At 71.2% G+C, this 55,096-nt stretch carries 56 protein-coding genes and 1 tRNA gene (2 of these 57 only partly in view); 25 read left to right on the forward strand and 32 right to left on the reverse strand.

What is annotated here, in order from left to right; translation table 11 throughout:
- Positions 1-1,114: the 3' portion of a multicopper oxidase family protein gene (locus ACH34R_RS11910; RefSeq protein ID WP_397561421.1), read on the forward strand. It extends 332 nt beyond the left edge of the window; only the last 1,114 of its 1,446 coding nucleotides appear in the window; its start codon lies beyond the left edge, outside the window; it ends in the stop codon at positions 1,112-1,114.
- Position 1,115: 1 nt separating this feature from the next.
- Here ACH34R_RS11910 and fxlM read toward each other — a convergent pair whose 3' ends face one another.
- Both fxlM and ACH34R_RS11920 read right to left on the reverse strand, forming a co-directional pair.
- On the reverse strand, positions 1,116-2,363 hold the full coding sequence (fxlM, locus tag ACH34R_RS11915) for a methyltransferase, FxLD system (RefSeq protein WP_397561422.1): 1,248 nt from the start codon (positions 2,361-2,363) through the stop codon (positions 1,116-1,118).
- A gap of 371 nt (positions 2,364-2,734) precedes the next feature.
- On the reverse strand, positions 2,735-3,274 hold the full coding sequence (locus ACH34R_RS11920; protein WP_397561423.1) for an AAA family ATPase: 540 nt from the start codon (positions 3,272-3,274) through the stop codon (positions 2,735-2,737).
- 107 nt (positions 3,275-3,381) lie between these two features.
- Here ACH34R_RS11920 and ACH34R_RS11925 point away from each other — a divergent pair, with 107 nt between their 5' ends.
- Entirely contained in the window at positions 3,382-3,921 is a 540-nt protein-coding gene (locus tag ACH34R_RS11925; protein ID WP_397561424.1) for a SigE family RNA polymerase sigma factor, read from the forward strand.
- The gene (locus tag ACH34R_RS11930; RefSeq protein ID WP_397561425.1) at positions 3,918-5,216 is read left to right on the forward strand and encodes a hypothetical protein; all 1,299 of its coding nucleotides are present in this window, start codon (positions 3,918-3,920) and stop codon (positions 5,214-5,216) included. The genes ACH34R_RS11925 and ACH34R_RS11930 overlap by 4 nt, the downstream gene beginning before the upstream one ends.
- A gap of 17 nt (positions 5,217-5,233) precedes the next feature.
- Here the strand turns inward: ACH34R_RS11930 and ACH34R_RS11935 are convergent, their stop codons facing one another.
- Both ACH34R_RS11935 and ACH34R_RS11940 read right to left on the reverse strand, forming a co-directional pair.
- Positions 5,234-5,998 (reverse strand): response regulator, encoded by a 765-nt coding sequence (locus tag ACH34R_RS11935; RefSeq protein WP_397561513.1) that lies wholly within the window; start codon positions 5,996-5,998, stop codon positions 5,234-5,236.
- 9 nt (positions 5,999-6,007) lie between these two features.
- Positions 6,008-7,168 (reverse strand): sensor histidine kinase, encoded by a 1,161-nt coding sequence (locus tag ACH34R_RS11940; RefSeq protein WP_397561426.1) that lies wholly within the window; start codon positions 7,166-7,168, stop codon positions 6,008-6,010.
- A 159-nt stretch (positions 7,169-7,327) separates the two neighbouring features.
- Here ACH34R_RS11940 and ACH34R_RS11945 point away from each other — a divergent pair.
- Positions 7,328-7,400 (forward strand) — tRNA-Arg (locus ACH34R_RS11945).
- Between the two features lie 435 nt (positions 7,401-7,835).
- Positions 7,836-9,608: an ATP-binding protein gene (locus ACH34R_RS11950; protein ID WP_397561427.1), complete on the forward strand. Its 1,773-nt coding sequence runs from the start codon at positions 7,836-7,838 to the stop codon at positions 9,606-9,608.
- Positions 9,609-9,636: 28 nt separating this feature from the next.
- On the opposite strand, the gene ACH34R_RS11955 is transcribed toward ACH34R_RS11950, so the two are convergent.
- The gene (locus ACH34R_RS11955) at positions 9,637-10,098 is read right to left on the reverse strand and encodes a MerR family transcriptional regulator (RefSeq protein ID WP_397561428.1); all 462 of its coding nucleotides are present in this window, start codon (positions 10,096-10,098) and stop codon (positions 9,637-9,639) included.
- Between the two features lie 86 nt (positions 10,099-10,184).
- On the opposite strand from ACH34R_RS11955, the gene ACH34R_RS11960 reads away from it, so the two are divergent.
- A complete protein-coding gene (locus ACH34R_RS11960) occupies positions 10,185-11,177 on the forward strand; it encodes an aldo/keto reductase (RefSeq protein WP_397561429.1) in 993 nt (330 codons plus the stop codon).
- Positions 11,178-11,189: 12 nt separating this feature from the next.
- On the opposite strand, the gene ACH34R_RS11965 is transcribed toward ACH34R_RS11960, so the two are convergent.
- The 4 genes from ACH34R_RS11965 to ACH34R_RS11980 are packed head-to-tail and all read right to left on the reverse strand — an operon-like array spanning position 11,190 to position 13,318.
- Entirely contained in the window at positions 11,190-11,357 is a 168-nt protein-coding gene (locus ACH34R_RS11965; RefSeq protein WP_397561430.1) for a hypothetical protein, read from the reverse strand.
- A 17-nt stretch (positions 11,358-11,374) separates the two neighbouring features.
- Positions 11,375-12,256, reverse strand: coding sequence for a hypothetical protein (locus ACH34R_RS11970; protein WP_397561431.1), 882 nt, complete (start codon positions 12,254-12,256; stop codon positions 11,375-11,377).
- Positions 12,253-12,666 carry a hypothetical protein gene (locus ACH34R_RS11975; protein ID WP_397561432.1) on the reverse strand — a complete coding sequence of 138 codons (414 nt, stop codon included), beginning with the start codon at positions 12,664-12,666 and terminating at the stop codon, positions 12,253-12,255. The genes ACH34R_RS11970 and ACH34R_RS11975 overlap by 4 nt, the downstream gene beginning before the upstream one ends.
- A gap of 55 nt (positions 12,667-12,721) precedes the next feature.
- Complete coding sequence (locus ACH34R_RS11980) at positions 12,722-13,318, reverse strand: DUF2249 domain-containing protein (RefSeq protein WP_397561433.1); 597 nt, start codon at positions 13,316-13,318, stop codon at positions 12,722-12,724.
- A 56-nt stretch (positions 13,319-13,374) separates the two neighbouring features.
- On the opposite strand from ACH34R_RS11980, the gene fdxA reads away from it, so the two are divergent.
- From fdxA to ACH34R_RS11995, 3 genes are read left to right on the forward strand one after another with little or no spacing between them, the layout of a single operon-like run.
- Entirely contained in the window at positions 13,375-13,719 is a 345-nt protein-coding gene (fdxA, locus tag ACH34R_RS11985) for a ferredoxin (RefSeq protein WP_397561434.1), read from the forward strand.
- Positions 13,720-13,723: 4 nt separating this feature from the next.
- On the forward strand, positions 13,724-14,401 hold the full coding sequence (locus ACH34R_RS11990; protein WP_397561435.1) for a helix-turn-helix transcriptional regulator: 678 nt from the start codon (positions 13,724-13,726) through the stop codon (positions 14,399-14,401).
- On the forward strand, positions 14,401-14,748 hold the full coding sequence (locus ACH34R_RS11995; protein ID WP_397561436.1) for a cupin domain-containing protein: 348 nt from the start codon (positions 14,401-14,403) through the stop codon (positions 14,746-14,748). The genes ACH34R_RS11990 and ACH34R_RS11995 overlap by 1 nt, the downstream gene beginning before the upstream one ends.
- Here ACH34R_RS11995 and ACH34R_RS12000 read toward each other — a convergent pair.
- The 4 genes from ACH34R_RS12000 to ACH34R_RS12015 are packed head-to-tail and all read right to left on the reverse strand — an operon-like array spanning position 14,726 to position 17,994.
- Positions 14,726-15,298, reverse strand: coding sequence for a GNAT family N-acetyltransferase (locus ACH34R_RS12000; RefSeq protein ID WP_397561437.1), 573 nt, complete (start codon positions 15,296-15,298; stop codon positions 14,726-14,728). The genes ACH34R_RS11995 and ACH34R_RS12000 overlap by 23 nt on opposite strands.
- A 52-nt stretch (positions 15,299-15,350) precedes the next feature.
- Positions 15,351-15,890 (reverse strand): hypothetical protein, encoded by a 540-nt coding sequence (locus ACH34R_RS12005; RefSeq protein ID WP_397561438.1) that lies wholly within the window; start codon positions 15,888-15,890, stop codon positions 15,351-15,353.
- Positions 15,887-17,314, reverse strand: a complete 1,428-nt coding sequence (locus ACH34R_RS12010; protein ID WP_397561439.1) for an ATP-binding protein — start codon at positions 17,312-17,314, stop codon at positions 15,887-15,889. The genes ACH34R_RS12005 and ACH34R_RS12010 overlap by 4 nt, the downstream gene beginning before the upstream one ends.
- Positions 17,311-17,994 carry a response regulator transcription factor gene (locus ACH34R_RS12015; protein ID WP_397561514.1) on the reverse strand — a complete coding sequence of 228 codons (684 nt, stop codon included), beginning with the start codon at positions 17,992-17,994 and terminating at the stop codon, positions 17,311-17,313. The genes ACH34R_RS12010 and ACH34R_RS12015 overlap by 4 nt, the downstream gene beginning before the upstream one ends.
- A 135-nt stretch (positions 17,995-18,129) precedes the next feature.
- On the opposite strand from ACH34R_RS12015, the gene ACH34R_RS12020 reads away from it, so the two are divergent.
- The gene (locus ACH34R_RS12020) at positions 18,130-18,429 is read left to right on the forward strand and encodes a hypothetical protein (protein ID WP_397561440.1); all 300 of its coding nucleotides are present in this window, start codon (positions 18,130-18,132) and stop codon (positions 18,427-18,429) included.
- A gap of 1 nt (position 18,430) precedes the next feature.
- The gene (locus ACH34R_RS12025) at positions 18,431-19,054 is read left to right on the forward strand and encodes a class F sortase (protein WP_397561441.1); all 624 of its coding nucleotides are present in this window, start codon (positions 18,431-18,433) and stop codon (positions 19,052-19,054) included.
- Between the two features lie 33 nt (positions 19,055-19,087).
- Here ACH34R_RS12025 and ACH34R_RS12030 read toward each other — a convergent pair whose 3' ends face one another.
- Both ACH34R_RS12030 and ACH34R_RS12035 read right to left on the reverse strand, forming a co-directional pair.
- A complete protein-coding gene (locus tag ACH34R_RS12030; protein WP_397561442.1) occupies positions 19,088-19,714 on the reverse strand; it encodes a maleylpyruvate isomerase family mycothiol-dependent enzyme in 627 nt (208 codons plus the stop codon).
- 84 nt (positions 19,715-19,798) lie between these two features.
- On the reverse strand, positions 19,799-20,764 hold the full coding sequence (locus tag ACH34R_RS12035) for a LysR family transcriptional regulator (protein WP_397561443.1): 966 nt from the start codon (positions 20,762-20,764) through the stop codon (positions 19,799-19,801).
- A gap of 125 nt (positions 20,765-20,889) precedes the next feature.
- On the opposite strand from ACH34R_RS12035, the gene ACH34R_RS12040 reads away from it, so the two are divergent.
- Both ACH34R_RS12040 and ACH34R_RS12045 read left to right on the forward strand, forming a co-directional pair.
- Positions 20,890-22,083 (forward strand): MFS transporter, encoded by a 1,194-nt coding sequence (locus tag ACH34R_RS12040; protein ID WP_397561444.1) that lies wholly within the window; start codon positions 20,890-20,892, stop codon positions 22,081-22,083.
- On the forward strand, positions 22,080-22,889 hold the full coding sequence (locus tag ACH34R_RS12045; protein ID WP_397561445.1) for an alpha/beta fold hydrolase: 810 nt from the start codon (positions 22,080-22,082) through the stop codon (positions 22,887-22,889). The genes ACH34R_RS12040 and ACH34R_RS12045 overlap by 4 nt, the downstream gene beginning before the upstream one ends.
- A gap of 25 nt (positions 22,890-22,914) precedes the next feature.
- Here the strand turns inward: ACH34R_RS12045 and ACH34R_RS12050 are convergent, their stop codons facing one another.
- Complete coding sequence (locus ACH34R_RS12050) at positions 22,915-24,321, reverse strand: MFS transporter (RefSeq protein WP_397561446.1); 1,407 nt, start codon at positions 24,319-24,321, stop codon at positions 22,915-22,917.
- Between the two features lie 252 nt (positions 24,322-24,573).
- On the opposite strand from ACH34R_RS12050, the gene ACH34R_RS12055 reads away from it, so the two are divergent.
- From ACH34R_RS12055 to ACH34R_RS12065, 3 genes are read left to right on the forward strand one after another with little or no spacing between them, the layout of a single operon-like run.
- Positions 24,574-25,176, forward strand: a complete 603-nt coding sequence (locus ACH34R_RS12055; RefSeq protein WP_397561447.1) for a TetR/AcrR family transcriptional regulator — start codon at positions 24,574-24,576, stop codon at positions 25,174-25,176.
- The gene (locus tag ACH34R_RS12060) at positions 25,173-25,694 is read left to right on the forward strand and encodes a hypothetical protein (protein WP_397561448.1); all 522 of its coding nucleotides are present in this window, start codon (positions 25,173-25,175) and stop codon (positions 25,692-25,694) included. Before ACH34R_RS12055 ends, ACH34R_RS12060 begins: the two co-directional genes overlap by 4 nt.
- Positions 25,691-25,825, forward strand: coding sequence for a hypothetical protein (locus ACH34R_RS12065; protein ID WP_397561449.1), 135 nt, complete (start codon positions 25,691-25,693; stop codon positions 25,823-25,825). Before ACH34R_RS12060 ends, ACH34R_RS12065 begins: the two co-directional genes overlap by 4 nt.
- 16 nt (positions 25,826-25,841) lie before the next feature.
- Here the strand turns inward: ACH34R_RS12065 and ACH34R_RS12070 are convergent, their stop codons facing one another.
- Positions 25,842-26,219 carry a hypothetical protein gene (locus ACH34R_RS12070; protein WP_397561450.1) on the reverse strand — a complete coding sequence of 126 codons (378 nt, stop codon included), beginning with the start codon at positions 26,217-26,219 and terminating at the stop codon, positions 25,842-25,844.
- An 83-nt stretch (positions 26,220-26,302) separates the two neighbouring features.
- Here ACH34R_RS12070 and ACH34R_RS12075 point away from each other — a divergent pair, with 83 nt between their 5' ends.
- Positions 26,303-28,462 (forward strand): NB-ARC domain-containing protein, encoded by a 2,160-nt coding sequence (locus tag ACH34R_RS12075; RefSeq protein ID WP_397561451.1) that lies wholly within the window; start codon positions 26,303-26,305, stop codon positions 28,460-28,462.
- Positions 28,463-28,542: 80 nt separating this feature from the next.
- On the opposite strand, the gene ACH34R_RS12080 is transcribed toward ACH34R_RS12075, so the two are convergent.
- The gene (locus ACH34R_RS12080; RefSeq protein WP_397561452.1) at positions 28,543-30,267 is read right to left on the reverse strand and encodes a translation initiation factor IF-2; all 1,725 of its coding nucleotides are present in this window, start codon (positions 30,265-30,267) and stop codon (positions 28,543-28,545) included.
- A 334-nt stretch (positions 30,268-30,601) separates the two neighbouring features.
- On the opposite strand from ACH34R_RS12080, the gene ACH34R_RS12085 reads away from it, so the two are divergent.
- Positions 30,602-32,320, forward strand: a complete 1,719-nt coding sequence (locus ACH34R_RS12085; RefSeq protein WP_397561453.1) for a DUF4082 domain-containing protein — start codon at positions 30,602-30,604, stop codon at positions 32,318-32,320.
- On the opposite strand, the gene ACH34R_RS12090 is transcribed toward ACH34R_RS12085, so the two are convergent.
- From ACH34R_RS12090 to ACH34R_RS12100, 3 genes are all read right to left on the reverse strand, one after another.
- A complete protein-coding gene (locus ACH34R_RS12090) occupies positions 32,317-33,210 on the reverse strand; it encodes a DUF2268 domain-containing protein (protein WP_397561454.1) in 894 nt (297 codons plus the stop codon). The two genes, ACH34R_RS12085 and ACH34R_RS12090, sit on opposite strands and share 4 nt — an antisense overlap.
- Before the next feature lie 268 nt (positions 33,211-33,478).
- Entirely contained in the window at positions 33,479-33,712 is a 234-nt protein-coding gene (locus ACH34R_RS12095; RefSeq protein ID WP_111170225.1) for a DUF397 domain-containing protein, read from the reverse strand.
- 183 nt (positions 33,713-33,895) lie between these two features.
- A complete protein-coding gene (locus ACH34R_RS12100; RefSeq protein ID WP_397561455.1) occupies positions 33,896-34,795 on the reverse strand; it encodes a helix-turn-helix domain-containing protein in 900 nt (299 codons plus the stop codon).
- A 227-nt stretch (positions 34,796-35,022) separates the two neighbouring features.
- On the opposite strand from ACH34R_RS12100, the gene ACH34R_RS12105 reads away from it, so the two are divergent.
- Positions 35,023-35,487, forward strand: coding sequence for an ATP-binding protein (locus ACH34R_RS12105; protein WP_397561456.1), 465 nt, complete (start codon positions 35,023-35,025; stop codon positions 35,485-35,487).
- Between the two features lie 66 nt (positions 35,488-35,553).
- Positions 35,554-36,633 (forward strand): quinone-dependent dihydroorotate dehydrogenase, encoded by a 1,080-nt coding sequence (locus ACH34R_RS12110; protein WP_397561457.1) that lies wholly within the window; start codon positions 35,554-35,556, stop codon positions 36,631-36,633.
- A 5-nt stretch (positions 36,634-36,638) separates the two neighbouring features.
- On the opposite strand, the gene ACH34R_RS12115 is transcribed toward ACH34R_RS12110, so the two are convergent.
- The 5 genes from ACH34R_RS12115 to ACH34R_RS12135 all read right to left on the reverse strand — a co-directional run bounded on the left by ACH34R_RS12115 (position 36,639) and on the right by ACH34R_RS12135 (position 44,766).
- On the reverse strand, positions 36,639-40,154 hold the full coding sequence (locus tag ACH34R_RS12115; RefSeq protein WP_397561458.1) for a S8 family serine peptidase: 3,516 nt from the start codon (positions 40,152-40,154) through the stop codon (positions 36,639-36,641).
- A gap of 183 nt (positions 40,155-40,337) precedes the next feature.
- A complete protein-coding gene (locus tag ACH34R_RS12120; RefSeq protein WP_397561459.1) occupies positions 40,338-41,960 on the reverse strand; it encodes a beta-N-acetylhexosaminidase in 1,623 nt (540 codons plus the stop codon).
- Positions 41,961-42,014: 54 nt separating this feature from the next.
- Positions 42,015-42,860, reverse strand: coding sequence for an N-acetylmuramoyl-L-alanine amidase (locus ACH34R_RS12125; protein WP_397561460.1), 846 nt, complete (start codon positions 42,858-42,860; stop codon positions 42,015-42,017).
- A gap of 326 nt (positions 42,861-43,186) precedes the next feature.
- Positions 43,187-43,441: a hypothetical protein gene (locus ACH34R_RS12130; protein ID WP_397561461.1), complete on the reverse strand. Its 255-nt coding sequence runs from the start codon at positions 43,439-43,441 to the stop codon at positions 43,187-43,189.
- Between the two features lie 233 nt (positions 43,442-43,674).
- Positions 43,675-44,766 (reverse strand): LacI family DNA-binding transcriptional regulator, encoded by a 1,092-nt coding sequence (locus ACH34R_RS12135; protein ID WP_397561462.1) that lies wholly within the window; start codon positions 44,764-44,766, stop codon positions 43,675-43,677.
- A 232-nt stretch (positions 44,767-44,998) separates the two neighbouring features.
- Between ACH34R_RS12135 and ACH34R_RS12140 the strand changes: the two genes are divergently transcribed.
- A complete protein-coding gene (locus ACH34R_RS12140) occupies positions 44,999-45,688 on the forward strand; it encodes a TetR/AcrR family transcriptional regulator (protein WP_397561463.1) in 690 nt (229 codons plus the stop codon).
- Positions 45,689-45,832: 144 nt separating this feature from the next.
- Here the strand turns inward: ACH34R_RS12140 and bldC are convergent, their stop codons facing one another.
- Complete coding sequence (gene bldC, locus ACH34R_RS12145) at positions 45,833-46,036, reverse strand: developmental transcriptional regulator BldC (protein WP_013133571.1); 204 nt, start codon at positions 46,034-46,036, stop codon at positions 45,833-45,835.
- A gap of 321 nt (positions 46,037-46,357) precedes the next feature.
- Entirely contained in the window at positions 46,358-47,281 is a 924-nt protein-coding gene (locus tag ACH34R_RS12150; RefSeq protein WP_397561464.1) for a hypothetical protein, read from the reverse strand.
- Between the two features lie 116 nt (positions 47,282-47,397).
- Between ACH34R_RS12150 and ACH34R_RS12155 the strand changes: the two genes are divergently transcribed.
- Positions 47,398-48,501, forward strand: coding sequence for a Glu/Leu/Phe/Val dehydrogenase (locus ACH34R_RS12155; protein ID WP_397561515.1), 1,104 nt, complete (start codon positions 47,398-47,400; stop codon positions 48,499-48,501).
- Positions 48,502-48,652: 151 nt separating this feature from the next.
- Positions 48,653-48,892 (forward strand): DUF3073 domain-containing protein, encoded by a 240-nt coding sequence (locus ACH34R_RS12160; RefSeq protein ID WP_111170538.1) that lies wholly within the window; start codon positions 48,653-48,655, stop codon positions 48,890-48,892.
- Between the two features lie 124 nt (positions 48,893-49,016).
- On the opposite strand, the gene purM is transcribed toward ACH34R_RS12160, so the two are convergent.
- Entirely contained in the window at positions 49,017-50,042 is a 1,026-nt protein-coding gene (gene purM, locus ACH34R_RS12165; protein ID WP_397561465.1) for a phosphoribosylformylglycinamidine cyclo-ligase, read from the reverse strand.
- Positions 50,042-51,490: an amidophosphoribosyltransferase gene (gene purF, locus ACH34R_RS12170; protein ID WP_397561466.1), complete on the reverse strand. Its 1,449-nt coding sequence runs from the start codon at positions 51,488-51,490 to the stop codon at positions 50,042-50,044. Before purF ends, purM begins: the two co-directional genes overlap by 1 nt.
- A gap of 218 nt (positions 51,491-51,708) precedes the next feature.
- Between purF and ACH34R_RS12175 the strand changes: the two genes are divergently transcribed.
- Positions 51,709-52,218 carry a hypothetical protein gene (locus tag ACH34R_RS12175; RefSeq protein WP_397561467.1) on the forward strand — a complete coding sequence of 170 codons (510 nt, stop codon included), beginning with the start codon at positions 51,709-51,711 and terminating at the stop codon, positions 52,216-52,218.
- Positions 52,219-52,222: 4 nt separating this feature from the next.
- On the opposite strand, the gene ACH34R_RS12180 is transcribed toward ACH34R_RS12175, so the two are convergent.
- Positions 52,223-52,669, reverse strand: a complete 447-nt coding sequence (locus ACH34R_RS12180) for a sterol carrier family protein (RefSeq protein ID WP_233508276.1) — start codon at positions 52,667-52,669, stop codon at positions 52,223-52,225.
- A gap of 117 nt (positions 52,670-52,786) precedes the next feature.
- Here ACH34R_RS12180 and ACH34R_RS12185 point away from each other — a divergent pair, with 117 nt between their 5' ends.
- The gene (locus ACH34R_RS12185; protein ID WP_397561468.1) at positions 52,787-54,868 is read left to right on the forward strand and encodes a PhoX family protein; all 2,082 of its coding nucleotides are present in this window, start codon (positions 52,787-52,789) and stop codon (positions 54,866-54,868) included.
- 59 nt (positions 54,869-54,927) lie between these two features.
- On the opposite strand, the gene ACH34R_RS12190 is transcribed toward ACH34R_RS12185, so the two are convergent.
- A protein-coding gene (locus tag ACH34R_RS12190; protein ID WP_397561469.1) for a SigB/SigF/SigG family RNA polymerase sigma factor crosses the window boundary here: on the reverse strand, positions 54,928-55,096 show its 3' portion. It continues 602 nt past the right edge of the window; only the last 169 of its 771 coding nucleotides appear in the window; the start codon falls outside the window, past its right edge; it ends in the stop codon at positions 54,928-54,930.

Raw genomic sequence — 55,096 nt, forward strand, 5'->3', positions numbered from 1 at the left:
CCGGGCGATCGTCAAGTACCACAACGACCTGGACCGCGCGGCCAACGTCCACCTGCACGGCGGGCATGTGCCCGCGGTCAGCGACGGCCACCCGATGGACGTGATCGACCCGGGGCGCTTCCGCGTCTACGACTACCCGAACACCCAGCAGGGCACCACGCTCTGGTACCACGACCACAGCCACCACACCGAGGCCCGCAACGTCTACGCGGGCCTGCACGGGTTCTACGTGATCGAGGACCCGGCGGAGGCGAAGTACGGTCTGCCGAGGGGCCGGTACGACGTGCCGATCATGATCAGGGACGCCCTGATCGGCCAGGACGGCGAGCTGATCTACGACGTGCCGGACACCCGGACCACCCTCCTGGCCAACGGACGCCCGCAGCCCTACTTCAGGGTGGCCGCAAGGAAGTACCGGTTCCGGCTGCTCAACGGCACCACGCACCGGCTGTTTCGGCTGCGCCTGGAAGGCGACCTGCCGCTGATCCAGATCGGCTCGGACGGCGGCCTGCTGCCCGCGCCGCAGCCGATGCGCGAGCTGCTGATCAGCTCGGGCGAACGGGCCGACGTGGTGGTGGACTTCTCCCGCTTCAAACCGGGCGACCAGGTGACGATGCACGACACGTCGGGCACGGTGCTGCGCTTCGACGTCGTGCGCAGGGCCAGGGACCACAGCCGGGTGCCCGACGTACTGCGCCCGCTACCGGACCTGCCCGAGGCCACCGTGACCCGCGACGTGGTCTTCAACCTCGACCTGACCACGCCCAAGTGGCGCTACCTGATGAACGAGCGGGAGTACGACCCCGAGCGGGTGGACTTCCAGGTCAGGCGGGGGGCCACGGAGATCTGGCGGATCCACAACGCCGACGTCGAGCGCGGCGGCATCAACCACACCTTCCACCTGCACCTGGAGCAGTTCCGGGTGCTGGACCGGGACGGCGAGCCGCCGTGGCCGACCGACCTGGGGCGCAAGGACACGATCTACGTCCCGCCGGGGGCGTCGGCCCGCATCAAGGTGCGGTTCACCGAACACCTCGGCCGGTACGTCTACCACTGCCACTTCCTGGATCATTCCTCGCTGGGCATGATGGCCCAGTTGCAGATCGTGCCATGAATCAGCAGGCGGGCCAGGTGATCGCGAGGGTCGTGTGCCGCTTTTCGAGCAGCGGGGTCGTGGGGGCGGTCGAGACGGACATGGTGGCCGGGTAGGCGTCGATGTGCAGGGTGTCGGTCATCGGACGGCCGGCGGCCAGCCAGGTACGCGCGTGCGCGGCGAGTTCGTCGGCCAGGCGGATGCCGTCCGGGCCGTACCCGCGCGCGACGACCTCCTCCACCTGCGACGGGTAGCCGACGCCCCAGCCCGCGTCGCGGCCGGTCTTCTCGGTCGTGAGCAGGGCGATGCCGCCGCCGTCCCGGATGCCCGCGGACACCGACGTGCCCTGCATGGTCAGCGGGCTGGGCGGCAGCCGGGTGCCGGCCGCCTCCCACAGGGTGCACCAGCGCGGTTCGTGTACGGCGAGCCACAGGCTGAACCCGTCGAACAGCACCGTGGGATCGACCGGCAGCCCGGTCGCCACGGCCCGCGCGGTGACCCGGCCCTCCAGCGCGCTCAGCACGCCGTGGGCGTCGCGCCCGTCGGGCAGGAAGATCGTCAGGCCGGTGGCGGGGTCGAGTACCTCGTAGCGCTCCGGACCGGCCAGCGGGCCGCGCATCCGCATGAAACCGCAGGACAGCACGGAGACGCTGCCCCAGCGTCCGGACGTCTGGCGGGGCGCGCGCTCCAGCGCCACCGACCGCTGCACGCCGTACAGGTCGAGCGGGACCACGATCCGCCCGCCGGGCGCGAGCTGCTCCAGCCACGCGGGCGCGAGGTCCCACGCGCCCACGGTCGCGATGATCCGGTCGTACGGCGCGCCCGCGGCGAAGCCGTCCGTCCCGTCGCCGGCCACGACGGTGACGCCGGAGCATCCCGCGTCCTCCAGGTTGGAACGCGCGGCCTCCACCAGGTCCGGATCGATGTCCACGCTGACCACCTCGCCGCCCGAGCCGGTCAGCGTGGCCAGCAGCGCCGCGTTGAACCCGGTGCCCGCGCCGATCTCCAGCACCCGGTCACCCGGGCGTACGGCGAGCTGGCCGAGCATCGCCGCCATGATCGTCGGCTGCGATGACGAACTGGTCGGCATGCCGTCCGCGCCGCGTTTGGTGACGATCACCTCGTCACGGTAGACCTGCTCGACCGGCGTCTCGGGCAGGAAGACGTGTCTGGGCACGGTGAGGAACGCCTCCGCGATCGCGTCACCCACGCCGGTGTGCCTGCGCATCTCCGCGAGGAGCGCCTGACGCATCGCCCTCGTCACGGCCATGACCATCCCTCTTCGTGCGTCTGAGCGGTTCTGTTTCCCGGACCCGGCCGTCCACCGGTCTCCTTCCGGTCTTCGTGCTGCTTGCCGACTTCGCGCTGCCTCCGGTCCTGGGGGTGCCTCCGGTCCTGGCGTTGGTTCCGGTCCTGGCGTTGGTTCCGCGCAGGCTCGCGTTCCGTGCAGGGCCGCGTTCCGCGCAGGCTCGCGTCCTGCCGGGACCGCCCCTGGCGGGCCGGCGTCCAGAAGGTCGTCGCTCGCGAGATGGTTCATCGCGGGCCTCCCCTAAGGCAGGCTTACCTCGTCCGTCATGACGTCTCGCCCGGCCACTGGGTTGACCGGACTTGTACTGGTATTTGCCGTTATAACGGATAGTGTTACGGATAGATACGGGCTTCGTCTGCGGCCTTGCTGAGAATCTCGGCAACGGTCTCCTCGGGCGTCAGCTCCGAGGTGTCCAGCCAGAGCCCCAGCCGGGGGGTTTCGGTGCGCAATGTCCGGTCCAGCGCCTCGATCGTCCAGATCCCGTACGCGTCCTTGGACCGCGCCGCCTCCCGCGCCGCCACCGTCGCCACGCTCGGCGCGAGTACGACCACGTGCAACGGCCTGGACCTGATCGCCGCCACCATCTCCCCCAGGTGCGGGCCGATGATCACGTCCTGGACCACGACCCCGAACCCCGCCTCGAAGTAGGCGTCCGCCACCGTCGCGGTCAGCCGGTGCCGCAGCCGCAACTGCGCGACCGCCTCCGGCGACGGCTCCGCCGTCATCTCGGCCCGCCCGTTGACCACCATCCTGCGGAAGACGTCACCCCCCACATGCACGGACCTCGGCAGCGCCGCGGACTCCGCCAGCAGGCGGGCCACCGTGGACTTGCCCGACGCCTGGACACCCGTGATGATGAAGATCGATCGCATGCCGTGCAACCCTAGCCCGTGCCCCCCGCCGCCGACCTGCGGTTTTCTGCCGCGTGCGGCGACGGGCCAGGATTTCTGGTGACCGTGTGCAGCGGACGGGGGTCCTCGTGCGTCCCTGGTTAGTGGACTTTGAGCAGTTCGTGCGCGCTCGTGGCGGTGCGCTGTACCGGTACGGCTTCGTGCTCACCGGTAACGCCCACGATGCCGCCGACCTCGTGCAGGAGGCGCTGCTGCGCCTCGACGGCGCGTGGCCGCGGGTGCGCAAGAAGGACGACCCAGAGGGCTACGTCCGCACGACGATGGCACGGCTTCACATCAGTTGGTGGCGCAGACGCAGGCGCGAGGACCTGATGGCGACGGTCCCCGAGGCCGCGTACCACGACGGCGACCTCGACCGGATCGGCGGCGACTCCGTGCTGTGGGACGAACTGCGGGCCCTGCCGCGAAAGCAGCGGACCGTCCTGGTGCTGCGCTACTACCAGGACATGTCCGACGCGGAGATCGCCGCCATGCTGGGCATCTCCGCGGGCACGGTCCGCAGCCAGGCGTCGCGGGCCCTGTCCAAACTACGGGTGCTGCGGCCGACCAGGGCCGCGTTCCTCGGTGAGGTCGCCGCCACCGCAGGGGATTCGGGGTGTTCGTCATGACATGGAGAACGGAAGAGCAGATCGGCGGCGTGCTCAGGGGGATGGCCGAGCGCGCGCCCGAGCCCGAGGACGATCTCGTCGAGCTGGTGGCCGGGCGCAGGCGCCGCCGTACGCGCCGCCGGTGGCGGGCCGCCTTCGCCGCCGCCGCGGTCGTCGCGGTCATCGGCGCGGGCACGACGCTCGCCGCGCCCTTCGCCCACAGGGGCGGTGAAGGGCGCGACACCGCGGTCGCCCTGAGCACCGATTCGCCCGAAGACATTGCGACGCGCGGCGGCCTGCGGCCCGGCGCGGGGCCCGCACCCGGCATGGCGTCCGAGGTGTGGCCGGCCGCGGTCACGACGATGCCGGCGGAGGCGTCCGACGGCTGGATGTACCGCCCGGTCACCGCGCTGGGCCCGACCGAGATCCTGGTCACCGCCGAGTCCTCGTTCGAGCGGGCGGGCCGCCTGGAGATCTACGACACCACGGCGCGGCAGAGCCGGGTCCTCGGCCAGATGCCGGCCCCTCCCGGCATCGCCGGCTACTTCCCGCAGGACGTCGAGGTCGGCCCCGGCCACATCGCCTGGTACGGCACCCGCCCCAACGACGACGCCGAATGGGCCGACCTTTGGGTGCTGCCGCGCGACGGCGGCATCGCCCGGCAGATCGCGCAGATCACCGGCCCCATCGCCAAGATCGCGCAGATCGCCGTGACCGCGGATCACATCGTGTGGTCCCTCACCGGCGAGGAGATCCTCTACCGCGTCCCGCTCACGGGCGGCGCCCCGGAGGTCGTACCGGGGACCGAGGGCCTCACCCTCTACGCCGGGTCATGGGCGCATCGAGGCCCTGACCAACTGGTCAACCTGGAAACCTGGGAGACCGTACGTCCCACCGACGCCTCCGGCGTGACCAGCGTCCGCTGCGGGGTGGAGTGGTGCATCGGCCGCTCCCCGGCCGGCCTGATCACCTTCGCCATCGACGGCGCCGGCCGCAGAAGCGTCACGAGCGCGTCCGAGCGCGGCAGCCCGGGAGGCATCGCGCCCGACATCCACGGCCGTTTCGTCGAGATCGACGACGGCGGGCCGGCCATCTACGACATGTCCACCGGCAAGCGGGCCCGCATCGGCACCAAGACCTCCGAGGACGGCTACCACTGGGGGGTCGGCATCTCGTCCAGTCCCACCTCGACCCTCTACTGGCCGGCGTCGAAGGAGGAGAGCGGGGCTTGCCTGGACGGCGAGCGAGGCGGCGAGGTGCCCTGTCCCGGCGCGGAGATCGAGGTCCTCAACCTCCTCGCCGTCCCTGGCGAGTAGGGCCGCCAAGGGCCGCGTCATGGCTCGCGGTCGCCGTAGTAGATGGCGGCCTGCACCCTGCTGCGCAGGCCGAGCTTGTTGAGCACCCGGCTGACGTGGGTCTTGGTGGTGGCCTCGGCCATGTCCAGCTCGCGGGCGATCTCCGCGTTGGACAGGCCGCGGCCCACGCACGCCAGCACCTCCCGCTCCCTGGGGGTCAACGAAGCCAGCGCCGCCTCACCGGGCGGGCCGGGCTTCGCGGCGGGCGGGGTGGTGCGGGGGGCCGTGCGGCCCCGCTCGACCCCCTCCTCCCGAACTGCTCGGTCTGACCGAACTGCTCGATCTGACCGGTCTGACCGGTCTGGCCGGTCTATCCGATTTGCTCGGTCTGTCCGGTCGGCGAAGGTCGAGATCAGCCGGCGCGTCACCGACGGCGAGATGATCCCGTCGCCCCGGGCGACCAGCCGTACCGCCGACACCAGCGAGTCGGCGTCGGTGTTCTTCAACAGGAACCCGGCCGCCCCCGCGCGCAACGCCCCATAGACGTACTCGTCCAGATCGAACGTCGTCAGGATCAGCACGTCCGCGACCCCGCCCAGCTCCCGGGCCGCCGAGATCCCGTCCAGCCGCGGCATCCTGACGTCCATCAGCACCACGTCGGGCCGCAGCTCCCTGGCCATCGTGACGGCCTGCTCCCCGTCCGCCGCCTCCCCGACGACCTCGATGTCGTCCGTTCCGCCCAGGATCAGCACCAGCCCCGCCCGCACCGCCGCGTGGTCGTCGGCGACCAGCACCCGAATCATCGCCACCGGTCAGCCCTCCGCGCCCGGCAGGGCCCCCGCCGTCGCCGGTAGTTCCGCCCACACCCGCCAGCCGCCCTCGCACGGCCCCGCCTCGAACGACCCGCCGACCAGCGCCGTGCGCTCCTTCATCCCGACCAGCCCCGTACCCGCCCCCGGCAGCCGGGTACGCCCGTTCGCGACCGGGTTCTCCACGGTCACCGTGACCCGGTCGGCCACGTAGTCGATCGCCACGTCGGCCCGCCGGTCACCGTGCTTGAGTACGTTGGTCAGCGCTTCCTGCACGATCCGGTAACCGGCGAGATCGACCGAGGCCGGCAGCTCCGCCGGGGTGCCCGACACCCGCAGACACGCGTCCACCCCGGACTGCCGCGCCCGTTCCACCAGATCCTCCGAGTCCGCCAGCCGCCGCCTGGTCGCCTCGCCCTGCTCGCCGCCGCCCTCCTGGCGCAGCAGCTCGATCATGGCGCGCATCTCCGCCATCCCCTGGACGCTGTTCTCCCTGATGCACGTGAGCACCCCGCGTACGGCCTCACCGTCCAGGTCACGGCGGGACAGCACGGCCGTGGACTGGATCGCGATGGCGCTGAAATGGTTGGCGATCATGTCGTGCAACTCCCGCGCCATCCGGGCCCGCTCGGCGTTCACCGCGGCCCGCCGGTCGAGCTCGGCCAGCCGGGCCACCTGCTCGGCGCGCGCCCGCTCCGCCTGCGCCTGGTCCCGGTGCTGCCGCAGGATCACCGCACTGAACACCGGCGTGGTCAACACCAGCCCGGCCTGCACCGCGGCCACCGCCACCCACCGCCAGTCCCACAACACGACCCCGGCGACACTCCCGATGACGACGGCGAGCGTACAGGTGATCCACACCATCCAGGGGGCCATCCTGCGCGGGCCGTAGAGCGTGGCGGAGTACAGGTTGTCGGTGAAGATCACGATCGTGCCCAGCGTCGGCCCGAACCACAGATCCCCGGCCACCCCGGCCACCCCGAGCCCAAGCGCCACCAACGGCGCCCGCCGCCGCACCGCCACCCCGGCACACACCAACGCCAACGGCCCGGCCAACACCCACGCCGACGACCCTGACCACCACCAGCCCACCGAAACCCCGGTGGCCAACAAGACCAGCCCGCCCGCGAACGCCAATCCAGCGAACAGCAGATCCCGCCTCATACCCCCATCACATCACCTGTTTCCCCCAAGACCCTCCCCACCAGGGATGGCCCCCCTACATCCAACGATGTACCCCCGGCCGGAGCCGCCCGCGAACCACGACCGGCACTACCAGCAGCGAGCAGATGGTAGAGTCTTCACGTCGCCAAGAGGCGGCGAGCGGCTGTAGCTCAATGGATAGAGCATCTGACTACGGATCAGAAGGTTAGGGGTTCGAGTCCTCTCAGCCGCGCACCAGGTCAAAGGCCACTTCCGACCACTGGAAGTGGCCTTTGTCGATCTTCGGGGGCAGTAGTGGGCGCGCCTCAGGGGTCGCCTCGGCACCCTCGGCCATGGCCTCCGCCACTCCCGCACGATCACACGCACAACCGCCACGACACGATCAACCGACTCCTGGCGGTGCGTCTCACCTTCGACTGGCCCGTGAACTTCTGGTCATCACGGATGGCTCACCGAGCCGGGACCGCTGAACCACTCGGGTCCAACGCCCTCAGTGCTGAACCCTGCTGTCAGGCTCCATGTGACCTAAGTAACGAATGTCCCCTCAGCGAGCCGGTGGACAGCAAAGATCACGACGATCGAGCAGTAGACACAAGAGCTCTGCGTCCATACACATGTAGTGTGTGTCCACACAGACGCGATGTTGGTGCATACAGAGGCGAGACGGATGGACGCGAGAGAGCTCGAAGATCTGCTGAGGGGGCTGCGGAGGCTGGGAGCCGACCACTCCACCTGTGAAGTGAAGAAATCGCAGGGCGGGCTACCGATCTCTACTTGGGAGACGATCAGCGCGTTCGCGAACTCCCGGGGCGGCACGATCATTCTCGGAGTGGAGGAGAAGAGAGATTTCAGTGTTGTAGGGGTGCGCGACCCAGGGCAAATCGAAAGCCAGCTGGCTAGCGTGTGCGCGGATCTCGAACCTCCTGTGCGCGCAGAAATCTCTACTGTGATCATCGACGGTAAAGCGGTTGTTGTCGCCGATATTCCGCTGATACCCCGTGATCAGCGTCCCTGTCATAAGCGTGCCCTTGGCCCATGGGCGGGGTCTCGTTACCGCGTGGCGGATGGTGATCGCAAGCTGACCGACTATGAGATTTCGGTGCTCCTTGCCAACAGGGCTGAACAAAGCTTCGACATCAAGCCGATCGTTCAAGCAGGCGTAGGGGACCTGGACGGTGATTCCATCGCAGGCTTCCTGCGGCGCATCAGAGATACCAAGGGGCCCATATTCAGTCGCCAGCAGGACGAGGATAGCCTGGTCATGCTGAACGTGCTTACCAGGTATGAAGGCCGACTGGTCCCTACTCTCGCCGGACTTCTGGCATTCGGCATCTACCCCCAGCAGTTTGAGCCGCAGCTGAACATCACGGTCGTTACGTATCCCAATGTCGAGGCGGCCGTTCCGGGTCCCCGTGGAGAAAGGTTCTCTGAGAACCGTTCGGTAGACGGCTCTATCCCGTATATGGTCAGCGAGTGCATCCGCACCCTGAAGCGGAATATGCGGCGAAGAAGTATAGTGTCCGGAATCCTGCGAACCGATGAGTGGGAGTATCCCGAAGAAGTCCTTCGCGAAGCGATAGTGAACGCACTTGTGCATCGAGACTACTCCGAATTCGCACGTGGTATGCAGGTCCAGGTCGAGCTGTATCCGGACAGACTTGTCATCCGTAATCCAGGTGGGCTGTACGGTCCTGTGACGATTGATTCGCTAGGGACCAATACGATCTCGTCGTCTCGCAATCGTGCGCTGCTCAAAATCCTGGAAGACACCCCTATGGGCGATGGGCATATGGTCTGCGAGAACCGCGGAACCGGCATCGCGCGGATGAGATATGCGCTCACTCAGGTTGGTATGGAATCCCCCACCTTCATTGATGAGATCGGCATATTCCAGGCAGAGTTCCCCAACCATACGCTTTTAGATCAAGAGGCCCTGGGTTGGCTGAGTTCTGTGTCGAGCCGCCCGCTGACCAGGTCGCAAATGACGGCGCTAGTAATGATGCGGAACGGAAGTGATCTTACGAACAGCAGCTTTCGGGCTGCGACGGGTGTGCTGGACAGCAGGGCTGCCTCAAAGGAATTGAAGGAGCTCGTTGAACTGGGGATAGTCGAACAGATCGGTACCCGGGGATCTGCGTATTATCGGCTTACTGCCGATGCCGATGATTTGGGCCTCACCATTGATGGCGCGGGCGGCGAGGAGACCGATGGCTTCCCTGAGGCCACGCCTGCAAGCCTCACCCCACTACAAGCCAAGGTATACGACGCCCTCGAAGACGGGCCGCTTTCGAGGGCCGAAATCGCTGGGCAGGCCGGCCTCGGGCCTCAGCAAGTCATCAATCTTCTCACCGCGCTCCGTAGGAAGCGGCTGGTAAAGATGATCGGACAAGCGCGATCCAAATCCGCTACGTGGCAAAGGATAGATCGATCCGACGACTGAGGCGGCCTCCACGATAGGCCGGCAGGCGTCATGGATCGCAGGCAGAGGGGGCTCGCCGAGGGCTGTGTGAACTACCTGTGCAGGGGGTGGCGGTGGGGGTGGTGGGGTTTTGGGAGAGGTGGGTGGTGTAGGCGGTGATTTTGTGGGTGACGAGGTCGAGGGAATGGGTGAGGTGGGCTATTTGGGCGGTGACCTCGGCGCGGTGTTGGTGGAGGAGGGTGAGGAGGTGTTGTTCGGTGCCGGTGCCTTGGCGGACCAGGTCGGCGTATTGGCGGATGGCGGGGAGGGGCATGCCGGAGGCGCGGAGGTTGGTGCAGAGGTGGAGCCATTCGACGTCTTGGTCGGTGTAGACGCGGCGGCCGGCGGAATTGCGGTGGATGGGGGTGACCAGGAGGCCCTCGCGTTCGTAGAAGCGCAGGGTGTGGACGCTCAGGCCGGTGCGTTGGGCGACCTGGCCGATGCTGAGGCCCTCGGGGGTTTCCGTCGACATGGGGGCAAGGTTAGGGCTTGATCTAGAGTCGGCTCTAGCTCGTAGGCTCCTGGCGTCTCGTTCATCCGGGCAAGGAGTTGATTTACATGAAGTACCGCGCGATTGGTGTTGACCCGAATACGCGCCGTCAGGTGAGCGTGCTGAGCCTGGGCGCGATGTTGTTCGGGACCGCGACGGATGAGGCGACGTCGTTCGCCATTCTTGACCGCTTCGTGGAGGCCGGCGGGACCTTCATCGACACCGCCAACAACTACGCCTACTGGGTCAATGGCACTCAGGGCGGTGAGAGTGAGGCGCTGATCGGGCGGTGGCGGCGGAGTCGTGGGGTGACCGATGAGGTGGTGATCGCCACGAAGCTCGGGGGGCGGCCCAATGTTCCGGCGAATGCCCCCTCTACGGACCTTGAGGGGCTGTCGGCCAAGGTGATCAGGGAGTCTTCGGCGCGGAGCCGGGAGCGGCTTGGGGTGGACAGGCTGGACCTTCTGTATGCGCACGTATACGTCGAAGGCACTGGCGTGCCGCTGGAGGAGACGGTGGAGGCGTTCGCGGGGTTGGTACAGGACGGGACCGTGGGGTTGCTCGGGGCGAGCAACCATTGGGCCTGGCGGCTGGAGCGGGCGCGGAATCTGGCGGCGGCGGCTGGGTTGCCCGGGTATGAAGTACTTCAGTACCACCACACCTACCTGCGGCGGCGGACCGATCGGCCGACGTTGCGCTCGCCGGACGGCGACATCGGTGTGGTGGACGGAAACCTGCTCAGCTATCTGCGGGCCGAGCCCGCGCTCGCGCTGGTCGCGTACTCGCCCCTGCTGGGCGGCGGTTACGTACGCGAGGACAAGCCGCTCGACGCCGCGCTCGACCACCCGGGGACGGCCAGGCGGCTCGCGGCGGTGCGGGAGGTGGCCAGGGAGACGGGGGCGAGCGTCAATCAGGTGGTGCTCGCCTGGCTGATCGGCGGCGACATTCCGATGATTCCGCTGGTGGGGGCCTCATCCGTGGCGCAACTGGAGGAGAGTCTGGCCGCTGTGGACCTGGAGTTGACGGCGGAGCAGCGGGCCGGGCTCGACGCCGCGTACTGACGCGCGCGCGGCTCAGCGCACCAGGCCGGACAGGGCGGTGATGACGACCATGGCCACCAGCGCGATGCCGATGAGGATGACCTTGCCGGTGAGGGTGGCCCGCTGGTATTGCCGCTGCCAGCGCAGTGCCCGGTGCGTCGCGCGCTGGGCCTGTAGTCGCCGGATCTTCTCGCGGTCCATACAGCCGATTATCGCTCTCAACCCGGGCGGGTGCCGGGCAGGATTTCCACGCGTATGTCGTCCTCTTCCTTGAAGACGAACGCCCGGCCGTGGCCCTGCTCCCACTGAGCCGCGGTGATCTCGGGGATCAGGTAGTAGGTCTCACCACGGATGAGCAGCAGATGTAAGCCCAGATATCGGTATTTGTAGGTGCCCTTGCCCAATGACTCGCGCCGCACCATGGGTGCGTTGAGGGCGAGTGTGTCGGCGGTGTAGAGGGCCACCTGTGCCTTGTAGGGGAGTGAGTCCATGAGGATGCGGGCCGAGCGGGCGCCGCGTTCCTGGGCGTACAGCGAGGCCATCCACAGCAGGCAGAAGATGGAGATGGTGACGGCGGCGGCGTAGCCGATCCGGCCCAGGGGGGTGCGCCGGGACGGCCAGGTCAGCAGCAGGGAACCGAGGATGATCAGGATCAGCAGGAGGTTGGTGCCGATGGCCCGGCCGTGCAGGGCGGCGACCGCCAGGACCAGGGCGATGAACGTGATGACCGCGCCGACGCCGGTGGCGTTGCCCAGCGGGCGTACGGCGCGGTGCGAGCGGAGGGCGGCGGCGAGCGTGCGCAGCCGGGCGGGCAGCAGGCGGTGCAGGCTCGCCCGGTGCGTGAAGGCGGCGAGGATCAGCGGGGCGGCGGCCATCCAGGGCAGGAACTCGGGGGTGAAGAGGTTGAGCCCGAACAGCGCGTACTCGTCGGGACGGAAGTTCAGGCTCGTCGGCCGCAGCAGGAAGGGGCGCAGGTAGCCGTCCAGGTAGGCCCAGCCCATGTAGATGAGCACGGCCGCGCCCGTGGCGACCAGCAGGGTGATCATCCCTGCGACGTCGAGCGGGCGCGGGTTCTCGGCGACGGGCGGATCACTCGTCATTGCGGCGTGGTCGCTTCCGGTGGCTGCTCGGGCCCGCCGTCGTCGGGGGGCGGGGCGGTGGCGCTCTCCGGAACGGGCGCCGTTCCGGTCGGCTCCTCGCTGGGGATGGGGGCGGTGATCATCGGGGTCGGGCTGGGTGATTTCCGCACCGATGGGCACGGCGCCTTGACCGAGTCTCCGCCGCCGGGCAGACACGAGCTTTGGGGGCGTGGTCGTTCGGCCGGTCGATCGCGCTTGGCCGGGGCGCCGCCTTCTTCGGCGCTGTCGTCCGGGCTGTCGTCCGGGGCGTCGGGCTCGGAGGCGGTGACCGTCACGGTGACCGGCGGTTCGGCGCTGCCGCAGCCGCCCGCCACCGTGAGCACGCCTAACGCCGCCATCCCCGCGAGCGTCACCGTACGTGATCTTCCCATTACGCCCCCTTTGCCTGCCTGGTCATCTCCTCCCGACAGGCAAGCGTTACAGGGATCAGGCGGGGCGGGGTTCGATGGGAAGGGCCTGGCGGCGTTGGTGGACGGTGAGGTAGCGCAGGCCGTCCGGGCCCGCGGTGAACCGGCGGTGGGAGCGGCGGGGGAGCCAGAGCAGGGCGCCGGGTTCGAGGTCGAGTACGCCCAGCTCGGTGGTCAGGTGCCCGGTACCGGCCAGGACGTGGATGAGGACGTCGAGGGGCGGGCCGGAGTGGGCCTCGATGGTGCCGCCCGGGGGCAGGGCGATGATGTTGGAGTCCAGGTCGCGTTCGTGGACCTGGAGTTTCCAGACGGCGCCGGTCGCGTCGGGGTCGCCCGCCGGCAGCCGGGTGTCGGTGAGGATCCGGGGCAGCGCCGTGGTGGCGAGTTTGGTGATCTGGATCCGCCAGTTCCGCGGCTCGCGGGTGAGGTAGTCCCAGTGGAAGCCGCCGGGGTGGTCGGTCTCGAACTCCTCCCGCAGGTGCTTCGGGTCGTGGTCGTTGACCAGTACGAACGAGCCGCCGACGGGCAGGGCGCGGTAGGTGGCGAAGATCGTGGGGTGCTTGTCCGGCTTGCGCAGCGGCCGTACGTCGAGTTCGGCTTCTTGATGTGGGGACATCGGCGTATCTCCTGGTCGAGAGTTTCTACAACAAAAGATTGTGTAAACTCTAGGGCATGACGTACGTGATCGCTGAGCCGTGTGTCGACGAGCTGGACCGCGCGTGTGTGGCGGAATGTCCGGTCGACTGCATCTACGAAGGCGCCCGGAGCCTGTACATTCAGCCCGACGAGTGCGTCGACTGCGGCGCGTGCGAGCCGGTGTGCCCGGTCGAGGCGATCTACTACGAAGACGATCTGCCCAGGGCGCTACGACCGTACGCGCCCGACAACGCCGCCTTCTTCGCCCTCACCCTGCCGGGGCGGGACGCGCCGCTCGGGTCGCCCGGGGGCGCCGGCAAGCTCGGTCCGGTGGGGGTGGACACGCCGCTGGTGGCGGGGCTGCCACCGCAGGGAGGTTGATCGGGTGCCGCGGTCGGGCGGAGCGGAACCAGGGCGGCGGGCCGAGGTGTTGCGCGTGCTCAAAGCCGCGCCGGAGCCGTTGCCGATCACGGACATCGCCGATCGGCTCGGGGTGCATCCCAACACGATCCGGTTCCATCTGGACAGGCTGCTGGAAAACGGCCAGGTCGAGCGGGCCGTACCGGCCCACCGCACCGCCGGACGGCCGCCGCAGTTGTTCCGGGCGGTCCGCGGCATGGACCCGGCGGGGCCGCGGCACTACCGGATGCTCGCCGAGGTGCTGGCCGACACGCTCGGCGCCGAGCCGGACGCGCGGGGCCGCGCGGTCGAGGCCGGGCGGGCCTGGGGCCGCAGGTACGGCGGCGCGCCCGACCCCACGGGCCGTACCCACGTCCAACGGCTGGTCGCGTTGCTCGACGACCTCGGTTTCGCGCCCGAGCAGGTCAGGCAGTCCGAGCAGGCCGGGCAGGCCGGGCAGGGCGGCGGCCCGCCGCGCATCGAGCTGCGCAACTGCCCCTTCCTCGAACTCGCCGCGGACCGGCCGCAGATCGTCTGCCCCGTCCACCTCGGACTGATGCAGGGCGCGATGGACGCCTGGGGCGCGGCGGAAACCGTCGATCGGCTGGACCCGTTCGTCACGGCCGACGTGTGCGTGGCGCACCTGACCGGAGGAGATGCCTGATGGAGTCGCGGTCTTTGCCGGACCTGGCCGCCGAACTGCTGGCCACCGCCCGGGAAACCGCCGCCGGCCGGGCCGCGCGGACGGTCCACGCCGGTCACGGGCTGCGTCAGACGCTGCTGGCGCTGGCCGCCGGGCGCGGCCTGGGCGAACACGACAGTCCGGGCGAGGCGACCTTGCAGGTCCTGGCGGGGCGGGTACGGCTGAGCGCGGGCGCGGAGTCCTGGGAAGGGGGCGCGGGCGACATCATCGCCATACCGCCCCTGCGGCACGCCCTCGACGCGATCGAGGACTCCGCCGTCCTGCTCACGGTCGCCCGGCAGACGGTCACGGCGCCGGCTGGTGCATGATCCAGATGTGCAGCGGTTCGGTCACCTCGCGTACGACCTCCCAGCCCGCCCGGCGGTACACCTCGACGTTGCCGGGCTTGCTGGTCTCCAGCACCGCGGGCAGGCCGTCCGCGGCGGCCCGGCGCAGGCCGGCCCGCATGACCGCGCGGCCCCACCGGCGGCCGGCGCAGTCCGGGTGGGTGCCGAGGACGCCCAGGTACCAGAACGGCGCGGCCGGCAACGCGGCGCGTACCGCGTCGTCGTAGGCGTTGACGCGGGCCAGCACGTCGGCGGGGTAGCCGGAGGACAGGCCCCCATCGGGGGAGCCGGTCTCGACCGCGGGTCCGTCCCACATGGCGACCGAGTCGCCGTGCCCGATCGTCCAGATCGTTTGCTTGTGTACCCGTTTGTCGAAGAGGTCGCCGAAGAAGGCGGCGGCGTACCGGGGGTAGGCGGCCCGGTCCGGGAACAGATACCGCAGGACGGGATCATCGGCGAACGCGGCGACCAGCGAGTCGACGACCCGGCCACGATCTGCCGGAGTGGCGACGGTGATGTCAGGTGCTGTCACATCGGCCGACGATATCTCACGCATTCCGCGCATTACCCGCATGGACCAGGCGTTACTCCGGCGCGCGCGCGAATTCCGAACACCGGAACGACCCGAGCCTTGCGCCCTTGCCGCGCTGGACGGTGACCGTCACCGCGTCGGGGTCGATGTCCGAGCGCGCGGCCAGGGCCGCCGCCGCTGTGCAGGTGAGCTGCCCCAGCCACAGGTCCTGCGGCTGGTCGGTGGGCGGCCCCTCCGAGGGCGCGGGCGCGGGGACGGGGACGGGGATCCGGTCCTGGAGGGAGATGCGGACCTTCGCCGCGTCCGAGGTGGCCTTGCCGACCGCGTCCTGTTCGGGGTCGAGTCCGGTACGCAGCCCGCGTCGTCGTTCGGCGGCCGTGGGACCGGCCACCAGCAGGTCCAGCGCCTCCTGGAGGGGCGGCGACGGCAGCGGACGGCTCACCGCCACCAGCCGGGCCCCCGACACGAAGTAGAGCCGGGTGGTGGGCTGGAATCCGACGGCGGGCTCGCCGCCGTCGAGCACACCCGTCGGGCTGATCCCGCAACCGGCCATCAGCATGAGCACGAACGCCGCCACCAGGGCCGCCCTCATCGCGGCCCACCGGCGGGCAGGGTGAGGGTGAACAGCGCGCCGCCGCCGGGCGGGTTGGCGACGTCGATCGAACCGCCGTGCAGGCGCGCGTTCTCCAGGGCGATGGCCAGGCCGAGCCCGCTGCCGTCCGATCGCACCCGGGCCGCGTCGGCCTTGGAGAACCGGTCGAAGACGTGCGGGAGCAGGTCCGGGTCCACCCCGTCCCCGGCGTCGCGGACCTCGATGACGACCTGATCGCCGCCGCTCAGCCGTACGGTGACCGGGGGAGCGCCGTGCCGCAGCGCGTTGCCGACCAGGTTCGCCACGATCACGTCGAACCTGCGGGGGTCCATCCGGATCCGCACGTCAGCGGGCAGGTCCAGCTCGGCGCGGCCGTACCAGCCGCGGGTGCGCAGGCAGGCGCGGATCGCGTCGGCCACATCGACGTCGTTCAGGACCAGCCGCGCCGCCCCGGCGTCGAACCGGGAGATCTCCATCAGGTCCTCCACGAGCCGGACCAGCCTGCCCACCTCCAGGTTCAGCAGCCCGGCGGCGCCGGCCAGGTCGCCTTCGAGGCGCCCGGCCTCCTCCTCGAACATCTCCGCCATCGCCAGGATGGACGCGAGCGGCGTGCGCAGTTCGTGCGACACGTCGGCGACGAACCGGCGCGCCCTGACCTCCATCTCGCGGAGTTCGGACACGTTGGCCTCCAGCGCGGCGGCCGTGGCGTTGAAGGTCGTCACCAGCCGCGCCAGCTCGTCGCCGCCGCCGACCTTCAGCCGGGTGTCCAGCTCGCCCGCGCCGAGCCTGCGCGCCGCGCGGTCCAGGTCGCGTACCGGGCGTAGTACGCCCCGGGCCGCCAGCAGCGCGAGCACCACGGCCAGCGCCAGGACCGGCAGCACGCCGTTCCGGGCGGCGGCGAGCAGCGCGTCCTGGTCGGCCGCCTCGGTGTCGAGCGGGGTCACCAGGTAGACCTGCACCTCGGAGGGGGTGCGGCGGCTGCCGAGCAGCACGGGTGTGCCCACGACGAGGTAGGGGGTGCCGCCGGAGATGACGCGCTGGTAGAGCAGGCGCTGTCGGGTGGCGAGGCCCTGGCGCAGCGCGGGCGTGATCGGGCCGGTACGGTCGCCGGAGGCGATCAGCCCCGAGTCGCGGTAGACGGCGGCGCCGGTGGCCGACAGGAACGCGGGGGCCACGCCGTTGGCGAGCCGTTGCAGGGTGGCGCGGTCGGGCGGGTGCCGCATGTTCTCGGTGAGGGTCGCGACGCGCAGCCGGAACTCGTTCACCAGCGATGACTCGGTACGCGCCAGCATGAGATCGCGCGCCTGGCGGTAGACCAGGCCGGCGGCGGTGACCGCGGCCAGCCCGGCGAGCAGGACGAACACGACCACCAGCCGGGCCCGCAGCCCGCGTACCGCGAGCCGGAACCACCCGCTCGGCCTCATAGAGGCCCGAAGCGGTAACCGAACCCACGGGCGGTCTGGATGTACCGGGGCTTGGACGGGACGTCCTCGATCTTCGTGCGCAGCCGTTGCACACAGGCGTCCACCAGCCGGGAGTCACCGAGGAAGTCCAGGTCCCAGACCGACTCCAGGAGCTGCTGGCGGCTGAACACCTGGCCGGCCGCGGCCGACAGTTCCAGCAGCAGCCGCAGTTCCAGCGGCGGGAGGGTGAGCTGGACGCCGGCCTTGGCGACGGTGAGCGAGCCGCGGTCGATCGCCAGGTCACCGTGGACCTCCGGGCCCGCGCCGGGCGGGGCGGCCGGGCCGCCGCGGCGAAGTACCGCGCGGATGCGCGCCTCCAGCACGCGCGGGCGTACCGGCTTGACGACGTAGTCGTCCGCGCCCGCCTCCAGGCCGCTGACGACGTCGAGGTCGTCGCCGCGGGCCGTGAGCATGACGATGGGCGTGGGGCCGCCCGCGCGGATGCGGCGGCACACCTCGAAGCCGTCCAGGCCGGGGAGCATCAGGTCGAGAACCACGATGTCGGTGGGCGCGGCCTGGAGGAGACGCAGCCCTTCCTCGCCGGTACCGGCGGCGTCCACCTGGTGGCCGTGGCGGCTGAGCGAGAGGCGCAATCCTTCCCTAACGGACGGATCATCTTCGATCAGCATCACTCTGGCCACCACCCAAGTATCCAGCTTGATCAGGACGTTTCCGGCGTTGCCCGGCATTCATTACAGGCTCATGACATTTCGCTCATGGCCAGCGGATATCGCGCTGTCAGGATCGGGGCCGCTCACCGACACCTAGGAGGATCTGTGCGATTCGCTGGTAAGACGCGAGACGTCCTGGCCGTGGCCGGGCTCGCCGCCGCCCTGCTGACCGTCGGCGGACCGGCCCTGGCGGCGGCCACGCCCAGCCCCGTGCCGTCGCCCGCCGACGAGGGGCCCGGTGACAAGCCCCGCGAGGCCGAACCCCGCCCGGTGCCCGAGGGCGCTCCGGAGACCGGCGGCGGTCCGGGCGGGAACGTGCTCGCCCCGGTCGGCGGGGTCCTGCTCGCGGCGGGGGCCGGGACGGGCCTGCTGGTGCTGCGCCGCCGTGAGCACACCCCGGCCTGAGATGCCGGGTGTGAAGGGCGGCGTCCGCCGGGCCCTCGGCCTGGTGGCCGCCGCCCTCACCGTGACCGGCGCGGCGCTGCTGGGCGGCGGCGCGCTGCTGTCCGGCGCGACCCCACCGGTACCGTCCCCGCACAGCGCCCGCGCGCAGCCGACCGTCACGGCCAGGCCGGTACTGCCCCGCTCCGAACCGCGCCGCCTGGACGTGCCGCGGATCGGTGTGCGCGTGCGGCTCTCCCGGCTCGGCCTCAACGCCGACGGCACCGTGCAGGTGCCGCCGGTGGACCGGCCCGAGCAGGCCGGCTGGTACGCGCGCGGCTACACGCCCGGCGAACGCGGCGCCGCCGTGATCCTCGGGCACGTGGACGGCGGAGGCCGCAAGGGCGTCTTCTACGAACTCGGGCGGCTGCGCCCCGGCGACGCCATCTCGGTGACCCGCGCGGACGGCTCGGTCGCCGCCTTCACGGTGCAGTCGGTGGAACAGGTGGCCAAGCGCCGGTTTCCGGCCCAGCGGGTGTACGGCCCGCTGGACCACGCCGGCCTGCGCCTGGTGACCTGCGGTGGCGGCTTCGACCGGGGCAGCGGCCACTACACCGACAACATCATCGTCTACGCGCGCCTGAAATAGCCCGCCGGGGCAAAGGGCCTGCTCCAGCTCGGCTCAGAGGGCCTGCTCCAGGTCGGCGACTCCGGGGCCGGCGAGGTCGGCCGCCGCCGCCCGCCGCCCAGAGACCGCGAGCAGCAGCGCGACCGCGCTACCGGTCACCTCCGGGCCGGTCCCGATGGACAGGTCCGCGTCCGTGGCGGTCAGCCGTACCCGGGCGGCCGGCTCCTTGCCGCCGCCGTAGGAGGCGGGGGTGCGTACCTGGAAACGGAGCGCCCGTGCCACGGCCTCCTCCGGGTAGGCGCGGACCAGCCCCAGCGGCCGGCGGATGTCCTCGCCGTGGACGATCTCCTCCACGAGCCGGGTGTCCAGCGACACGGGCGGGCCCGTCCTGCGCGGGGCCACCTGCCGGAGCCGTTCCAGCGTCTCCCGGGGCGATCCGCGGCGCTCGCGCGCCACCCCCCGCGCGTTCTGACGGTCGAAGTCGAACCCCGCCAGTACCAGCCCCGCCACGAAATTGACGCGCGTCGTCAGCGCCGTGTCGATCAGGTGGGCGACCACGTCGTGGACGGTCCACCCGGGACACAACGACGGCCGCTCCCACCGTTCGTCATCGACGGACGCGAGGTCGGCGATCAACGCCGCGCGCTCCGCGTGCACCAACGGCCAGACAATGTGCTTCACGGCTTCTCCTTCGCTCCGCCGGGCCTGCTCACCGAATGAGACCCGCGGAAGGAGGCGGACTCATCGGCCCGGCCACGCCGAATTTCAGCCGGCGTTTCGGCCTGGGGTCCGAGAGGCGGCCTCCGGCTCGGGGAACCAGGCGTCCGGCGGCGCCGTAAGCCACCCGTGCGCGGCGGCCAGCTCGTCGGCGGCCTGGTGCAGGGCCCGCAGGCCGGGGTGGTCGGCGTCGGTCCGCCAGATCATCGCCCACGGGAACATCGCGACCGGCTCCACCAGCGGACGCCGGACCGCGCCCGGCACGGCCGGCTGGGCGGTCATCGTCAGGATGGGGGCGTTGCGGTCGCGGATGTGCCGGGCGAGTTCGTCGACGCCCTCGACGTGCGGGTGCGCCAGGGCCGGGTCGGCACCGAAGGGCGCGAGCAACTGGAGCGCGGCGTGCTCCCATCCGGGCGTCGCGTGGTCGCCCGCGCGGATGCACACGCCGGTGCCGCGCAGCGCGGCGAGCGGTACGGCGTCGGCCCCGGCCAGGGGGTGGCGTTCGGGGAGGAGCACGGAGATGGGCTCGTGCCGTACGGCACGCCGCCGCAGCCCCTGGGGACCGTCGCCGGGCAGGCGGCCGAAGGTGACGTCCACCTTCTCGGCCAGCAGCAGCGGCACGGCGGCCTCGGTGCCGGTGTGGAAGCGGGCGAAGAACTCCACGTCGGGCGCGTGCCGCCGGGCCTGGGCCAGCACCAGCGTGGGGGTGAGGCCGGGGCCGACGACATCGACGGTCAGCGAGCGCGGCTCGCCGCGCAGTTCGAGCAGGGTCGAGTCGTACAGAGCCAGGATCTCCCGGGCCCGGGAGAGCAGCAGCAGCCCGGCGGGGGTGAGGGCGACCCGGCGCGTGGTGCGGTCCAGCAGCCGCGCGCCCGTGCGGTCCTCCAGCTTGCGGACGTCGCGGCTGAGCGCCTGCTGGGCCACGAAGAGCCGCCGGGCGGCCCGGCTGAAGTGCAGTTCCTCGGCCACGGCCACGAAATGGCGCAGCAGCCGGATCTCGACGTCGTCGGCCACAGGCCCCCTCCTCCCAGTCGATTCACACACCTTATGTGTCAATCGCGCTCGAACAGGTGTTGGACTCCGCGGCGACGGGGCGACCACGATTGCCGTGCGAGATCCACCGACCGAGGAGGGACGTCGTGGCCGCACGCGGGGCGATCACCGCCTGTTACGGGCTGACCGGGGTGCTGAACGCGCTGTGGGGCGCCACGCTCCCGGCCATCGACGCGCGCCTCGGACTTGGCCCGGGGCGGCTCGGGTACGTCCTGATGGCCCTGGCCGCCGGGGCGCTGGTGGCCATGCCGCTGGCCGGTCCGGTGGCCGACCGGTGGGGCGGGCGGCTGCTGCTGCGCCTGGCGGGCCCGTCCGCGGCGCTGGCGCTGGCCGGGCCCGCGCTGGCGGGGTCGGTCCAGGCGCTGGTGGCCGCCGCGGTCGTGCTCGGCATGCTGATGGGGGTGCTCAACGTGGCGTTGAGCGTCCAGGCGGTGGCCGTCGAACGCGCGCTGAACCGGCCGATCATGGCCGCCATGCACGGCACCTGGACGCTGGGCGCGGTGGCGGGCGGCGCGCTGGTCACGGGGGCGCTGCGCGCCGCCGTACCGGTCGAGGTACTGCTGGGCGCGGCGGCTCCGCTGCTGGCGGCGGCCATGCCGGCGGCGTCCGGACGGCTGGACCGGAGCGCGGCCACCGGGCGGGCCGTCGCGGCCGGGCCGCCCGCTCCGCTGCCGGTGATCATGCTGGGGGTGGTCGGCGCGGCGGCGTTCGTCGCCGAGGGGGCGGCCACCGACTGGGCGGGCGTCCACGCGACGCGGGCGCTGGGCGCGAGCCCGGCCACCGGTTCGCTGATGTACACCGCCTTCTTCGTCGCGATGACCGCCGTGCGGTTCGGCGGCGACGCCGTACGGGCCCGGCTCGGCGCCGTGGTCACCATCCGGCTGGCCGGGGTGACCGCCACGGCCGGGTACGGGCTGGTCCTGCTCGCGGGCGCGCTCCCCGAGCCCGCGAGCGTCGGATGCGCACTGGGCGGTTGGGCGCTGACCGGCGCGGGCATGGCGCTGGTCTGGCCCGTGGTGACCAGCGCGCTCGGTACGGCCGGCGGCGACGCCCGCCGCCTGTCCGCGGTCACCACCATCAGCTACGGCGGCGGCCTGCTCGGCCCGGCGCTCATCGCGCCGGTGGCGGCGGGGGCCGGGCTGCCGGTGGCCCTGGTGATCCCCGCGATCCTGGCGCTGCTGGTGACCGCCCTGGCCCCTTCGCTGCTGGCCTCGGTCCTCGGATCTCACATACCCATCGCCGGAGCCCCGTCGGCTCCCGAACCAAGGAGGACATCATGATCACTACTGCCACGCTGGACGTCCCGGGCGCGCACCTGTACTACGAAGTACGTGGACAGGGTCCGCTCGTGGCCCTCGTCGGCGCGCCGATGGACGCCGTCCCCTTCGCGCCGCTCGCCGACCTGCTCGCCGCCGACCACACCGTGCTCACCACCGACCCGCGCGGCATCAACCGCAGCCGGCTCGACGACCCCACCCAGGACTCCACCCCTGAGCTACGCGCCGACGACCTGTCCCGGCTGCTCACCCACCTGGACGCCGGCCCCGCCACCGTCCTCGGCTCCAGCGGCGGCGCGGTCACCGCACTGGCCCTCGCCCAGACCCATCCCGACCAGGTCCACACCGTCATCGCCCACGAGCCGCCACTGGTGAACCTGCTGCCCGACGCCGCGCGCATCAACGCCGACACCGACGACTACATCGCCACCTACCTGGCCGGTGACGTCGTCGGGGCGTGGGCGAAGTTCATGAAGGTGGCCGGCATCGAACTGCCCGAAGGGGCACTGGAGATGATGTTCGGCGGGGAGCGCGATCCACAGCAGGTCGAAGACGAACGCCGCTGGTTCGCCCACGAAATGATCCACACCGACCGCTGGCGGCCCGACCTTTCCGCCCTGCGCTCGATAGCGGCCCGCCTGGTGATCGGCATCGGCGAGGAGTCCACCGGCCAGATCTGCGACCGCACCTCCCGCGCCCTCACCGATGCCCTCGCCCTCAAGCCCACCCTGTTCCCCGGCGACCACACCGGCTTCGCCGACCACCCGGACCGGTTCTTCACCCGGTTGCGCTCGGTGCTGTCACGGTAGGAGCGGAACCAGGGGTTTCCCAGGGTCAGGGCTTTGTTCTGGCCAGTAGGGGGAGGATCAGTGCGCCGAGGCCGGTGAAGGCGGCTGCGGCGAGGAAGGCGGCGGTGAAGCCGGTGGAAGTCGGGCCGGTGGTGCCGGGGAGGACGGTGCCGGCCAGGATGGCCGCGCCGATTTGGCTGCCGGTCGCGCCGCCGACCGTTCGGGCGACGGTGTTGACGCCGTTGGCGCTGCCGCTCTGCTCGGGGGTGCTGCCCGCATTGACCATCGTCGGCAAGGCCGCCATCGCCAAGCCGTACCCCGCGCCGCAGACCAGGTAGCACGCCATTACCTGCCACAGGGTGTCGTGCATGGTGGCGAGCAGCACGCCGCCGCAGGCGGCCAGGGTTAGACCGATCCAAAGAGGCGCGCGATGACCGACGTGGCGTTCGAGGCGCGGTACGGCCCAGCTCGCCGGGACGATGAGGAAGGTCCCGGGGAGCAGCATCAGGGCGGCGCCGGTGACCGTGGTCCCAAACCCGATGTCGCCGGGCAGTTGGGCGATCTTGGGGAGCAGCGCGTAGAAGACGAACTGGTTCGCGCCCAGCGCGAACGCGCCGAGGTGCGCGATGAGCAGCGGGCGGTGGACCAGCAGGCCGATGTCGATCACCGGGTGCGGGGCCCGGCGTTCGATCAGTACGAACACCGCCAGCAGTACCAGACCACCCGCGAACAGCCCGAGGACCGCGGGTGAGAGCCACCCCCAGACGGGCCCCTCGGTGATGCCGAGCAGCACCGCCACGAGGCCGCCCGCGAGGGTCGCCGCGCCCGGCAGGTCGAGCCGTCCGGCCCGGCTGCCGGGCAGCGGCGGCACGAACACGACGGTGGCGATCAGTGCGGCGAGCACGAGCAGCGCGCCGATCACGAACAGCCAGCGCCACGAACCCTGGTCCACGATGACGCCGCCGACGAGCAGGCCCGCGCCCGCCGTACCGCCGACCAGGCCCGCGGTCAGCGCGAGGCCGAACGGCACCCGGCTGGCCGGGAGGGTGCGGCGTACGATCGTGAACGACAGCGGAAGAAGGGCCAGGCTGACCCCCTGAACGGCCCGGCAGGCGATCAGCACGCCCACGTTCGGCGCGACGACGGCGGCGAGGTTGCCGGCCAGGTAGAGGCCGAGGCAGACAAGCAGTACGCGGCGGGTGCAGTACCGGTCGGCGAGCCGGCCCGCCAGCGGCGTGCAGACGGCGCTGGCCAGCAGCGTCGCCGACAGCACCGCCCAGGACGCCCCCGCCTGGCTGGTGCCGAGGTCGTGCTGTAGCACGCTCATCGCGGGCACGACCATGGTCTGTGGCAGGCCGTAGGAGAGCACGACCAGCACGAGGGCGGTCAGTACGCCCGCCGGTCTGCTGCTGGGGCGGGCCGGAGCGGACGCGGGCGCGGCGGCGGTCGTCACGCGGACTCGTCCGCGCACGCCACGTCAGTGGCGGGACGCTCGTCTAGCAGGTGGCCGGGGGCGGGCTCGTCGGAGTTGGTCATCGCATACCTCGCATCTCCGGCAGGAATGGCCGTACGGGTGGTGCCGGATTCTGGACGCGACGGCGCTGCGGTGAAAGTCTCAGGGGCTCGGGGGGCTGTGCGAACGACGTTCGCGCAACAGTGCAGTTAAGTTAACCTAACGCGAACGACGTTCGCAACAGGGGGTGCGGTGACACAGGATGTGACATACCACCGCCGGCCGCTGACCCGGCAGCTCATCGTCGCCGCCGCGCGCAGGGTGGCCGACTCCGACGGGCTCGCCGAGCTGACCCTGCGCCGGGTGGCCGGTGAACTCGGTACGGGCCAGGCGTCGCTCTACCGGCACATCGCCGACCGGGCCGAACTCCTCGGCCTGCTCGCCGAAGACCTGGCGGCCAGCTTCCCCACGCCCGGCGAGAGCGATGAGCATGGTCCTGCCGCCGATGCGGTGGTGGGTCAGTGGGAGGCGATGTACGCGTACCTCGCCGCCCACCCCTGGGGTGCGCGGGTCATAGCCGAGGGAAGCCGGGTCGTGGACGGCGCGCACAGCGTGGCCGGGCACAACCTGGCGCTGCTGCGGGCGGCCGGGCTCGACGACGACGACGCGGTACGCGCCTACCGCGCCCTGTGGCACCTGCTCCTCGGCCACCTCCTGAACGAGACCCCCCACCCCGCGACACCGGGTTCGCCGGGCGACTACTCCTGGGCCTTACGCCGCCTGGTGGCCGGAATCGTCCGGGCCACCGACGCGCCCGCCGAGATAGATTCCGGATCACGAAACCTGCGATCGTGAGAACGGCCGCGCTGGCCTGCGGGGTGGGCCTGCTCATCGGCGGAGGCGTCCTGACCTCCGCGGTGATGGGCTGGAACAGCCTGCTCCAGGGGGTCGCGGCGCGCCACGTGTCACCTGGGTGCCCGCAGGAGCAGGAACGCGTGGGCGAGGCACTTGGCCGCCTCCGCGTTCTCGACGTCCGCCCGCCCGGGGCTCGGCCGTCCAAGCGGTACGCCGGATGCGACCCGGAGGTCGATCTCGCCTATGCCGACCGGTCCTACGCGCTGCGTGGCACCCACGAGGCGGTGCCCGCCCTGTACTGCTCGGCGGCGGTCAGCGCCTATGCCGACCGGTCCTACGCGCTGCGTGGCACCCACGAGGCGGTGCCCGCCCTGTATCGCTCGGCGGCGGTCAGCGCCTATGCCGACCGGTCCTACGCGCTGCGTGGCACCCACGAGGCGGTGCCCGCCCTGTATCGCTCGGCGGCGGTCAGCGAAGGCTGGGAGGTCGTCCGCGCCCCGAACCCGGCGACGGCATGAATCTGGTCTGCTTCGCGAAGGTGGTCAACGGCCAGAAGGCGTTCTTGGCCGTGCACACCGACAAGGCCGGAGGCGGCGACTATCACCTCGCGATCAGGTCGGCCGCCGACGGCGGCGAACTCTGCGAGTGACGCCCGCGAGAGGGCTTTAGTCCCGGCCGCCCAGATTGATCGACCCGAAAACGTCTCCCGCCTGTACGACCGGCCCGGTGATCCGCGCCTCGCCGCCGATCACGTTGACCACATCGTGTTTCTGCTGGTGGACGACCTTGGACGTCTCCGACATCCAGGCGGCCAGCGCCCGCGCGAATTCGGGATCGGCCCCGGCCCGGTTCACCAAATCCTCCGCCATTTCGGTGGAAGTGGAATTCGCCCCAGGTTCCAGCTCTGCCGCCGTTTCCCTGCCGAATCGCCGCCGTACGAGGGAGGTCAGGGAGGTCCATGCGCTTTTGCCCGCTTCGCCGGCGGCACCGCCGACGACGGCGGAGATGACGGCGGCCAGTGCGGGGATGATGCTCGGGTCCATCGCGTCCTTCAATTCGTCGGAAAATGGGCTCGATCCAATTGTCGCCTTGCCCGCGCCGACCCGGGAAGGAAAACTTGCGGAACGTGGCGACCCATGAGGCGGCGGGCGAAGGCCCCAGTGGCGGCGATGGCCCCGCCGGTGATGTGCGCAACGAGCTGTCCGGCGGGCAGGTGTCCGGTGGCGTGGTACAGGCCAGGGATATCGCGCACCTGACCATCGGGGCGGGTGCGCCGCCGCCGCCGGTGCGGGTGCCCCGGCAGGTCCCCGCGCCGCCGCGCGGGTTCGTCAACCGGACGGAGGAGCTGGCCGCGCTCGACGCCCTGCTGGCCGGTGAGCCGGACGCACCGCCGGTGGCGGTGATCAGCGGCATCGGCGGGGTCGGCAAGAGCGCGTTCACCCGCCGCTGGGCGCACCAGGTCAGCGACCGGTTCGGCGACGGCCAGTTGTACGCCGACCTCGGCGCCCTGCGTCACCGGGGCGGGACCGAGGTGAGCGACGTACTGGGCGGGTTCCTGCGGGCGCTCGGCGTTCACGAGGAGTGGATTCCGGCCGAGCTGCCGGAGCGGGCCTCGATGTTCCGTTCCAAGACCGCGGGCCTGCGGCTGCTCCTGCTCATCGACGACGCCGAGCACGCCGCCGAGGTCACGCCGCTGCTGCCCGCCTCGCGCGGCAGCGCGGTCGTGGTGACCAGCCATCGCCGCCTCGGTGAGCTGCTGCTCTCCGGCGCGGTGCCGATCCGGATGGCGCCGCTCTCCGCCGACGAGGGGGCCCGGCTGCTCGCGGGGATGCTGGGCGAGGACCGGCTGCGCGCGGCCCCCGCGGCGGCGGCCGAGCTGGTACGGCTGTGCGGCGGCCTGCCGATCGCGCTGCGGGTGGCGGGGGCCAGACTGGTCCAGCGCCCGGCTTGGACGATCGAGCGGGTGGTCGGCGAGCTGACGGACGCGGCCCGCCGCCTGGACAGGCTGGCGGTGGAGGGGAAGCCCGTGGTGGAGACGGTGTTCGAGGCGGCCTACCACGGCCTGCCGCCGGGCGCGGCGCGGCTCTACCGGCGGCTGGGGCTGCTGCCCGGCCCGGACTTCCCGCTCGGCGCGGCCATCGCGATCGACGACGGCGACGACGGCGGCGACGTGCCGGACCTGCTGGACATCCTGCTCGACGCCAACCTCCTGGACGAGGTGGGCGACGGGGATCGGTACCGGTTCCACGACCTGGTACGGCTGCACGCCGCGCGGTGCGCCGAGCGCGAGGAGCCCCCCGCCTCGCGGGACGCGGCGCTGGAGCGGGTCGCGGAGTGGTACCTCGGGCGGATGGCCGCGGCCGACCTGGCCGTGATGGGGACGCGGCTGCGGCTGGCCGATCACGGGCGGCGGCTCGCGCTCGGCGGCACGCCGTTCGGCTCGCCGGGCGACGCGCTGGACTGGCTGGAGACCGAGCGCGCCAACATCCTCGCGCTGCTGCGCGGGGCCGCCGCGCGCGGGTGGGACGAGTTCGTCTGGCAGGCGGCGGAGGCGATGTGGGCGCTGTACTACCAGCGCAAGCACTACGCCGACTGGCTGGAGGCGAACCGGCTGGGGGTCGCGGCGGCGCTGCGCTGCGGCGACCTGGCCGCGCAGGCGCGAATGCGCAACCAGGTGGCCCGCGCGCTGCTCGAACTCGGCGAGTACGGCGGCGCGCACGAGGAACTGGTCCTGGCCCGCGCGGCGGCCCGGGAGTCGGGGAACCGGCGGATGGAGGCGGCGGTCCTAGAGTCGCTGGGACGGGTGGACCTGGAGCGGGGCGACCTCGACGCGGCCTCGGCCGCCTTCCGCGAGGCGCTGCGCGTCAACGAGGACATCGGCAATCCGCGCGGCGTCGGCTTGCAGACCTACCACCTGGGGCTGGCGCTCAGCCGGGGCGGACGGCACGGCGAGGCCGCGGCGGCGTTCGAGCGGGCGATGACCGTGCTGACCGAGGTCGGTGACGAGCTGCTCCAGGGCAAGATCGGGATCAAGCTGGGCGCGGCCTACCGGAGCCTGGGGCGGCCCGCCGACGCGGCCCGGGCGGCCGGGCGGGCGGCGCAGATCATGCGCGACCGGCGGGTCCCGGCCGAGGAGGCGCGGGCCTGGGAGCTGCTGGCCGTACTGGCCGGGGAGTCCGGCGACCGCGACACCGCACGGACCCACGTACGGCAGGCGATCACGGCCTGGCTCGCCGCAGGCAACACCGACCGCGCCGCCGACCTCCGCGAAGAACACGACCTCTAGCTCTAACCGATCCGCCCCGCGGCGGCCCGGTCCCGTGGGTGGTGGCCGTTTCCGGTGGGTGGTGGGTGCCGGACGGGCTCCTATCCGGCGGGGGAGTCGGTCAGGGTGATCTCGGCGTGCCGGTCGCCCAGGCGTACCGTGGCTCCGGCGCGCAGTGCCGTCGCCGGGTGGCCCGCGACCAGCCAGGCGTAGACGGCGGAGGGCAGGTGGCCGGCGTCCAGGCCCGGTGAACCGGTGACGGCCAGGCGTTCGCCGTGGCGGAGGGTCGGGGCGGCGGTGATGGGGGCGGTCAGGCGGTCGCCGTGGCGGAGGGTCAGGGTGGCGGTGCGTTCGCCGGTGACGGCGGCGGCCATGAAGCAGCCGGGGTGGCGGCGCAGGACCTCGTCCGCCCAGCCCGGCGCGTCGCCCTCGCGCATGATGATCGCGGCGCTCTCCAGGAGCCGCCGGTCGAGTTCGTCCGCCCAGGTGACCAGGTGCGCGTCGAGCGGCCCGTCGGCGGCCGGGTCGCGGGGCGGGGCGGCCGGGTACCGGCGCAGCGCGATGACGCCGCCCGGCTCGACCGCCGCCGTCACGAGCAGCGCGCCCGGCCGTACCTGCTCGGCGGCGGGCTCGGGCAGCGGCGTCACGGGCACGGCGGGGCCGGGCGGCGGGAAGTCCATCAGGTCGTAGGCGAGCCGCCGCAGGCGGTCCCCGCCGCCGTGGCCGACGCTGCGGACGGTCACAGAGTCGTAGGCGGCCGGGACATGTCCGGACATAAGGGCTTCGAGTTGCGGCAGCAGACCCCGGTACCGATCCAGCCGGGGCAGCATGCGGCACAGTTCGGCGGTGGGCGAGGACGGGTCCAGTTCCTCCAGTTCCGCCCCGGATGAGGCGAGCAGCACCGGCCGGCCCAGCGCCGCGCCGTAGAAGGTCACCGACCCGTGATCGCCCACGACCGCGTCGGCGGCGATGAGAGCCCCCTGCCAGCCCGCGTGCGGCGGAATGAGGATCAGCCCCGCCTCACGCGCATCCGCCAGCCACAGGCGTAACTGGAGCCCCCCATGGCCGTACCAGACGTTGGGGTGGGCGGCCAGCGCCACCGCGTACTCGTCCAGCGGCAGTTCGGCCAGCAGCCGGGTCACCAGGCCGCCGCCGGGCGCCAGGAGGGCGTGCCGCCCCCAGGTCGAGCTGACGAAGATCAGCTTGCGGTCCCCGACGCCGAGCGCGCGGCGGTGCCGGTCCCGGCGTACGGCGTTCGCGGCGATCCGGTCGAAACACGGGTCGCCGGTGATCACCGCGCGCGGCAACGCCTGCGGGCAGTCGCGCGCCAGCCGGGTCAACTGGTCGGCGTGCGGCAGCGCGATGGCCGCGGGCACCACCCGCCCGTCGCGGACGAGCTGCGCCGTGGACAGCCCCGACGTGCCCAGATCGCCGCCGTCCGGGCCGGTGAGCCGGCGGTTGTGCCCGGCCCCGTGCGGCGTCAGTAGTATCGGGGCGCGCAGCCGGTCCAGCCGCCCGTTCGCGCTGGGCGCGATGGCGAGGTCGAACCGGGTGGCCACGGCCTGCTCCCACGGTATGGTCCGGGCCTGTACGTCTCGCAGGTAGTCGGCGACCGGGTCGCCGAACGCCGAGCCGCCCGCCACCGTGAACACCACCTGCACCCGCGGGTCGGACCGGAACAGCGGCACGATGTCGAGCAGCCGGCTCGCCGCGGCCATGTTCCGGACCACCCCGAGCACGGTACGGCGGGCGGCCACCGTGTTCCACCGCTCCGCCCCGGCCCCCACCGGCACCGAAAGCCAGTCGTCGGTCGCCGCCGTTTCCATCCCGTGATTATGGCAAGGCCCCCGAGACCGATCCGGTGGACCGGCCTTGTGGATGGATCGGAGCGCCCGGTATAGGTGATCTGGACGGTACCGCGGCGGGCGAATCAGTGGTTTGGCCGCTTCCGGCCACGCGTTCCGGAGTGCTGATTTATGCCGATCTGCAAGAAAAATCGGGAAAAGGGCTGCATGTTGAAGATCCAAGTCGTAAAGATGGCACCCGGCACGAGGGGACACAGGAGAAACTCGACAACGCAAGGTACGCACGACACATACCGGGTGGCTAAACGTCGCGGAGGTCGCAGACATGACCGGTAGGCATATCCCGAGTCCTGGCATGGACGGTGAGAGCGCGTTACCGGACCGGCGGCGGAGACGCCGCGGCGTTGTGGCCGTGATCGTGGCGGCCTTCCTGGTGGGAGCGGCGGTACCCATCGTGTGGCTGGCCAACCGCGGCCCGCAGCAGGTACTGGTCGCCCCGGCCGGCGCGGCGGCGCCCATCCGCGAAGCGCAGGAGACGAGCCTGTGGAACTCCCAGGAGATCGTCCCGGCCAGATACCGCGACCGCGGCGCGGTCGAACTCGGCACCCGCTTCACCGCCTCCCGCGACGGCTGGGTGCTCGGCGTGCGGTTCTTCAAGGCCAAGGGCGACCGCGGCGGGCACACCGGCAGCCTGTGGGACTCCCACGGGCGGCGGGTCGCCCGCGTCACGTTCACCGGTGAGAGCGCGACCGGCTGGCAGCAGGCGCACTTCGCCGAGCCGGTGCGGATCAAGGCCGGGCGCGTCTACACGGTCTCCTACCACGCGCGGCAGGGCGTCTTCGTGGGCACGCCGGGGTTCACCTCGGTGGAGTCCGGGCCGCTGCGCTCGGCGTGGGGCAAGGCGGGCGTGTACCAGTACGGCAGGAGCGCCTACCCGCGCAGGGCGAACCCGCGCTCCTACAACTACTGGGTCGACGTGATCTTCCGCTGGTACGAGTGGCGGCGTCCGACGCCCAAGCCCACCCCGACCTCGAAGCCGACCCCCACTCCCAGCGAGTCGGAGACGCCCGAGCCGTCGCCCACGGTGAGCGAACCCACCGAGACCCCGACCCCGACCCCCACGGACGAACCGACGAAGGAACCCACCAGGGAACCGTCCGAGACTCCGACCCCGACCCCCACGGACGAGCCGACCACAGAGCCGACGAAGGAGCCGACGAAGGAGCCGACCAAGGAGCCGACGAAGACCCCGACGCCGACTCCCACCGACTCCGACCCGCCCAGCGGTGACTGCGCCTACCCCGCGCCCGGCTGCGTCGGCGTTCCGGAGGGCACCCAGCTCCAGGAACTCCCGCTGAACCTCGACGGCGACGCCTACCGCGTCACCAAGGCGGGCACCGTGCTCGACGGCGTCTACGTACCGGGCCACCTGGTGCTCCACGCGAACAACGTGAAGATCGTCAACAGTCAGATCGACGGCAGCGTGATCAACAACGACGGCCCCAAGACGTACTCCTTCGAGATCAGCGACTCGACCGTCGGCGCGGAGTCCGGCTGTGAGACCCATCCGGGAGTCGGCTGGGACAAGTACAAGGCCACCAGGGTCCATGTGCGCAACCACAGCGACGGCTTCCGGGCCTCGGGCAACGACATCGAGATCCGGGACTCCTACATCAAGCTGTGCTCCAACCCGGGCGACCACTCCGACGGGATCCAGGCGTACAAGACCGGCACGGGCCTGATCTTCGACCACAACACGATCGACCAGCGGTTCGCCAAGGACGCCACCGCCCCGATCTTCCTGGTGGACGACTACCAGCGGGACGTCGTGGTCACCGACAACCTGGTCATGGGCGGCACCTACAGCATCCAGGTCCGCAACGTGGCCGGGGAGGCCGTGGTGCGCGGCAACCGGCTGGTGAACAAGTCGTGGGTGTACGGCCCGACGGAGAGCGACTGCCGTACCGTCGACTGGTCGGACAACACGCTGGTGACCATCGACAAGAACTACCGCATCACCTCGACCGTCGGCCCGCTCCGGTGCGACGGCCCGCAGGGCAAGGGCCAGGACTAGCGGGAAGGATCGGTGGCGGAGAGCGCGATGCCCGCGTTCGCGGCGATCGCGAGGCCGGGCAGTACGGTGCTCTCCGCCACGGTCAGCCCGGTGGCGGCCAGGTGGGCGTCCACGATGCGCAGTCCGACGGCATAGCCGGACATGCTCGGGACGCCCACCGGCTCATATCCGAAGCGGACCATGGCCGGGTCGCCCAGGACGTACCCGAGGGCGGTGCCCATCCCCGGGCGTTCGATGTCGGCGACCGTCTTGGCGTAGGCCCCTTCCAGTTCCTCGCCCGCGACCATCTCCGACCACGGGCCCATGGCCTCCGGCCCGGACAGCTCCCTGACGAACGCCTCCGCCAGCCCCTCGGCGACCACGTGTTCCCCGACGGGGACCGTGGCCGGGTTCCACTCCACGTTCGCGTAGCGGACCTGGTGGTGGAACTCGTGGACCCCGCAGTGCGCGATCTTGCCGATCACGTCGTCGTCCGGCCAGGCCAGCAGGTACAGCCAGCCGGGCACGCCGCCCATGCCGTAGTAGCCGGCCGCGGTCCGCATCAGGTGCTCGTTGTCCGGGTCGCCGAGCACGAACATCACCTGGAGCCGGTCGGGGTGCTTGATCCCGGGCACCCGCGCCCGCAGGTGGCCGAGCGCGCGGTGGATCTCCCGCTCGATCTGGCCGAGCACGTCCTCGGCGGCCAGCCGTTCCAGGGCCGTCGCGTACCGGGGGTCGTCGGTGTCGATTCTGAATCCGCCGCCCTTGTGGTGGACGTCCACGGGGTCGCCGGGCGGCATCGAGCCGGCCATCGGCGCCAGCATCGCGCGCAGCGCGTCGGCCCGCCGTTCCCGGGGCAGGGTGATGATCTCCGCCATGGTGGAGATCGTGTCGTGTACGACCAGTTCCATGCGGGGTACGGTAAAGCCTCCCGTTACGGGAGGCTCAAGGGAGTTCTGCGGGGGCGCAGGGGGCCTGCACACGGCGGGGCTTGGACACCGTACGGGCTTGGACACCGCACGGGCCTGGACACCGCACTGGCTTGGACACCGCACGGGCCTGGACACCGTACGGGCTTGGGCACCGCCGGGGCCGCCCGGCCGCGTAGGCGGCGTGGCGGGTCCGGCCGATCCCCGGCGGCCGGATGTGACCGAGTTCGTGGCGTTGTTGTGGCGTCGGTCAGTTGATCATGTCGTCGAACTCGCCGTCCTTGGCGCCCAGAATGAAGGCCCTGATCTCGGCGTTGGTGTAGACGAGAGCCGGGCCCCCCGGGTGCCGGGAGTTCCGCACGGCGACGCCCCCGTCCGCCAGCGGGGCCACCTCGACGCAGTTGCCGTTGGGGTTGCTGTGCCGGCTCTTGCGCCAGGCGACGGTGAGGCTGTCGGCGGGTACACCGTTGTGGATCGAGTTCATCCTTGTCTCCCCGAGCTGCTGTGCAGTGCGTACCAATGCACGTGCATCTGCGATTGCATGTCGCAAGATACGCCAAAATTCCCGGGCATGTGCATGGACCGCGACATTTATGGCGGTAGCGCAAGGTACTTCCCGCTGTTCAGGGAGACGGCGGGCGGCGACCCGGGTAACTGGGGGCAGACGTCAGTCGGACAGTTCGTTACGCAGCCTGCTCAGGAACCGCTTGCTGTCGGCGGCGCAGTCGGCCTGGACGCACAGGCTGTCCATCACCTCCATATAGCGCTCGGTCTCCTCCAGCTTGTCCAGGTAGAGGGCGCTGTCGAGCTGTTCCATGTAGACGACGTCGGGGAGTTCGCGCTCGCGGAACCGCAGCAGGGTGAACGGCCCGCCCGCCGCCGCGTGCCCGCCCCGGTCGAACGGCACGATCTGGAGGGTCACGTTGGGCAGCTCGATGGCGTGCAGCAGGTGCTCGACCTGGGCGCGCATGATCTCCCGGCCGCCCAGCGGGCGGCGCAGCACGGCCTCGTCCATCACCACCCACAGCACGGGGGCGTCCGGGCCGGTCAGCCGCTGCTGGCGGCGCATCCGCAGGTCGATGCGGCGGTCCAGCTCGTCGCCCGGGGCCGCGGAGTTGGCCAGCAGGATCACCGAACGGGCGTAGTCGCGGGTCTGGAGCAGCCCGGGGACGAACTGGATCTCGTAGGAGCGGATCGTGCAGGCGGCCTCCTCAAGGCCGACGTACACCTCGAACCAGCCGGGGAGCAGGTCCGTGTACTTGTGCCACCAGCCGGGGGAGTTGGCCTGGCGGGCGAGGGCGAGCAGCGGGGCGCGTTCGTCGGGGTCGGTCACGCCGTACAGGGTGAGGAGGTCGGCGACGTCGCGTTCCTTGAAGCTGACCCGGCCCAGCTCCAGCCGGCTGATCTTCGCGTGCGAGCCCCTGATGGCGTGGCCGGCGGCCTCGCGGGTGATGTCCTTGGCGGTGCGCAGCCGCCGGAGTTGGGTGCCGAGCAGGATACGCAGGATCGTCGGCCCCCCGGAGCCGGGCGAGAGTAACGATCCGCTGTCGGCCGGTTCTGCGATCAACGCCGTGCTCCCTGTCGATCAAGTTGAACAATCAAGTAGTGTCGCACGTTCCCCGACTAACGTACAGTGCTTCTGCACGTGCATACGCACATGCAAAGGTAACGTTCGGAAGAACTTGCATCAGCACCGTTCCGATGTACTTGCACGAGATTCACCGTCGGGCAAAGATGTCCTTTGAACGACTTGCCCGGACCGCGCGCACCTTCGATCGCCCTGGGGACGTTTCCATGACGACACCTGTAGCACGGCAGCGGGCCGCGACGGGGGAACCCCCGCCCCCGGCCTGGCTGCTCACCGCTCTGGTGAACGACGGCCAACCGCGGTTCCCCGGCCTTGACGTCTGCACGCCCGCCTCGCCGGCGGTCGCCCGCGAGTTCGCCGTCTCGGTGCTCGGCGACTGGGCCTCACCCGAGTGCTCCTACGATGCCCAGCTCATCGTCTCCGAGCTGGTCACCAACGCGATGCGGCACGCGGGCGGGCTGGTCGGGCTGCGGCTGGTGCGCAGCGACCGGCAGGTGGCCTGCGCGGTCTCCGACTCCAGCGTGGCCGCCCCCACCCTCACCGAACAGGACTGCTTCGCCGAGACCGGCCGCGGCCTGCACCTGGTTCAGGCGCTCAGCGTCTGCTGGGGCTGGTTCCCGCTCGACGACCACGGCAAGACCGTCTGGGCGGTGCTCGACACCTCGGGCTGAGCCGGGCCGCGTCCGGCCGTGTCCCCGGAGGAGCGCGCGCTGATCGCGGCGGTACGCTGAGCCCTGATGTACCGACTCCTGTTCACGCAGGTCCTGGCGCGGTTCGACGCCGAGGCCGTGCACCATCTCACCGTCAGGGCGTTTCGCGTGCTCGCGTTGCTGCCCCTGCTCAAAGGGCTGATCCACCGCTCGCTGGCCCCCCGTGACCCCGCCCTGCGGATCAAGGCGTTCGGCGTCCACTTCCCCGGGCCGCTCGGCCTGGCCGCCGGGTTCGACAAGGACGCGGGCTGCGTCCCGGCCCTGGCCGCGCTCGGGTTCGGCTTCGTCGAGGTCGGTACCATCACCGCGCACGCCCAGCCAGGCAACGCCAGGCCGCGCCTGTTCCGGCTGGTCCGCGACCGGGCCATCGTCAACCGGATGGGCTTCAACAACGCGGGCGCGCACGCCGCGGCGGCCCGGCTGCGCCGTCCGCGCGGCCTGCCCGCCGTGGTCGGGGTCAACATCGGCAAGACCAAGGTGGTGCCGGAGTCCGAGGCCGTCGCCGACTACGTGACCTGCGCCAAGGAGCTGGCCCCGCTCGCCGACTACCTGGTGGTCAACGTCAGCTCGCCCAACACGCCCGGCCTGCGCGACCTCCAGACGGCAGGCAAGCTCCGCCCGCTGCTCACCGAGGTCAAGCAGGTGGCCGCGGCCACCACCCGGCGCACGCCGCTGCTGGTGAAGATCGCCCCCGACCTGGCCGACGACGACATCGACGCCATCGCCGACCTCGCGGTGGAACTGGAGCTGGACGGCATCATCGCCACCAACACCACGATCGAGCGCCCGCCCGGCGTCCACGTCCCGCCCGGGGCCGAGACCGGGGGGCTGTCCGGCCGCCCGCTCAAGGACCGCTCGCTGCGGGTGCTGCGCAGGCTGCGGGCCCGCGTCGGCGACCGGATCACGCTGGTGTCGGTCGGCGGCGTGGAGGACGTGGACGACGTGTGGGAACGCCTGCTGGCCGGCGCGTCCCTGGTCCAGGGGTACACGGGCTGGATCTACGGCGGCCCGTTCTGGGCCGCCCGCATCCACCGGCAGCTCGCCCGGCGGCTGCGGCGGCACGGCGTGAAGTCCGTCCAGGACGTCATCGGCCGCACCGCCGCCTGACCCGGCTACTCGTCGGCCCGGTCGGACCGCTCGGAGACACGGATCGCGTTGACGATCGTGGCGCCCTGCCGGGTGGCGAAGCGCACGTTGAGCTGACCGTCATCGACCCGGACCGTGTACTGCCGGGCCGACGCCGTGTACGTGCCCGACTCCAGCGCCAGGTCCAGCGCCGGGATCGCGAGCGCGCCCTCCACCAGCACGTCGAAGACCCGCGCGCCCGGCCTGGTGGAGCGCAGGTCGGCGAAGTCCAGCTCGACGGTGTAGACGCCGTCCGGGATGTCGTCGAAGCGGTACTCCAGCATCGACTCCCTGGCCGTGCGGTACAGGGCCTGGTCCTCGGTGCCCTTGATGGTCCTGGACGTGGCCTCTGTCCGGTTCCGTGTGGCGATGTAGCCGTACGAGCCCTCGGTGTACCGCCGATCGGGAGCCCACGCGTCGCCTCCGGCGTCGGTCACCGGCCCTGAGCCGCCCGCGTCCACGGCGATCTGCAACTTCGTCACCACGAGCGTGACCTTGATGTCGATCACCGGCTGCCGGCCACTGGCGGACTTCACCACCAGCTTGCCCAGCCAGTACGTGCCGGGCTCCTTGCCGGTGCTGTCGAACGTGACCTTGACATCCGCCGCCTGCCCCGCGGCCAGCTCGCCCGCCTTCGGGCTCACGCCGAACCAGCTCCGGTCCCCGGTCGCGGTGTACGCGACCGGCGCTCCCAGGTTCGTGAGCCGGAGCGTCTTGGACCTGGTGGAGTCGGTGTGCATCACCGCGGTCAGTTCCGTGGTCGAGGCGCTGACGCTGCCCGTGATCAGCTTGGTGTCGAGCCTGGTCGGCTCGCCGGGGGTGATCGTGATCGGCTTCTCGACCGTGCCGTAGTGCTCCATGGAGACCTTCACCTGGTGGTCCCCGGAGAGCACCTGGCCGAAGAACGCGCCGTCCTCACCGGTGGTGAGCGTGGCCACGTCCCCGATGGCGACGGTGGCCCCGGCCAGCGGCTTGCCGTCGTTGGCGTCGGTGACCACGCCGCCGACCAGGCCGTGCCCGCTCGGGGTGATCTCGATGCCCTGCCCGCTGGAGACGGCCGGCTCGTTGTAGGAGTACATCAGCGCGTCGGTGCTCGTGGCGTTCTCGATGCCGATGGTGGCACTGGCGCCCCGCTCGTCCGCGCTGTCGATGTCCTTGTAGCGGAAGCCGATCGAACCGTCCTCACCGAGCAGCGCCGAGAACGTGACGCGGTGCTCGCGCCGGTCCTGGAAGGTCACGTTGCGCCATTCGACGACGTACCGGCGATGCGGGGCGACGCCGGTCACCCCCGTGTAGATCGCGCCCGCGTCGTCCACCACGATGTCGTCCCAGAACGGATAGACGGTGTTGTCCGGGATGAACTCGGTCGGGAGACTGCTGTTGCCGCTGTTGATCTCGTAGTCGGTGTCGAGGCCGATGTACCCGTTCGTGTTGACCCACGCCATCTTGGTGCCCTTGCCGTAGTACGGGACCGGGAAGGGCAGGTCGACCCATCTGGCGTCGTCGTCGCCCTGCAAGTTCAGCTTGTCGGTGCCGGCCACGAACTCGTGCGGGCCGTCGGAGCAGGTGTAGCCGAAGGTGTCGCTGCGCAGCGGCAGGTCGATGTCCTTGGTCGCCTCCCCGGCCACGGTGACCGGCGCGCTCGCGCCGGCCGAGCAGCGCGAGGCCGGGATGACCCGGAGGGTGTGGTCGCCGTGCGGCAGCGTCATGCGGTACCGGCCGGCGGCGTCCGTCACCGCGCGGACCGGAGTGTCCACGGCCTCGACCGTCGCGCCGGGCTCGGGGGTGCCGGTCGTGGTGACCGTTCCCGACACCACGGCCGTGGGCGTGCGCGGTAGCACGATGTCCGCGGCGGCGCTCTGCCCGGCGGCGATCGTGACGTTCGCGGTGGTCGTGTCGTAGCCGAACTTCGTCACGCTGACCCGGTAGTCGCCGGCCAGCAGGCGCGGCACGGCGAACGCGCCGTCCGGGCCGGTCGTGAGGTCGCGATCGACCGGGCCGCGCACGCTGACCACCGCGCCGGAGATCGGCGTGCCGTCAGAGGTCGCGGTGCCGCGCAGGTCGCCGAGCGGGTCGCGCGGCGCGGCCTGTACGGCGGCGTACGCGTCCAGCCGGCCCTCGCCCCACACGTTGTTGTCGGTCGCGGTGCCGCCGCAACTGGTGTCGTTCACGTCTGCCGCGCTGCCGTCGAGCACCTGCCGGGTGGCGGCGACCTTGCCCTGTAGCGACGGCGCGGCCGACCAGATCAGCGCCACCGTGGCCGCCACGTGCGGCGCGGCCATCGAGGTGCCGGAGTGGATCTCGTAGCCGCCGCCCGGGACGGAGGAGCGCACGTCCACGGCGGGGGCGGCGATGTTCGGCTTGATCTCGCCGTTCTCGCCCTCGCCCTTGCTCGACCTGTTGTACAGCGCGTTGTTCACGTCGAACCCGCCCACGCTGTAGCTCTGCACGTACTGGGCGGGGGAGTCACTGGTCCGGCAGGCCGGGCCGCTGTTGCCGTTGGAGAACACCGGGAAGATCCCGGCCGCGATCCAGGCGTCGACGCTCTCCTTGTACCAGTCGTCCAGCCCGCGTCCGCCCCAGGAGTTGTTCACGATGTCCGGGGCCAGGTCGGTACGCGGGTTGCGGCCGTTCAGGTCGGTCGGGGCGACCATCCACTGGGCCGCGGCGAGCAGCGCCTCCCTGCCGCACCTGCCGTCCACGCAGCTCTTGACGGCGATCCAGCGCGCGCCTGGCGCGACGCCGATGCCGTTCGCGCCGGTCATGGTGCCGTGGACGTGCGTGCCGTGGCCGTACTCGTCGCACGGCGCGGCGCTCGGGCACGTGCCCGTGGCGTCGTACCAGCTGTAGGCGTGACTCACCGTGCCGTCGGCGTTCCTGCCGCGGTAGGAGGCGGCCAGGTCCGGGTGATCGAAGTCGGCACCGGAGTCGATGCTGGCCACCACGACGCCTTCGCCGCGGTCGTCGCGCTCGCCCCACACGCGCGGGGCGTTGATCCGGTCGACGTTCCACTCGACGGCGTTGACCTTCGCCGCGGCCTGGCCGGGCGCCGGCTTGGGCAGTGTGACGGTGGTGTCCGGGGTGATGCTCTCCACCTCGGGCAGCTTGGCGATCTCGGCCGTCAGCTCGCTGCCGGCGGTCACGCGTACCTCGTTGACGATCCAGTACGCGCTGAAGTCGGCGTGCTCGGACTCCAGCAGTTCGCGCAGATTCGCCTGGGAGGAGGTGGCCTGCTTGGTCTTGGCCCGGTAGACCTGTGCGGCCTTGTCGTCCTTGGTCTTGGCCCGCCGGGCCGCGCCGAGATCGGCGTCGCCTTTCAGGCGGACCCAATAGGTCGCCTTGCCGGTCGTGTCGAGTTGGGCCTGAACGGTTTTGGCTATTTTGCTCGGGTCGGGTGCGGCGGCCTGTGCCATTCCGGTGGACAACAGGCCGCTCGGGAGCAGAAGGCACAAGACGACGGCGATCCTGGTCAGGACCGTACGCCGGTAGGGGGTGTTCGGCACGCGCTCTCCTTCTCGCAATGGGGAGAGGTGATCTTTACGCCTCTGCCGAGAAGGGTGAAGAGATCGGGTCGGCAACGCAAGGGGGCCGGTTTAACAAAAGCGCGAAAGTCATGAAACGTCATCAGGTCAGGACAAATGCCGCACCCCCTCTGACGAGGGATGCGGCATTTGCCCATGCCCCGCTCAGGTGCTGGCGCTGTAGGTTTCGGAGTTACGGGTCATGGTCTCCAGGCGTTCCATGATCGCGCGGACATCGATCACTCCGGGGCGGCTCCGGCGCCGGCCGGTGCCGCCGCGCTGCCACGGGCGCGGCCCGGCGGGCGGGCGGTACTCCACGCCGAAGGCGTCCAGCCGGCGCAGGTGACCGGGAAGGCCCGCCAGGTCGGACGGCGTGCCGGACCAGTTGATCTCGGCCAGGACCGAGCCGCGCGGCCAGGCGCGGTAGTCGAGGGTGCGGGCGTCCGGGATGCGTTCGCTCCACAACTGGGCCTGGGCGCCGAGCACGCGTGCGCGCTCCTCCGCCGTCCACGACGCCGGAGCCACCTCGAAGGCCGCCACGTCCCGCAAGGTGATCGCCTCGCCGATGGCCAGCGGCTCTTCCGGGGACCCCGACTCTCCGTAGTCGAAGTACAGCGGGAAGACCGGCGTCATCACCACGTCGTGCCCGGCCGCCGCGGCCTCGCGGGCGATGGCCGCTCCCCGCCACGGCATCACGACCGTGTCCTGGCGGAGTTCGCCGTTGCCGAACGCCTCGTCCCACACGACGGCCCGCGTGCCGCGTTCGGCCAGGATGTCCGCCAGCCTGCGCAGGAACCACGCGTGCAGGTCACCGAGCGTGGCCAGGCCCAGCGAACGCTGATACCCGGTGATCTCGGCGGACGCCGCCCAGTCGTCCAGCACGCACTCGTCGCCGCCGATGTGGATGAACGGGGCCGCGCCCAGCGCCTCGCCCACCTCGCCGAGCACCACCGAAAGGAAGTCCACGGTCGGGGGCAGCGGGGACAGGATCGCGGGGGAGACGCCCCACCGGTCGAGCACCGCGTGCGTCCGGTCCGGCTGCGGGCCGTACTCCGGATAGGCCGCCAGCAGCGCGCTCGCGTGCCCCGGCACGTCGATCTCCGGTACGACGGTGATCGCCCGCGCGCGGGCGTAGGCGGCGATCTCGGCGAGGTCGGCCAGCGTGTAGTGGCCGCCGTGCGGGACCTCGTCGTAGGCCGGTTCCTCGCCGTAGGAACTGGATATCGTACGCGGCCGGTGCGAACCGATCTCGTGCAGCCGCGGGTAGGCCCGGCTCTCGATCCGCCAGCCCTGGTCGTCCACCAGGTGCAGGTGGAGGGTGTTCAGCTTGTGCAGGGCCATGATGTCGAGCTGGCGCAGCACCTCGCGCTTGGGCAGGAAGTGCCGGGCCACGTCCAGGTGCAGGCCCCGCCAGGAGTGCCGGGGGGCGTCCTCGATGTGGACGCCGGGCACGGTCCAGACGCCCGCGGGCGGCACCGACCGGTACGCGTCCGCAGGCAGGAGCTGCCGGAGCGTCTGCGCCGCGTAGAACGCCCCGGAACGTTCCGCCGCCCCGATCCGTACGCCCGCAGCTCCCACGTCGAGCGTGTACTCCTCGGGCCCCAGCTCCGGCCGGTGTTCCACCCGGATGTCGCCGCCGCCGTCGGTCACCCGGAGGTCGAGTACGGCGAGCGCCGTCCGGACCCCGTCCACCAGCGCGCCGGCCCCCGACACCGCCACACCGGCCCGCAAATCGAACGATCCACCCACGTGTTCCGCGTGCCGAGGCCGCGGCAACAGATCAGTCATGCCTTCAGATCATGCCAAAGGCACCGGAAAACGGTAGGTCCGAAAATCGGTGGATCAGGTCAGGTAGCGCTGCATGCCGGTGGCGATCGACTCGGCGATCTTCTGCCGGAACGCCGGCGACCGGAACTTGGCCGCCTCCCCGGAATTGCGCATGTTCCCGCACTCCAGGAAGATCTTCGGCACCGTGGACAGGTTGAGCCCGCCCAGGTCGTTGCGGAAGTCGAGGGCCTTGCTGCCGATGTAGGTGCTGTACGGCAGGCCGGTGCCCGCCCGGAAGGCGTCCCTGACCGTGATGCCGAGCTTGCGCGAGTCGCCCACCACCGGATCGACCGGCCCGCCGATCTTCTTCGGCATGATGACGTGGAACCCGTGGTTGGCGGCCCCCGCGCCGTCGGCGTGGATCGAGATGGCGGCGTCGGCCTTGGCCTTGTTGCCCGCGGCGGCCCGCTCGGTGATGCAGGGCCCGACGCCGGTGTTGTTCTTCCTGGTCAGCTTGACCGTGGCGCCGCGCGCCTTGAGGATCTTGGCCACCCGCTGGGAGACGTCCCAGGTGAAGGCGGCCTCGCTGTAGCCGTCGTTGGTGGAGGTGCCGGTGGTGTCGCACGGCTTGCGCTTGGTGAGCACGTCCACCTGACGGTTGATGACCTCGGGGTGCTTGGCGTTGCCGCCGTTGTGACCGGGGTCGATCACCACGACCTTGCCGCGCAGCGGCTCGTCGGCGGACGCGCCCGGGGCGGGCTCGCCCTTGGGTTCTTCCGGCTGGGTCGTGGCGGGCGGGACCTGCCGGGCGTCGGCCGATGAGGGGTTGAAGCGCAGGGTGGTCTCGCCCGACCCGCAGGCCGCCACGGTCAGGCCGCACAGGGCGGCGAGCGCCGCGCCGGCGGCTGCTCGACTTGTCACGATCTCCCCCTCTGTGTGCCGTTCAGCCCGTTGAGCGCTTGACGGGACTTTCCACACGTTCCCAGCAAAGCACCTTTCCGGTCCGCCTCGCGGTGGAACCCGGCCGGCACCCCAACTTACGCGCTCCCCGCCCATGACCGGGCCGCCCTGAACGTTCCACACCCGCCCCGCCACCCCCAAAAGGCTCCGCAAAGAACGGCCAAGGCCCTCTGGGCGGCCGTCAAGAGCCGCCAGAGGGCCTTAAGGGCAATTTGGGTCCCTTAGGGTTGCCCGCCGATCAGGCCGGGCCCCTGCCGCGCTTCTGGCGGCTCCGGCCGCGCGAGTGCTCAGTACGCGGGCTCGTGGACATGCCCCGGCTGCCGCAGCAGCAGCGCCGCCAGCTCCCTGGCGTCCTCCGCGTCCAGCCCGAGGACCACGCGCGGCCGTCCCCAGGGATGGTCGATGGAGTGGGCCACGTAGCTCGCCACCGATTCGGCCGCCGGGTCGCTCTCGTGGCCGTGGGTGGCGCGCCAGCCGGTCCATGCCCGTTCGAGTTCCGCCGCCGCGCGTTGGGCGCAGGCCACCAGTTCCGGATCACGCATGTCTTCCCCCCGCTTCGTACGCCTACCTGCGACCCGGCGTACGCGGGGAAAGCCCCGCTCGCTGCCCCTTTGAACAGGCGGACGACCGGCCGGCCTGCGCGGGCCCGACGGCGACCCGCCGGGGGATCGACGTCACGGCCCCGAGTCAACACCAGGCGCACGGGGGCGCTTCGGGTGATTGACCCGGCCTTGAGGATTCCTTTCCGTGTTCTCGTGCGGGGGCAGCGGGCGGGTCAGGCGGGCGCGGGACCCGCGCTTCGCCGTACGACGAGCTTGGGGGTGACCTGGCGCATGCGCGAGACCTTCCCCGGGTCGCCGATCCGGTCGCTGAGCAGGGCGGCGGCCGACCTGCCCATGGCCCGGCGCGGCTGGTCCACCGTGGTCAGCGAGATGTGCTGGACGCCGGAAAGGTGGCTGTTGTCGTAGCCCACCACCGAAAGGTCCTCCGGCACCCGCAGGCCCAGCTCGCTCGCCGCGGTCAGCACGCCGAGCGCGGCCATGTCGTTCACCGCGAAGATAGCGGTCGGCCTGGGATCGCGGCTGAGCAGCGCGTGGGCCGCGCTGCGCCCGCTCTCCTCGGTGAAGTCGCCGTGCTCGACCATGATGTACGGCGCGAGCGCGTGCCTGCGCATCGCCACCAGATAGCCCTCGCAGCGGAACCTGGCCGCCGAGGACCGCGCCCCCTCGATGTGGGCGATCCTGCGGTGGCCGAGTTCCACCAGGTGATCGACGGCGAGCCGGGCGCCCAGTTCGTCATCGTCGACCACGATGTCCACACCCTCTAACTCGGTGTGGCGCTCGCCGACCACGACCGTCGGTGTGTACGACGTGGCCTCGATGAGCGTCGCGCTCACCGGCGCGATTCCGAGGAGGACCAGGCCGTCCACCCGTAGTTCGAGGAACGCCTCGACGGCCTCGTCCTCCAGGGTGGGCTCCCACTGGCTGTTGCCGATCAGCAGCCGCAGTCCCTCGCCGTGCAGGCTCTCCTGAAGGCCGTCGAGGAATTCGGCGTAGAACGGGTTGTGCAGGTCTGCCACGAGCGCGCCGACCAGATGGGTCCGGCCCTCGACGAGGCTGCGCGCCACCGCGTTTGGGCGGTAACCGAGTTCCCTGGCCGCCTGTAGCACCGCCTGCCGGCGATGCTCGCTGACATGGGGCGATCCGCGAAGTACCAGCGAGACCAGCGATTTGGAGACGCCGGCGCGTTCGGCCACGTTGCGAATCGTGGGCCGCGGGCGGGGTTGCCCGTAGCCCTCTGACGCGACGGCGTCGGCCATATTGCCGGCTCGTGTCGTGGTGGTGATGTTGACGGGCGGTCCTGACATGTGTCTCCCCGCGGAGCGTGGATGGGCACCTGCCACACCAAACGATCGAGTTACCCGCAGGGTACGGCTCGGCGTGCGGGAACCATGTTTTCCTCCCATAGCGGACGTGAATCACGAGGTACCCGATGCCGGATTCAGGCGACATTTCATCAAAACTTCAAGGAATCGCCCGGCTGTATTCCGGGAAATCGCACACGGTGACTCCCCGCGCTCTCTTCGCTATCGTCGGAGCGTGGGTGCGAGATCCGAGGCGGCCGGATACGGCGGCGCCCGGGAAAGGCCCGATTCCGGCGTCACGCGCCGCCGCAGGCTCGGCGGGGACCGCAGGCGCGACGAGCTGATGGCCGCCGCCCTTGAGCTGTTCGGCGCCCGCGACCCCGACGACATCTCGATCGACGACGTGGCGGCGGCGGCCGGCGCGTCCCGCGCGCTGGTCTACCACTACTTCAGCGGCAAGCGGGAGCTGCGCGTGGCCGCGCTGCGCAGCGCGGCGGCGGGGCTGGAACGGCGCCCGCCCCCGGCGGACGGCGCCTGCCCGCTGGACGCCCTGGCGGGCGCGCTGGCACGGTACTTCGACTTCGCCGAGGAGCACGCCGCCGGATTCACCGCGCTGCTGCGCGGCGGCGGCGCCGGGCGCTGCGGTGAGGTCGGGAAGATCGTGGAGGGGGTGCGCGGCGAGCTGTTCGCGTCGCTGACCCGGCGGCTGCCGGTGCGCGAGCCGGGCGCGCTACTGCGGGTGACCCTGGGCTCGTGGATCGCGACTGTGGAGTCGGCGGCGCTGGACTGGCTGGAACACCGCGACGTCGAACGGCGGGCGCTGGAGCGCCTGCTGGTGGATCAGATGGTCGCCACGCTGACCGCCGCCGCCCGCCATGACCCCGAGGCGAGCCACGTGCTCCACAACCTCAAGAACGACCGCTGAGCCGACCAGGCGGTGAGGGGTGAACGGCGGGGGCGGGGGATTTCGGGTGACCTGTGATGGAGGGGGAGCCCCCAGTGGGGCGGCGCCGGGCGGGCGGCGCCGCTTGGTCCCCCCTGGGGCTGACGGTTGTCGTCCTCCTCGCGCCTACTCCGAGCGCTGCTGCGGAATGCCCGCGAGCAGCGCCCGGACCTCGGTCTCCCGGTAACGCCGGTGACCGCCGAGGGTGCGGATGGACGTCAACTTGCCCGCCTTGGCCCACCGGGTAACGGTCTTGGGGTCGACGCGGAACATGGTGGCGACCTCTGCCGGCGTGAGCAGTGGCTCGGCCTCGGGTGTACGAGCTGACATTTGTGCGGCCTCTCCTCCGTGTGGATCGGCGAGCGATCCTGCGACTGCGTTTGCGCTTGTCACGGATGTCCCCCTATGGCCCTTCGCGTGCGGCTTTCCCGGACCATATGCGGCATCACCCGATGTGACCATACAGCCACGTAGAGCGATTGGCGAGCCCTTCTGGGGCCCAACTAGGTGTCCACGCGGTGATGTCACGCTCGGTGATTCTAGCGACACGTTTCGTGGTATCGCAGTGAAAACGGCAAACTACTCAGTTCGCAGATGCGTGGCTGGGAGTCACCTGACCAACAGATGCAGGTCAGAGGGACGATTTGGGGCTCAGTTGGCAGATTCCAGGACCTGGATCGACTTCCATCTGAGGATGACCCTCTGATACATGGCGAAAGCAAGTTCTTCTTGACCGGTGTCCAGCCCGGTGAGGGCCGCCGCCAGCTCGGCCACCGACTGGTCGGTGCGCAGGGTGTCGTCGTCCATCAGGTGGACGAGGCCGCCGTAGTCGAGCTCCACCAGCGAATGCGGATGGAACTCCTCCAGCCAGCGCCCGACCTCCTCCACGTCGGCCGTGGTGGGCACCTCCCCGACGTGCCTGCGGATCACGTTGAGCGACCGGGCCACCCGCCTGCGGGCCTGGGCCATGGAGGTGACGTAGATCAGCGTCCGGGTGGGCGAGGTGGGCGGCGCGGCCGTCGGGGACGACGGCGAGCCCGCCTGCTCGTGCCCGGCGTCGGCCTTGGGCGTGCCCGGCCTGGGCGGCGCGCCGTCCAGCACCAGCCAGCGCTCCGCCCCGTCGAACAGCACCAGCCACGGCGTGGGAACGTGCCACGTCGAGGTAAGGATGTTGGTGCGCAGGGCCTCCGAGCCGCCGTCCCGCTTGAAGCGGTCGAAGTCGTCGGCGGTCTGCTCGGCGATGGCCTTGGGCACGAACCTGTCCATCAGCTTGACCGGCGTGCTCCCCCGGAAGCGGGAAAACGCCAGCCAGGAGCGCAGCCGGCTCTGCCAGGGACAGACGTAGAGCACGTCATCGACCCTGCGCAGGTAGGCGTTCCCGCTCTCCTGGGCGGGAGCGGGCAGCGGGGGCACGCCGAGCAGACGCCGTACCGACTCCACTTGCTCGGCGCGCAGGGCGCCCGCGCGGCGCGGCCTGTGGGGCGACGCGGCATAGGCATCCCAGTTGTGCCTCTCGGAGTCGGGGAACGCGCTCAGCGGCTCGTAGACGCGAAGGTACGCGGCATAGGGCAGCACGATGGCATCGTGTCATGAAGGACCCCCTGTTGTCCGGTATCACTGCCGGGCATGCGGTTACGCTGAGGGTGATCTCCGCCGCGCAGGGGCGGCGGACCGGACCGGGAGTCACCACCGTGACCGACGTCTTCGGGCTGTCCCAAAAGGACACGAGTCCCGTAAGTGGCCAGGCCGCGCATGAACAGGTCGTGTTCTGCGCCGACGAACGCAGCGGCCTGCGCGCCATCATCGCCATCCACAACACCGCACTGGGACCGAGCCTTGGGGGTACCAGGTTCTATCCCTACGACAACGAGCAGGCGGCGCTCGCCGACGTGCTCAACCTCTCCAGGGCCATGGCCTACAAGAACGCCCTGGCCGGGCTCGACCTCGGCGGCGGCAAGGCCGTCATCATCGGCGATCCGGTGAAGGACAAGTCCGAGGCGCTGCTACGCGCCTACGGGCGCTTCATCCAGTCGCTCGGCGGGCGCTACATCACCGCCTGCGACGTGGGCACCTACAGCGAGGACATGGACCTCATCGCCCGCGAGAGCGGCTACGTCACCGGCCGTACCCCGGCCAACGGCGGGGCCGGCGACTCCTCCATCCTCACCGCCTTCGGCGTCTTCCAGGGCATGCGCGCCGCCGCCCAGCACAAGTACGGCACACCGTCCCTGAAGGGCCGGCGGGTCGGCGTCGAGGGGGTCGGTAAGGTCGGCCACCGCCTGGTGGACCACCTGGTCGAGGCGGGCGCGGAGGTCGTGATCTGCGATGTCAGCGAGAAGGCCGTCGAGCGCGTCCGGGCCCGCCACCCGCAGGTGGAGGCGCTGGCCGGGCAGCAGGACATGATCGCCGCCGACATCGACGTCTACGCCCCCTGCGCGCTCGGCGGGTCGCTCGACGACGACACCGTGGCCAAGCTGCGTGCCGGGATCGTCTGCGGCGGGGCCAACAACCAGCTCGCCCACCCGGGCGTGGAGAAGCAGCTCGCCGAGCGTGGCGTCCTGTACGCGCCCGACTATCTGGTCAACTCCGGCGGTGTGATCCAGGTCGCGGATGAGATCGGCGGCTTCGACATGGAACGGGCGCGGGCAAAGGCGTCCCAGATCTTCGACACGACTCTCAAGATTTTCGCGATAGCCGCGGAGGAGGGGGTTCCTCCCGCCGTCGCAGCCGATAGGCTAGCTGAGCGCAGAATGTCGGAAGTCGGGCGGATTAGGGCCATTTGGTTGGGCCACTGATGGCCCGCGCCCATACGGCGTACCGAGCTGAGCGCAAAACAGGTACGGTAATAGGCGAACGAGGAGCTGACGCCGGAAGTCAGGTGGCGTCAGTGCGTGGTGCGTTAGCGACGAGGGGTCGGGTGCGACCCCGCATGAGGGGGTCGAGCCGATGGGGCGCGGCCGAGCCAAGGCCAAGCAGGTGAAGGTTGCCCGGCAGTTGAAGTACAACAGCGGGGGCACCGATCTTGAGCGTCTTCGTGAGGAGCTGGTGGCGAACAACGGCTCCGGGCACGACGACGATGCTTCGGGATATGACTCAGACGAGGTGGCCGATCGGTACGCCGATTACGCCGACACCTACGCCGACGACGATGATGACCGCGACGACGGGAAGCCTCGCCGCGGCTAGGTGATTTGTTGGTCACGTGAGCGAGGCACCCGGGAGGCCACGGCCACCGGGTGCCTTCGCCTGCGCGTGACCTGACCGCGCCCAGGGGCCGTTTCCGGCCCCGGGGCGCGGTTCGTCATGTCCGTCAGCGGTAGGCGGCCTGTCCCTGGCCGGGGACGATCTCGCCGAGGACCCACGCCGGGACCTCGCGCTCCCGCAGCAGGCCGAGGGCGTCGTCCACCGCTGTGGGCGGCACGATCGCGCACATGCCGACGCCGAGGTTGAAGGTCTGGTCGAGGTCGGCCTGGGCGATCCCGCCGTGCCCGGCGAGCACCTGGAAGATCGCCGGTGGGGTCCAGGACGAGCGGTCGAGCACCGCGTCCAGCTCCGGGGGCAGCGACCTCGCCAGGTTGGCGGTCAGCCCGCCGCCGGTGATGTGCGCGTACGCGTGCACCTCGTGCGTCCGGGCCAGCGCCAGGCAGTCGGCCGCGTAGATGCGGGTCGGTTCGAGCAGCTCCTCGCCCAGCGTGCGGCCCAGCTCGGGCAGCTCCCGGTCGAGCGTCAGCCCGGCCGACTTCATCACATGGCGGACCAGCGAGTAGCCGTTGGAGTGAACGCCGCTGGACGCCAGCGCCAGCACCACGTCACCCGCTCGCACCCGCGCCGGGCCGAGCAGCGCGTCGGCCTCCACCACGCCGGTGCCCGCGCCCGCGAGGTCGTAGTCGTCAGGGCCCATCGCGCCGGGGTGCTCGGCGGTCTCCCCGCCGACCAGCGCGCACCCGGCCAGCCGGCAGCCCTCCGCCACCCCGCCCACGATGTCGGCGATCCGCTCGGGGACCACCTTGCCGCAGGCGATGTAGTCGGTCATGAACAGCGGCTCCGCGCCGCACACCACCAGGTCGTCCACGACCATCCCGACCAGGTCGCGGCCGATGGTGTCGTGCCGGTCGAGGGCCTGGGCGATCATCACCTTGGTGCCGACGCCGTCGGTGGAGGTCGCCAGCAGCGGCCGGGTGTACCCGCGCAGCGCGGAGACGTCGAACAGCCCGGCGAACCCGCTGGCGTCATCGACGACCTCCGGGCGGCGGGACATCGCCACCCGGGACTTCATCAGCTCGACCGCCCGATCGCCCGCCGCGATGTCCACGCCCGCGGCGGCGTAGCTCGTCATCAGGCGTCCACCTTCTCCAGCAGGTACTTGCCCAGGCCGTCCTCGTCGATCGGGATCGGGTAGGAGCCGTCGAAGCACGCCCGGCACAGCCGCCCGGCCGGGATCGTGGTGGCCGCGGTCAGCTCCTCCAGCGAGATGTACCCGAGCGAGTCGGCCCCCAGCGAGTCACAGATCTGCTCCACCGACAGCGAGCCCGCGATCAGCTCGGCCCTCGTCGCGAAGTCGATGCCGTAGAAGCACGGCCAGGACACCGGCGGCGAGGAGATGCGCACGTGCACCTCGGCCGCGCCCGCCTCGCGGAGCATCCGCACGATCGCCCGCTGGGTGTTGCCGCGCACGATCGAGTCGTCCACCACGACCAGGCGCTTGCCGGCGATCACCTCGCGCAGTGGGTTGAGCTTGAGCCGGATGCCGAGCTGGCGGATGGTCTGGGAGGGCTGGATGAAGGTGCGGCCGACGTAGGAGTTCTTCACCAGGCCCTGGCCGTAGGGGATGCCGCTGGCCTCGGCGTAGCCGATGGCGGCGGGCGTGCCCGACTCCGGGGTGGGGATCACCAGGTCGGCCTCGACCGGGTGCTCACGGGCCAGCCTGCGGCCGATCTCGACGCGGGTGGACTGCACGCCGCGCCCGGCGATCGTGGTGTCCGGCCTGGCCAGGTAGACGTACTCGAACAGGCAGCCCTTGGGCTCGGCCGGGGCGAACCGGCGGGCCCGCACGCCGCGCTCGTCGATGGTCAGCAGCTCGCCCGGCTCGATCTCGCGGACGAACGCGGCCCCGACGATGTCGAGCGCGGCCGTCTCGGAGGCCACCACCCAGCCCTGCTCCAGGCGGCCGAGCACCAGCGGGCGGATGCCCTGCGGGTCGCGGGCCGCGTAGAGCGTCTTCTCGTTCATGAAGACCAGCGAGTAGGCGCCCTTGACCTGCGGCAGCAGCTCGGCCGCGGCGTCTTCCACCGACCGCTCGCGGTCGTTGGCGTCGTTGGCCAGCAGCGCGGTCAGGATCTCGGTGTCGGAGGTCGCGCGGGTCGTGCCGGGCGCCAGGCGCTCGGCCAGCGCGGCGGTGTTGATCAGGTTGCCGTTGTGCGCGAGCGCGAGGCCGCCGCCCGCGGTGGAGCACAGCGTGGGCTGCGCGTTCTCCCACACGCTCGACCCGGTGGTGGAGTAGCGGCAGTGGCCCACCGCGATGTGGCCGCGCAGCGTGCTCAGCACGGACTCGTCGAAGACCTGGGCCACCAGGCCCATGTCCTTGTAGACCAGGATCCGGTCGCCCTCGCTGACCGCGATGCCCGCGGACTCCTGCCCGCGGTGCTGCAACGCGTACAGGCCGTAGTAGGTGAGTTTGGAGACATCCTCCCCAGAGGCCCATACGCCGAAGACACCACAGGCGTCCCGCGGAGCGCGGTCGTGGGGGTCAAGGTCATGGCCTAGCCGGCCGTCGCCTTTTAGCACGTAGTTAAGTCTAAGTCGGGCTGTCCCGCGCTCGCGCCCCGGGTCGGCTGACACAATTGGACGTTCCTGTGTCCAGCGGGGTGACATACCAGTAACTTTGGGCAGAACTTAGCAAAGGATCACCCGCGCTTTGCCGTGTCAGCCGCCGGTCGGCCGCCACGCCGGGCGAAGGTGAGGGATACCGGCATGCCTGTTCGCCGAAGGTCGGGAGATCACACGTGACGACACCAGGGGATCCCAACCAGCCAGAGTCCGGCCGCGAGCCGGACCGGCCCGCGGAGCGGCGCCCCGAGGGTCCGCCGGGACAGCCCGGCCCCTACGGCGAGCAGGGCCAGTACGGCCAGCCGCCGCCCTACCAGCAGCAGACCCCGTACGCCTACGGCCAGCCGTACGGCGCGCCCCCCGCGCCCAAGCGCGGCGGCGGGCTGGCCACGACGGCGCTGGTGCTCGGCATCCTCAGCCCGTTCCTGCTGTTCGCGTGCGGGTTCGGGACGCTCACCGCGATCGCCGGCCTGATCATCGGCATCATCGCGCTGACCCGCCGGGTGCACCTGGGCAGGGCCTGGGCCGGCATCGTGCTCAGCGCGCTCACGCTGATCGCGGCCGTGGCCGTGGTGACCTGGTCCTACGCCAACTTCAGCGACTGCATGGGCCTGTCCACGCAGGCCGAGGTACAGCGCTGCGTGGAGGACAAGCTCGGCCTGACCGGCGCCGTCACCCCCCAGTGACCCGCTACAGGACCGGCAGATACTCCGACACGTCGGCGCGCGCCCCGCTCGCGCTGATCCGGCCGGCCGCCATCGCGTCGTCCCAGGACAGCTCGCCGGTGGCCAGTTCCAGCCAGGTCAGCCCGTCGGTCTCGATCACGTTGGGCGGGGTGCCGCGGGTGTGGCGCGGTCCAGGTACGCACTGCACGGCCGCGTACGGCGGCACGCGCACCTCCACCGACCGGCCCGGGGCCGTCGCCGCGAGCCGGTCCAGCAGGTGCCGTACGGCGTAGCGGGCCGCGTCGCGCTCGGGCCGCAGCCCGCGCCGGTAGGCCCGCAGCACCACCGGGACGCAGGCGGTCAGCATCGCCGTGGCGGTGTCGGGCCCGTCGTAGGCGGGCTCGTCCAGGGCGGACAGTTGCGCGTCGAGCGCCGCGCGGACCTTGCCGGGCACGGGTTTGAGGGCTGGCACATCGACCATCATGCCCGGTCCCAACGGTTCATCGGTCGGGCAGGCGTCGTTCACCCGAGGTTTGGACGGCCGCCGTAGCGTCCCGGCGGGACAACTTGTGAATAACTTGGAGGATCGGTGGCGAATCCCTCGCCGCGCGGGCTACTGCCGCTGCTGACGACCCCGCACCAGGGTGGTCGTAGTGCGCTGACGTGCCAGTTCCGCTGCGGTAACGCCTGCTCGCACGACATTCCCAACACGTCAGAGAACCGATACTTCGGGGAGATCGTCACGGAGGCCCTGTCGCGGCGTGGCGCGCTGCGGGCGGGGGCCCTGGGGGCGCTCGCGGTGGGTGTGGGCGGGGGCGCCCTCACCGCGACGGCCGCCCCGGCCGCCGCCGACCCCGCGCACGGCCAGGGCCACGGGCACTTCCCGGGCCACGGCTCGCTGCGCTTCACCCCGGTCGCGCCGAACACCGACGACAAGCTCACCGTGCCCGAGGGGTACGAGTCGGCCGCCGTGGTCCGCTGGGGCGACCCGGTGCTCCCGGACGCGCCCGAGTTCGACTTCGACGACCAGACCGCCGAGGCGCAGGCCAAGCAGTTCGGCTACAACTGCGACTTCGTGGCGTTCTTCCCGCTGGGCGCGGACCGCGCGCTGCTGTGGGTCAACCACGAGTACAGCGACGAGGCCCTGATGTTCCGCGGCTACACCGACGGAACCGCGGCCACCGAGGAGCAGATCAAGATCGCCCTCGCCGCGCACGGCGGCTCGGTGGTCGAGCTGGAGCGGGCCGGCCGGACCGGCCGGTGGAAGCTGGTCACCCGCGGCCGGCGCCGCTACAACCGGCGGATCACCGCGCAGACCCCGATGCGGTTCAGCGGCCCCGCGGCGGGCAGCGCGCTGCTGAAGACCGCCGCCGACCCGCGCGGGCTGCGCCCGATCGGCATGCTCAACAACTGCGCGGGCGGCACCACCCCGTGGGGCACGGTCCTGACCGCCGAGGAGAACTTCAACCAGTACTTCGTCGGCGGCAACGGCGTGCCGGAGGCGCAGAAGCAGTACCTGACCCGGTACGGCGTCAGCACGACCACCGCCATCCCGAGCGGCAGCCGCCGCTTCGACCGGGTGGAGGAGCGGTTCGACCTCGCCAAGCACCCCAATGAGATCAACCGTTTCGGGTGGATCGTGGAGATCGACCCGACCGACCCGGACGCCACGCCGATCAAGCGGACCGCGCTCGGCCGGTTCGCCCACGAGGCCGCCACCACCAGCCTGTCCAGGGACGGCCGGCTGGTCGCCTACATGGGCGACGACTCCCGCTTCGAGTACGTCTACAAGTTCGTCTCCAAGGACCGCTACATCCCCGGCTTCGACCGCCACAACCGCGGCCTGCTGGACGAGGGCACGCTGTACGTCGCCAAGTTCACCGGCGACAGCCCCAAGGACGAGATCGACGGCTCCGGCAAGGCGCCCAAGGACGGCCGCTTCGACGGGTCGGGCGAGTGGATTCCGCTGGTCAGCGGCGACAAGTCGTACGTGCAGGGGATGAGCGCCGAAGAGGTCCTCGTCTACACCAGGGTCGCCGCCGACAAGGTCGGGGCCACCAAGATGGACCGTCCCGAGGACGTCGAGCGCAACCCGGTGACCGGCGCGATCTACGTCGCGCTGACCAACAACTCCAACCGCACCCCGGCGCAGGCCGACGAGGCCAACCCGCGGGCCGCCAACAAGCACGGCCACGTGCTGGAGATCACCGAGCGGCGCAACGACGCGGGCGCGCGGACGTTCGCCTGGTCGCTCGCCCTGGTCTGCGGCGACCCCAGCGACCCGGCCACCTACTTCGCCGGGTTCGACAAGTCCAAGGTCTCGCCGATCTCCTGCCCGGACAACGTCGCCTTCGACCGCGAGGGCAACCTGTGGATCTCCACGGACGGCAACGCGCTCGGCAAGAACGACGGCCTGTTCGTGATGCCGGTGTCCGGCCGGGACCGCGGCCACCTGCGGCAGTTCCTGACCGTCCCGGTGGGCGCGGAGACCTGCGGCCCGCTGATCACCCGGGACGACAAGAGCGTGTTCGTCGCGGTCCAGCACCCCGGCGAGACCGACGGCGCGAGCCCGGCCGACCCGTCCAGCCACTGGCCCGACGGCGGTGACAGCCAGCCCCGCCCGTCGGTGGCGGTGGTCTGGCACGCGCGCGGCAGGAACATCGGTTCCTGACCCACGGAGTCCTGGAGGGCACGGCCGGCGCGGGCCGTACCCTCCGGGGCTGCGGGAGTTCAGTCCGAGAGCTTGGCGCGGAGCCGGGTGAGCACGGCGCGCAGGATGCGCGAGACGTGCATCTGCGAGATCCCGAACTCCGCGGCGATCTCGGCCTGGGTCATGTTCCCGTAGAAGCGCATCAGCAGGATCGTGCGCTCCCGCTCCGGCAGCGCGTTGATGAGCGGC

It is taken from the genome of Spongiactinospora sp. 9N601 (assembly GCF_044326295.1).
GTDB lineage: Bacteria > Actinomycetota > Actinomycetes > Streptosporangiales > Streptosporangiaceae > Spongiactinospora > Spongiactinospora gelatinilytica.

What these genes read in the sequence shown, in the direction of transcription:
- fxlM (WP_397561422.1), bottom strand. Translation starts at nt 2,363, where the DNA reads ATGGCCGTGACGAGGGCGATGCGTCAGGCGCTCCTCGCGGAGATGCGC.
- ACH34R_RS11920 (WP_397561423.1), bottom strand. Translation starts at nt 3,274, where the DNA reads ATGCGATCGATCTTCATCATCACGGGTGTCCAGGCGTCGGGCAAGTCC.
- ACH34R_RS11930 (WP_397561425.1), top strand. Translation starts at nt 3,918, where the DNA reads ATGACATGGAGAACGGAAGAGCAGATCGGCGGCGTGCTCAGGGGGATG.
- ACH34R_RS11935 (WP_397561513.1), bottom strand. Translation starts at nt 5,998, where the DNA reads ATGATTCGGGTGCTGGTCGCCGACGACCACGCGGCGGTGCGGGCGGGG.
- ACH34R_RS11940 (WP_397561426.1), bottom strand. Translation starts at nt 7,168, where the DNA reads ATGAGGCGGGATCTGCTGTTCGCTGGATTGGCGTTCGCGGGCGGGCTG.
- ACH34R_RS11950 (WP_397561427.1), top strand. Translation starts at nt 7,836, where the DNA reads ATGGACGCGAGAGAGCTCGAAGATCTGCTGAGGGGGCTGCGGAGGCTG.
- ACH34R_RS11955 (WP_397561428.1), bottom strand. Translation starts at nt 10,098, where the DNA reads ATGTCGACGGAAACCCCCGAGGGCCTCAGCATCGGCCAGGTCGCCCAA.
- ACH34R_RS11960 (WP_397561429.1), top strand. Translation starts at nt 10,185, where the DNA reads ATGAAGTACCGCGCGATTGGTGTTGACCCGAATACGCGCCGTCAGGTG.
- ACH34R_RS11965 (WP_397561430.1), bottom strand. Translation starts at nt 11,357, where the DNA reads ATGGACCGCGAGAAGATCCGGCGACTACAGGCCCAGCGCGCGACGCAC.
- ACH34R_RS11970 (WP_397561431.1), bottom strand. Translation starts at nt 12,256, where the DNA reads ATGACGAGTGATCCGCCCGTCGCCGAGAACCCGCGCCCGCTCGACGTC.
- ACH34R_RS11975 (WP_397561432.1), bottom strand. Translation starts at nt 12,666, where the DNA reads ATGGGAAGATCACGTACGGTGACGCTCGCGGGGATGGCGGCGTTAGGC.
- ACH34R_RS11980 (WP_397561433.1), bottom strand. Translation starts at nt 13,318, where the DNA reads ATGTCCCCACATCAAGAAGCCGAACTCGACGTACGGCCGCTGCGCAAG.
- fdxA (WP_397561434.1), top strand. Translation starts at nt 13,375, where the DNA reads ATGACGTACGTGATCGCTGAGCCGTGTGTCGACGAGCTGGACCGCGCG.
- ACH34R_RS11995 (WP_397561436.1), top strand. Translation starts at nt 14,401, where the DNA reads ATGGAGTCGCGGTCTTTGCCGGACCTGGCCGCCGAACTGCTGGCCACC.
- ACH34R_RS12005 (WP_397561438.1), bottom strand. Translation starts at nt 15,890, where the DNA reads ATGAGGGCGGCCCTGGTGGCGGCGTTCGTGCTCATGCTGATGGCCGGT.
- ACH34R_RS12010 (WP_397561439.1), bottom strand. Translation starts at nt 17,314, where the DNA reads ATGAGGCCGAGCGGGTGGTTCCGGCTCGCGGTACGCGGGCTGCGGGCC.
- ACH34R_RS12025 (WP_397561441.1), top strand. Translation starts at nt 18,431, where the DNA reads ATGCCGGGTGTGAAGGGCGGCGTCCGCCGGGCCCTCGGCCTGGTGGCC.
- ACH34R_RS12045 (WP_397561445.1), top strand. Translation starts at nt 22,080, where the DNA reads ATGATCACTACTGCCACGCTGGACGTCCCGGGCGCGCACCTGTACTAC.
- ACH34R_RS12065 (WP_397561449.1), top strand. Translation starts at nt 25,691, where the DNA reads ATGAATCTGGTCTGCTTCGCGAAGGTGGTCAACGGCCAGAAGGCGTTC.
- ACH34R_RS12070 (WP_397561450.1), bottom strand. Translation starts at nt 26,219, where the DNA reads ATGGACCCGAGCATCATCCCCGCACTGGCCGCCGTCATCTCCGCCGTC.
- ACH34R_RS12080 (WP_397561452.1), bottom strand. Translation starts at nt 30,267, where the DNA reads ATGGAAACGGCGGCGACCGACGACTGGCTTTCGGTGCCGGTGGGGGCC.
- ACH34R_RS12085 (WP_397561453.1), top strand. Translation starts at nt 30,602, where the DNA reads ATGGACGGTGAGAGCGCGTTACCGGACCGGCGGCGGAGACGCCGCGGC.
- ACH34R_RS12090 (WP_397561454.1), bottom strand. Translation starts at nt 33,210, where the DNA reads ATGGAACTGGTCGTACACGACACGATCTCCACCATGGCGGAGATCATC.
- ACH34R_RS12095 (WP_111170225.1), bottom strand. Translation starts at nt 33,712, where the DNA reads ATGAACTCGATCCACAACGGTGTACCCGCCGACAGCCTCACCGTCGCC.
- ACH34R_RS12105 (WP_397561456.1), top strand. Translation starts at nt 35,023, where the DNA reads ATGACGACACCTGTAGCACGGCAGCGGGCCGCGACGGGGGAACCCCCG.
- ACH34R_RS12110 (WP_397561457.1), top strand. Translation starts at nt 35,554, where the DNA reads ATGTACCGACTCCTGTTCACGCAGGTCCTGGCGCGGTTCGACGCCGAG.
- ACH34R_RS12120 (WP_397561459.1), bottom strand. Translation starts at nt 41,960, where the DNA reads ATGACTGATCTGTTGCCGCGGCCTCGGCACGCGGAACACGTGGGTGGA.
- ACH34R_RS12130 (WP_397561461.1), bottom strand. Translation starts at nt 43,441, where the DNA reads ATGCGTGATCCGGAACTGGTGGCCTGCGCCCAACGCGCGGCGGCGGAA.
- ACH34R_RS12135 (WP_397561462.1), bottom strand. Translation starts at nt 44,766, where the DNA reads ATGTCAGGACCGCCCGTCAACATCACCACCACGACACGAGCCGGCAAT.
- bldC (WP_013133571.1), bottom strand. Translation starts at nt 46,036, where the DNA reads ATGTCAGCTCGTACACCCGAGGCCGAGCCACTGCTCACGCCGGCAGAG.
- ACH34R_RS12160 (WP_111170538.1), top strand. Translation starts at nt 48,653, where the DNA reads ATGGGGCGCGGCCGAGCCAAGGCCAAGCAGGTGAAGGTTGCCCGGCAG.
- purM (WP_397561465.1), bottom strand. Translation starts at nt 50,042, where the DNA reads ATGACGAGCTACGCCGCCGCGGGCGTGGACATCGCGGCGGGCGATCGG.